54 protein-coding genes (1 of these 54 running past the window's edge) are annotated in these 57,671 nt (G+C 49.1%); 9 read left to right on the top strand and 45 right to left on the bottom strand.

Annotated elements, in window-relative coordinates; translation table 11 throughout:
• The 11 genes from uvrA to B4H10_RS03385 form a co-directional block, all read right to left on the bottom strand.
• Positions 1–574, bottom strand: the beginning of a protein-coding gene (uvrA, locus tag B4H10_RS03435; RefSeq protein WP_113855630.1) for an excinuclease ABC subunit UvrA. Its footprint begins 2,282 nt before the window's first position; only the first 574 of its 2,856 coding nucleotides appear in the window; its start codon is at positions 572–574; the stop codon falls past the left edge of the window.
• 87 nt (positions 575–661) lie between these two features.
• Positions 662–2,779: an excinuclease ABC subunit UvrB gene (gene uvrB, locus B4H10_RS03430; RefSeq protein ID WP_292018176.1), complete on the bottom strand. Its 2,118-nt coding sequence runs from the start codon at positions 2,777–2,779 to the stop codon at positions 662–664.
• Positions 2,780–2,923: 144 nt separating this feature from the next.
• Positions 2,924–4,273: an MATE family efflux transporter gene (locus tag B4H10_RS03425; RefSeq protein ID WP_113855629.1), complete on the bottom strand. Its 1,350-nt coding sequence runs from the start codon at positions 4,271–4,273 to the stop codon at positions 2,924–2,926.
• A 171-nt stretch (positions 4,274–4,444) separates the two neighbouring features.
• On the bottom strand, positions 4,445–5,245 hold the full coding sequence (locus B4H10_RS03420; protein WP_059075390.1) for a tRNA threonylcarbamoyladenosine dehydratase: 801 nt from the start codon (positions 5,243–5,245) through the stop codon (positions 4,445–4,447).
• 622 nt (positions 5,246–5,867) lie between these two features.
• On the bottom strand, positions 5,868–6,455 hold the full coding sequence (gene rpsD / locus B4H10_RS03415; protein ID WP_059075392.1) for a 30S ribosomal protein S4: 588 nt from the start codon (positions 6,453–6,455) through the stop codon (positions 5,868–5,870).
• Between the two features lie 92 nt (positions 6,456–6,547).
• The gene (locus tag B4H10_RS03410) at positions 6,548–7,120 is read right to left on the bottom strand and encodes a histidine phosphatase family protein (RefSeq protein ID WP_075581316.1); all 573 of its coding nucleotides are present in this window, start codon (positions 7,118–7,120) and stop codon (positions 6,548–6,550) included.
• Positions 7,121–7,218: 98 nt separating this feature from the next.
• Positions 7,219–7,593 carry a desulfoferrodoxin family protein gene (locus B4H10_RS03405; RefSeq protein WP_200817493.1) on the bottom strand — a complete coding sequence of 125 codons (375 nt, stop codon included), beginning with the start codon at positions 7,591–7,593 and terminating at the stop codon, positions 7,219–7,221.
• 136 nt (positions 7,594–7,729) lie between these two features.
• Positions 7,730–8,896 (bottom strand): SAM-dependent methyltransferase, encoded by a 1,167-nt coding sequence (locus B4H10_RS03400; protein WP_059075395.1) that lies wholly within the window; start codon positions 8,894–8,896, stop codon positions 7,730–7,732.
• A 42-nt stretch (positions 8,897–8,938) separates the two neighbouring features.
• Positions 8,939–9,778: a bifunctional 5,10-methylenetetrahydrofolate dehydrogenase/5,10-methenyltetrahydrofolate cyclohydrolase gene (locus tag B4H10_RS03395; protein ID WP_059075396.1), complete on the bottom strand. Its 840-nt coding sequence runs from the start codon at positions 9,776–9,778 to the stop codon at positions 8,939–8,941.
• A 14-nt stretch (positions 9,779–9,792) separates the two neighbouring features.
• Positions 9,793–11,769: a penicillin-binding protein gene (locus B4H10_RS03390; RefSeq protein ID WP_113855628.1), complete on the bottom strand. Its 1,977-nt coding sequence runs from the start codon at positions 11,767–11,769 to the stop codon at positions 9,793–9,795.
• Positions 11,766–13,193 carry a CCA tRNA nucleotidyltransferase gene (locus B4H10_RS03385; RefSeq protein WP_292018175.1) on the bottom strand — a complete coding sequence of 476 codons (1,428 nt, stop codon included), beginning with the start codon at positions 13,191–13,193 and terminating at the stop codon, positions 11,766–11,768. Before B4H10_RS03385 ends, B4H10_RS03390 begins: the two co-directional genes overlap by 4 nt.
• Positions 13,194–13,419: 226 nt before the next feature.
• On the opposite strand from B4H10_RS03385, the gene B4H10_RS03380 reads away from it, so the two are divergent.
• The 3 genes from B4H10_RS03380 (at position 13,420) to B4H10_RS03370 (ending at position 17,497) form a co-directional block, all read left to right on the top strand.
• Positions 13,420–14,682 (top strand): M20 metallopeptidase family protein, encoded by a 1,263-nt coding sequence (locus tag B4H10_RS03380; RefSeq protein WP_292018174.1) that lies wholly within the window; start codon positions 13,420–13,422, stop codon positions 14,680–14,682.
• Positions 14,683–14,821: 139 nt separating this feature from the next.
• Entirely contained in the window at positions 14,822–16,162 is a 1,341-nt protein-coding gene (locus B4H10_RS03375; protein WP_083237041.1) for a DUF3100 domain-containing protein, read from the top strand.
• A 21-nt stretch (positions 16,163–16,183) separates the two neighbouring features.
• Positions 16,184–17,497 (top strand): amidohydrolase, encoded by a 1,314-nt coding sequence (locus tag B4H10_RS03370; protein ID WP_292018173.1) that lies wholly within the window; start codon positions 16,184–16,186, stop codon positions 17,495–17,497.
• Between the two features lie 96 nt (positions 17,498–17,593).
• On the opposite strand, the gene B4H10_RS03365 is transcribed toward B4H10_RS03370, so the two are convergent.
• From B4H10_RS03365 to B4H10_RS03325, 9 genes are all read right to left on the bottom strand, one after another.
• On the bottom strand, positions 17,594–18,022 hold the full coding sequence (locus tag B4H10_RS03365) for a YbjN domain-containing protein (RefSeq protein WP_059075401.1): 429 nt from the start codon (positions 18,020–18,022) through the stop codon (positions 17,594–17,596).
• A gap of 27 nt (positions 18,023–18,049) precedes the next feature.
• Entirely contained in the window at positions 18,050–19,270 is a 1,221-nt protein-coding gene (locus tag B4H10_RS03360) for a multidrug effflux MFS transporter (protein ID WP_059075402.1), read from the bottom strand.
• Positions 19,271–19,951 carry an HAD family hydrolase gene (locus B4H10_RS03355; RefSeq protein WP_150824311.1) on the bottom strand — a complete coding sequence of 227 codons (681 nt, stop codon included), beginning with the start codon at positions 19,949–19,951 and terminating at the stop codon, positions 19,271–19,273.
• Between the two features lie 89 nt (positions 19,952–20,040).
• Entirely contained in the window at positions 20,041–20,403 is a 363-nt protein-coding gene (locus B4H10_RS03350; protein ID WP_075581324.1) for a VOC family protein, read from the bottom strand.
• Between the two features lie 12 nt (positions 20,404–20,415).
• Complete coding sequence (locus B4H10_RS03345; protein WP_113855622.1) at positions 20,416–20,895, bottom strand: YbaK/EbsC family protein; 480 nt, start codon at positions 20,893–20,895, stop codon at positions 20,416–20,418.
• Positions 20,896–20,991: 96 nt separating this feature from the next.
• Positions 20,992–24,039 carry an AAA family ATPase gene (locus tag B4H10_RS03340; RefSeq protein ID WP_292018171.1) on the bottom strand — a complete coding sequence of 1,016 codons (3,048 nt, stop codon included), beginning with the start codon at positions 24,037–24,039 and terminating at the stop codon, positions 20,992–20,994.
• Positions 24,036–25,187 (bottom strand): exonuclease SbcCD subunit D, encoded by a 1,152-nt coding sequence (locus B4H10_RS03335; RefSeq protein WP_292018170.1) that lies wholly within the window; start codon positions 25,185–25,187, stop codon positions 24,036–24,038. The genes B4H10_RS03340 and B4H10_RS03335 overlap by 4 nt, the downstream gene beginning before the upstream one ends.
• Positions 25,188–25,198: 11 nt before the next feature.
• Positions 25,199–26,032 (bottom strand): deoxyribonuclease IV, encoded by an 834-nt coding sequence (locus B4H10_RS03330; RefSeq protein WP_075581328.1) that lies wholly within the window; start codon positions 26,030–26,032, stop codon positions 25,199–25,201.
• Between the two features lie 71 nt (positions 26,033–26,103).
• Positions 26,104–26,541: a Fur family transcriptional regulator gene (locus B4H10_RS03325; RefSeq protein ID WP_292018169.1), complete on the bottom strand. Its 438-nt coding sequence runs from the start codon at positions 26,539–26,541 to the stop codon at positions 26,104–26,106.
• A gap of 236 nt (positions 26,542–26,777) precedes the next feature.
• Between B4H10_RS03325 and B4H10_RS03320 the strand changes: the two genes are divergently transcribed.
• A complete protein-coding gene (locus B4H10_RS03320) occupies positions 26,778–28,943 on the top strand; it encodes a Tex family protein (protein ID WP_075581330.1) in 2,166 nt (721 codons plus the stop codon).
• Between the two features lie 58 nt (positions 28,944–29,001).
• On the opposite strand, the gene B4H10_RS03315 is transcribed toward B4H10_RS03320, so the two are convergent.
• From B4H10_RS03315 to B4H10_RS03285, 7 genes are all read right to left on the bottom strand, one after another.
• Positions 29,002–29,997 carry an NADH:flavin oxidoreductase gene (locus tag B4H10_RS03315; RefSeq protein WP_292018168.1) on the bottom strand — a complete coding sequence of 332 codons (996 nt, stop codon included), beginning with the start codon at positions 29,995–29,997 and terminating at the stop codon, positions 29,002–29,004.
• 207 nt (positions 29,998–30,204) lie between these two features.
• On the bottom strand, positions 30,205–30,771 hold the full coding sequence (folE, locus tag B4H10_RS03310; RefSeq protein WP_200817444.1) for a GTP cyclohydrolase I FolE: 567 nt from the start codon (positions 30,769–30,771) through the stop codon (positions 30,205–30,207).
• A 4-nt stretch (positions 30,772–30,775) separates the two neighbouring features.
• Complete coding sequence (queE, locus tag B4H10_RS03305) at positions 30,776–31,432, bottom strand: putative 7-carboxy-7-deazaguanine synthase QueE (protein WP_292018167.1); 657 nt, start codon at positions 31,430–31,432, stop codon at positions 30,776–30,778.
• Position 31,433: 1 nt separating this feature from the next.
• Complete coding sequence (gene queD / locus B4H10_RS03300) at positions 31,434–31,853, bottom strand: 6-carboxytetrahydropterin synthase QueD (protein ID WP_113855615.1); 420 nt, start codon at positions 31,851–31,853, stop codon at positions 31,434–31,436.
• Positions 31,854–32,011: 158 nt separating this feature from the next.
• Positions 32,012–32,287, bottom strand: a complete 276-nt coding sequence (locus B4H10_RS03295; RefSeq protein ID WP_059075415.1) for a GNAT family N-acetyltransferase — start codon at positions 32,285–32,287, stop codon at positions 32,012–32,014.
• 97 nt (positions 32,288–32,384) lie between these two features.
• The gene (locus B4H10_RS03290) at positions 32,385–33,206 is read right to left on the bottom strand and encodes a MerR family transcriptional regulator (protein ID WP_292017284.1); all 822 of its coding nucleotides are present in this window, start codon (positions 33,204–33,206) and stop codon (positions 32,385–32,387) included.
• Between the two features lie 188 nt (positions 33,207–33,394).
• A complete protein-coding gene (locus B4H10_RS03285) occupies positions 33,395–34,912 on the bottom strand; it encodes an alanine/glycine:cation symporter family protein (protein ID WP_059075417.1) in 1,518 nt (505 codons plus the stop codon).
• 182 nt (positions 34,913–35,094) lie between these two features.
• Between B4H10_RS03285 and B4H10_RS03280 the strand changes: the two genes are divergently transcribed.
• The gene (locus B4H10_RS03280; protein ID WP_292018166.1) at positions 35,095–36,288 is read left to right on the top strand and encodes a trans-sulfuration enzyme family protein; all 1,194 of its coding nucleotides are present in this window, start codon (positions 35,095–35,097) and stop codon (positions 36,286–36,288) included.
• Between the two features lie 237 nt (positions 36,289–36,525).
• On the top strand, positions 36,526–37,986 hold the full coding sequence (locus B4H10_RS03275) for an alanine/glycine:cation symporter family protein (RefSeq protein WP_292018165.1): 1,461 nt from the start codon (positions 36,526–36,528) through the stop codon (positions 37,984–37,986).
• A gap of 91 nt (positions 37,987–38,077) precedes the next feature.
• On the opposite strand, the gene B4H10_RS03270 is transcribed toward B4H10_RS03275, so the two are convergent.
• A complete protein-coding gene (locus B4H10_RS03270; protein WP_292018164.1) occupies positions 38,078–39,328 on the bottom strand; it encodes a dicarboxylate/amino acid:cation symporter in 1,251 nt (416 codons plus the stop codon).
• Between the two features lie 283 nt (positions 39,329–39,611).
• Here B4H10_RS03270 and B4H10_RS03265 point away from each other — a divergent pair, with 283 nt between their 5' ends.
• Positions 39,612–40,034: a hypothetical protein gene (locus B4H10_RS03265; protein WP_059075421.1), complete on the top strand. Its 423-nt coding sequence runs from the start codon at positions 39,612–39,614 to the stop codon at positions 40,032–40,034.
• 123 nt (positions 40,035–40,157) lie between these two features.
• Entirely contained in the window at positions 40,158–40,706 is a 549-nt protein-coding gene (locus B4H10_RS03260; RefSeq protein WP_059075422.1) for an NADH peroxidase, read from the top strand.
• A 126-nt stretch (positions 40,707–40,832) separates the two neighbouring features.
• On the opposite strand, the gene nadD is transcribed toward B4H10_RS03260, so the two are convergent.
• The 9 genes from nadD to B4H10_RS03215 all read right to left on the bottom strand — a co-directional run bounded on the left by nadD (position 40,833) and on the right by B4H10_RS03215 (position 47,761).
• A complete protein-coding gene (nadD, locus tag B4H10_RS03255; protein ID WP_292018163.1) occupies positions 40,833–41,447 on the bottom strand; it encodes a nicotinate (nicotinamide) nucleotide adenylyltransferase in 615 nt (204 codons plus the stop codon).
• A gap of 18 nt (positions 41,448–41,465) precedes the next feature.
• Complete coding sequence (locus tag B4H10_RS03250) at positions 41,466–42,278, bottom strand: alpha/beta hydrolase (protein ID WP_075581335.1); 813 nt, start codon at positions 42,276–42,278, stop codon at positions 41,466–41,468.
• A 52-nt stretch (positions 42,279–42,330) separates the two neighbouring features.
• The gene (locus tag B4H10_RS03245; RefSeq protein ID WP_059075425.1) at positions 42,331–43,515 is read right to left on the bottom strand and encodes an amino acid permease; all 1,185 of its coding nucleotides are present in this window, start codon (positions 43,513–43,515) and stop codon (positions 42,331–42,333) included.
• Between the two features lie 47 nt (positions 43,516–43,562).
• Complete coding sequence (locus B4H10_RS03240) at positions 43,563–44,801, bottom strand: lactate racemase domain-containing protein (protein WP_292018162.1); 1,239 nt, start codon at positions 44,799–44,801, stop codon at positions 43,563–43,565.
• An 88-nt stretch (positions 44,802–44,889) separates the two neighbouring features.
• The gene (locus B4H10_RS03235; protein ID WP_292018161.1) at positions 44,890–45,480 is read right to left on the bottom strand and encodes a hypothetical protein; all 591 of its coding nucleotides are present in this window, start codon (positions 45,478–45,480) and stop codon (positions 44,890–44,892) included.
• The gene (locus tag B4H10_RS03230; RefSeq protein ID WP_059075428.1) at positions 45,480–45,983 is read right to left on the bottom strand and encodes a molybdopterin-binding protein; all 504 of its coding nucleotides are present in this window, start codon (positions 45,981–45,983) and stop codon (positions 45,480–45,482) included. Before B4H10_RS03230 ends, B4H10_RS03235 begins: the two co-directional genes overlap by 1 nt.
• Positions 45,976–46,338, bottom strand: coding sequence for a hypothetical protein (locus B4H10_RS03225; protein WP_059075429.1), 363 nt, complete (start codon positions 46,336–46,338; stop codon positions 45,976–45,978). Before B4H10_RS03225 ends, B4H10_RS03230 begins: the two co-directional genes overlap by 8 nt.
• Positions 46,339–46,357: 19 nt before the next feature.
• Positions 46,358–47,362: a hypothetical protein gene (locus B4H10_RS03220; protein WP_059075430.1), complete on the bottom strand. Its 1,005-nt coding sequence runs from the start codon at positions 47,360–47,362 to the stop codon at positions 46,358–46,360.
• 15 nt (positions 47,363–47,377) lie between these two features.
• Positions 47,378–47,761: a hypothetical protein gene (locus tag B4H10_RS03215; protein WP_059075431.1), complete on the bottom strand. Its 384-nt coding sequence runs from the start codon at positions 47,759–47,761 to the stop codon at positions 47,378–47,380.
• 260 nt (positions 47,762–48,021) lie between these two features.
• Here B4H10_RS03215 and B4H10_RS03210 point away from each other — a divergent pair, with 260 nt between their 5' ends.
• Complete coding sequence (locus tag B4H10_RS03210; protein ID WP_292018160.1) at positions 48,022–48,687, top strand: GntR family transcriptional regulator; 666 nt, start codon at positions 48,022–48,024, stop codon at positions 48,685–48,687.
• A 60-nt stretch (positions 48,688–48,747) separates the two neighbouring features.
• Here B4H10_RS03210 and B4H10_RS03205 read toward each other — a convergent pair whose 3' ends face one another.
• The 8 genes from B4H10_RS03205 to B4H10_RS03170 form a co-directional block, all read right to left on the bottom strand.
• Entirely contained in the window at positions 48,748–49,953 is a 1,206-nt protein-coding gene (locus tag B4H10_RS03205) for a carboxynorspermidine decarboxylase (protein WP_083501423.1), read from the bottom strand.
• Positions 49,953–51,212 (bottom strand): saccharopine dehydrogenase family protein, encoded by a 1,260-nt coding sequence (locus B4H10_RS03200; protein WP_292018159.1) that lies wholly within the window; start codon positions 51,210–51,212, stop codon positions 49,953–49,955. The genes B4H10_RS03205 and B4H10_RS03200 overlap by 1 nt, the downstream gene beginning before the upstream one ends.
• A 71-nt stretch (positions 51,213–51,283) precedes the next feature.
• The gene (gene speB / locus B4H10_RS03195; RefSeq protein WP_292018158.1) at positions 51,284–52,147 is read right to left on the bottom strand and encodes an agmatinase; all 864 of its coding nucleotides are present in this window, start codon (positions 52,145–52,147) and stop codon (positions 51,284–51,286) included.
• Positions 52,147–53,001 (bottom strand): polyamine aminopropyltransferase, encoded by an 855-nt coding sequence (gene speE, locus B4H10_RS03190; protein ID WP_059075435.1) that lies wholly within the window; start codon positions 52,999–53,001, stop codon positions 52,147–52,149. Before speE ends, speB begins: the two co-directional genes overlap by 1 nt.
• A 14-nt stretch (positions 53,002–53,015) precedes the next feature.
• Positions 53,016–54,473 carry an aminotransferase class I/II-fold pyridoxal phosphate-dependent enzyme gene (locus tag B4H10_RS03185; RefSeq protein WP_141700281.1) on the bottom strand — a complete coding sequence of 486 codons (1,458 nt, stop codon included), beginning with the start codon at positions 54,471–54,473 and terminating at the stop codon, positions 53,016–53,018.
• A gap of 409 nt (positions 54,474–54,882) precedes the next feature.
• Positions 54,883–55,647: an AAA family ATPase gene (locus B4H10_RS03180; protein ID WP_059075437.1), complete on the bottom strand. Its 765-nt coding sequence runs from the start codon at positions 55,645–55,647 to the stop codon at positions 54,883–54,885.
• A 13-nt stretch (positions 55,648–55,660) separates the two neighbouring features.
• A complete protein-coding gene (locus B4H10_RS03175) occupies positions 55,661–56,887 on the bottom strand; it encodes a nitrogenase component 1 (RefSeq protein ID WP_292018157.1) in 1,227 nt (408 codons plus the stop codon).
• The coding region (locus tag B4H10_RS03170; protein ID WP_349678333.1) for a nitrogenase component 1 at positions 56,884–57,671 on the bottom strand (788 nt) is incomplete at its 5' end. The genes B4H10_RS03170 and B4H10_RS03175, both read right to left, overlap by 4 nt.

Below are 57,671 nucleotides of genomic sequence, written 5' to 3'. Positions count from 1 at the left end.
TATCGTCCGACAAAAGATAGACTTCTCCATCGACGCGCACCCGGACATATCCATCTTTGACCAGACGGGACAATACTTTCTGATGAGTCCCCTTTCGCCCATCGACGACGGGTGCCATAATCATGACTTTTTCTCCGTCACCCAGAGCCATGATGGAATCGGCCATCTGCTGGATTGTCTGCTGGCGGATGGGCTTGCCGCACTTCGGGCAGAACGCTTCCCCGGCACGGGCATACAGCAGTCGCAGGTAATCGTAGATTTCTGTGACCGTCCCTACAGTAGACCGGGGATTCCGGCTCGTCGTCTTCTGATCGATAGAAATAGCCGGCGACAGCCCTTCAATGTAATCGACATCGGGCTTATCCATCTGTCCCAGGAACTGGCGGGCATACGCTGACAGCGATTCGACATATCTCCGCTGTCCTTCGGCATAAATCGTATCGAAAGCCAGGGATGACTTCCCCGACCCGGACAGGCCGGTAAATACGACTAGTTTATCCCTGGGTATTTTTACATCTATATTCTTCAGATTGTGCTGTCTGGCACCTTTGATGACAATATACTTATCTTGCACTTCGTGCCTCCCGTTTGAAGTTTGACGTCTGATGTTTGAGGTTTGATGAAAAACGGGCCGTTACGGCCTGCGAACTGCTGCCTGTGCCTATCGCTTCTTCGCATCGGGCCGCTTGATTTTGCGCCGGTACCGCCGCTTCGGCATGTCACTGCCCTGCATTTCTTTGGGCAGCGTGTCGTCCTGGCTCATGTCCGCCAGTTTCTGCCGTAATTGCCCCAGCCGATCCCGCAATTCCGCCGCCTTTTCGAATTCCAGATTTTTGGCGGCCTGCTTCATCTGCAATGTTACCGTCTGAATGACCTTATGCAGTGCTTCCCGGGTCAGCGGTTTATCCGCACTATGACCATACTCTTTCTGGTCCTCTGCTACTTTCGTCAGTTCTATCAGATCGACTACCTCTTTTTTGACCGACTTGGGCGTAATATGGTGTGCTTTATTATAGGCATCCTGCACTTTGCGGCGCCGTTTCGTTTCATCTATGGCACGGGCCATGGAATCGGTAATCTTATCGGCATACATGATGACTTTGCCATGGACATTACGGGCTGCCCGGCCCATAGTCTGGATGAGAGCCGTATCGGACCGCAGGAACCCTTCTTTATCGGCATCGAGAATAGCCACCAGCGACACTTCCGGCATGTCGAGACCTTCACGCAGCAGGTTGATACCGACCAGGACATCAAACACGCCGGCCCGCAGGTCCCGGATGATATCGGCCCGTTCGATGGTAGCAATATCGGAATGGAGATAGCGCACGAGCACTCCCATTTCTTTCAAGTAATCCGTCAGGTCTTCTGCCATCTTTTTCGTCAGCGTCGTGACCAGCACCCGTTCGTGACGCTCACGGCGCTTGCGGATTTCACCCAGGAGGTCGTCCATCTGGCCGGCAATGGGGCGGACTTCCACTTCCGGATCGAGCAGTCCCGTCGGCCGGATAATCTGCTGGGCCAGATTAGTCTGCACTTCCATTTCATAGTCTCCCGGTGTAGCGCTGACAAAAATAATCTGGTTGATCCGTTCTGTAAATTCATCAAAGGTCAGGGGCCGGTTATCCAGAGCCGACGGCAGACGGAAGCCATATTCGATGAGCGACTGCTTGCGCGAACGATCACCGGCATACATGGCCCGCAGCTGTGGCAGCGTCACGTGGGATTCATCGACCATGATGAGGAAATCGTCAGGGAAATAGTCAAGCAGCGTATACGGGGCCTGTCCGGCTTTTCGTCCTGCCAGGTGACGGGAATAGTTTTCAATCCCTGAACAATACCCCATTTCTTCCATCATTTCCATGTCGTAACGTGTCCGCTGTTCCAGTCGCTGGGCTTCCAGGAGATGACCGCCATCTTTCAGCTCTTTGAGCCGTTCATCCAGTTCGTTCCGGATAGTTCCCAGAGCCCGTTCCATCTTATCTTTCGTCGTAACATAATGACTGGCCGGATAAATCGCCACGTGTTTCCGTTCGGCAATCACTTCCCCGGTCAGTACGTCCACTTCGGTCAGCCTGTCAATTTCATCACCGAACATTTCAATGCGGATGACAGAATTATCAAAGGCCGCCGGAAATACTTCGATGGTGTCACCGTGGACGCGGAACGTCCCCCGTTCCAGGCTCACATCATTGCGTGTATACTGGATATCGACCAGCTTGTGCAGGATTTCTTCCTGTGACTTTTCCTGCCCCAGCCGCAGAGAAACGACGAGTTCACTGTAATCTTCCGGATCGCCCAGGCCATAGATACAGGACACGGACGCGACGATAATGACATCACGCCGTTCAAAGAGGCTCATCGTCGCCGAATGGCGCAGTTTATCGATTTCATCATTGATAGACGCATCTTTTTCAATATACGTATCGGTCGAAGCAATATACGCTTCCGGCTGATAGTAATCGTAGTAACTGACAAAGTATGCTACTTCATTATCGGGGAAAAACGCCTTGAATTCACTGCAAAGCTGGGCAGCCAGCGTCTTGTTGTGGGCAATGACCAGCGTCGGTTTCTGCACGGCTTCAATGACCTTGGCCATGGTAAACGTCTTGCCTGTCCCCGTAGCCCCCAGCAGGACCTGCGCCCACTGACCAGACTTTACCCCTTCAGCCAGTGATGCAATGGCTTCCGGCTGGTCTCCCATCGGTTCATATGGCGCAACGACCCGGAACGGATGAGACGTATCATAATCTTTATTTAAATGCGATTGTATATCCATAGCAGACCTCGAATCAGAACAAAGGAATAGCAATTTTCCGTTATCCCAGTATAGCATATTGGCGAACATATGTACAGAAAAAGGAGACTGCATGACAGGACAGTCTCCTTGATGATAACAGGACAATACATACCACCCATCGGTTTAGGCCGGTATCCGTTTTTTCATTTGTCGTACATTATAGACTAATGCCGCTGTCGTAACGATGAACGCCGCCCCGTCACTGACGGCTCCGGCCAGCCAGATGCCATCCAGACCCAGGAACGAGGAAAACAGATAGACACAGGGAATGAGGAAAAAGACCTGGCGGTTGATCGTAAAGAACAGGGAAAAGAGGGGTTTATTGACGGCCTGGAAATAATTTCCCGCTATGATGGAAGAGCCGACGACGGGCGTCATCACCAGATATATACGCATCGCTCTCACCCCGACGCGGAGCAGGTCCGGTGAATCGTTAAAAATACGGATGATTTCCTGGGGAAACACTTCGGCGATGATAAATCCCAGAATGCTGACCCCCGTTGCCGCCAACAGAGCCAGTCGGAGTGTATGCAGGACGCGGTCATACTTTCTGGCCCCAAAATTGAATCCTAAAATAGGCTGGGCCCCCATGCTGATGCCGACGACAGGCATAAAAATGAGCATCATAAGCCGGTTTATGATGCCGTAGGCAGCTACTGCCGTCACGCCGCCATAAAACTGGATTTGTACATTGAAGACGACCATGACAGCTGTGGCAGCCAGCTGCATCATAAAGGGAGAACAGCCTATTTTGACGATATCCAGTATACTATGCAGCCGGGGACGGAGATATTTCCACCGCAGCTTCAGCACAGCCGGGCCCCAGATAAAATACCAGGTGACCCAGACAGCCGCTACGGCTTGTGCCAGTACCGTTGCCAGTGCCGACCCGCTGATTCCCCACTGGAACGTGAACACAAACAAGTAATTCAGTATGACGTTAATGATACCTGCTATGATTTGTGTCGCCAGGGCCGTCCGTGGATCTCCCTGGGCGCGGATGACATTGTTGATGCCAAAACCGATGTGCTGGAATACACTGCCTACGAGAATAATGCTGATGAAATCGTGGGCATAGGGCAGGACAGCCGGATCCACTCCCATGAAATCCTGCAGCAGGGAATCGAGATACCACAGGAACAATCCGGTCGTTACAACCATGATGGCAAACATCAGGGTAAAGGCATTTCCCAGTATACCTTCTGCCCGGTCTGTCCGCCCCTGTCCCAGGCGGATAGAAATGATATTGGCTGAACCGACACCGATGAGCATGCCAAACGCCATGAGCAGGGTCTGAACCGGGAAGGCAACGGTGACAGCTGTCAGTGCCAGTTCACCAATGCCCTGGCCAACAAAGATACTGTCAACTACATTGTACAAAGCCGTAATGACCGTACCGGTAATGGCCGGGACTGAAAATTTCCAGAGCAGCCTGCTGACCGGCTGGGTTCCTAAAAACGAAGCATCTCTCATCTATCCGGGTCTCCTAATCTATTATTAAATATATACTATAGTATACCACAGCCTCTGATGGCGCTGCGATACTGCATCTGGCAAAAAAACAGGAACTGCCATCACAGCTTTGATGACAATTCCCGTTCAGTCCATCCTCATGATTCCAAAATTATTATTATATTCGATAACTCAGCGATTCAGTACGCCCGTTCCCGGTCCTTCTGCTTTCGTATCGTCTTCAATACAGTCTTTTACCAGGTCATTGACAATAGTCCCGGCAATAATCAGCCCTGCTACCGACGGTACAAAGGAAATACTCCCTGGTACAGAACGACGGAAGTCACAGCTGTGAGAGCTCCCGGGCGGGCAGATGCAGTTGGCACCACAGCCACTCTGACGGCGTTTCAACGGCTGTTCTTTGGAGTACACGACTTTTAATTTTTTTATATGCCGCTTCTTCAGTTCACGGCGCATGACCCGTGCCAGAGGATCTACGCTGGTCTTATAAATATCGGCTACTTCAAATTTCGTAGGATCCAGCTTGTTGCCGGCCCCCATGCAGCTGATAATAGGGATATGTCTCTTATCTGCTTCCACGACGAGGGCGATTTTTCCGGTCATCGTATCGATAGCATCGACGATATAATCGTAGTGCTGCTGGAAAAACTTGTCCGCTACATCAGGCATAAAAAATTCTTCTATCGTATCGACAACAGCCTGGGGATTGATATCCAGAATCCGCTGCTTCATCATTTGCGTCTTCTTTTTGCCAACCGTCTTCGATGTCGCATGAATCTGCCGGTTGATATTGGTCAGACAGACCAGATCATTATCGACGAGAACAAAATGACCGATACCGGAACGGGCCAGACCTTCCGCCACATAAGAACCGACACCACCAATCCCAAAAATAGCTACCGTCGTCTGTGCCAGCTTTTCCATGGCAACATGACCCAGCAATAATTCCGTTCTGGAAAAACGTCCCAACATAATAACAAGTTCCTTTCTATCTCTATAGTGACAGATTATTATATCATAAATTCTCCCTAGTATCCAGTTCTATTTCTTCTCATTAGAACGAAAATACGTCTTCGAATGCTATCATCCAGCATATGCTGCAAAGGAACACAAGAAACCAGGAGAAAAACCTACTGACTCTTTTGCACGGCGGTACTGTTGCCGCCATAATCCGTGAAGGTTTAATATACAAGGATATTTCCCAAAATAAAGACGGACTTTACACGCTCTTATTGATGACCGGTTATCTGACAGCTGTAAAAAATACGCCGGCTCCCAATGGGCGCCTTTGCCAGCTCATGATTCCCAATGCTGAACTGACCCATGTTTTCCAAAGCGAAATTCTCAACCGATTCTGTGCGGATTCAGGCGATGTGTCTGATTTATAATCGAAAAACAGCATTATATAGCTGAATTCAAGCAGAAGCAGATACCATCTGTCTTGAAATACGGTATTGCATTCTGTGGGAAAAAGATTCATGTTGCTATGTAATAAGTGGCTCATCGATAAAACCTGATCTGGAATAAAAAAACAGGAAATCCATAGGATTTCCTGTTTTCTGCATAGGTTGTTGTAATCCAGATATATTGTCTATTATTTGGAGTACAATTCGACGATCAGTGTTTCGTTGATTTCGATTGGGAGTTCGTCACGTTCCGGCATGCGGGTAAGGGTACCAGCAAAGTTGTCGAAATCTTTGTCGATGTAAGCTACATCGAAGGATTTGAGTTCCTGGAAGGATTTCTTGAACATTTCGTTCGAACGGGAAGCTTCTTTCAGGGATACGACGGAACCAACGTTTACGCGGGCGGACGGAATGTCGCAGCGTTTGCCATCGACGAGGATATGGCCATGGTTGACCATCTGACGTGCCTGGCGGATGGAATTAGCAAAACCGATGCGATAAACGATGTTATCAAGACGGCATTCCAGCAGTTTCAGCATGTTTTCGCCCGTAACACCTTCCATCTTCTTTGCTCTATCATAATACCGGACAAACTGACGTTCCAGCAGGTTGTAATATGCACGGAGCTTCTGTTTTTCCAGTAACTGTGTACCGTATTCAGACATTTTTTTCTGACGCTGTTCTTTTTTGACGCGTTTTAATGCCTTAGGATGTCCGTACACATTCAGTCCGAACCGGCGACATTCTTTAAAACGCGGGTCTCTCCTCGTTGCCATTTTCTACATCACCTCATAGTTTAAAATAAAATAGGCTGCACACAATGCAGTGATAGTATTTTACCATGAAAGGCCAGTTCTGTCAAATTCCGTTACAGCCGGATTTCTACGATCTGACCGTTGCGGATAGTCGCGCTTTTCCGGAACCGTTTCATATAGTCACGGGGAGAAAGATCCGGTTCCTGCATGACCAGAAGGAGGTTGCGCATAAACTGGGCATGGCTGAAAACGACGATGAACGACTCAGGACGGCCGCGAAGCCGGTCTATGGTCTGGTGGATACGCTGCAGGAGATGCTTGTATGATTCGGCATCGTCGCCGTCCACATAGTCTGGATCCAGATGACGCCAGTAGGCAATGACCCGGGGCCGGCGCTGGGCCGATGTCGTACCGGTACAGGTGCGGGGTGACAGATAGACAAATTCATGGACACAATCCCACGTTTCTACAGGTACATCGGGATAGAGCCGCATAAGCGGAGCTGCCGTCTGCCGGGCCCTCAGGTAAGGGGATGTAATGATAAGCTTCGGTTTGGGGATAATAATGCTGACAGCCCGGGCCTGCTCTTCCCCCAGAGAGGAAAGCGGTATCGTACGATGATCCCGGGTTGCTTCACCCGCATTAGCAGCACTTTCTCCATGACGGACAAACCATATTTTTTTCAAGCCCTTTCCCTCCTAAAAAAACAGGGGCTGCCCCGTAAGACAGCCCCACCTGTTACATAACGCCAGAGACTTCCGCCTCAGGCTCGTGCCTATACTTTCTAAATATCAGCCTTCCATAAGCCATGAAGGTTGCAGTATGCATATACAGTACCCTTATCCACGGCATGGAAATCAGCTTTGGGAGCTTCACCCGGTTTCAGGTACTTAAAGGTCAATTTGCCATCGCATTCCAGGGCAATCCATTCGATGTAATGGTTGTCCAGCATGGGATGTTCTATCGAACCTACGGTCACCTGCAGCATAGCCCCTTCTTTAGCAATTGCCGGTGTATGCTTTTCAGCCGATGCATCTACGGTATTTGCCACAAGATGGGTCATCGGCTGGCCGCAACAGACGAGATTCTTGCCACCGCCGTTTTTGATGACGGCAATGATATTGCCGCATAATTCACATTTATAAAATTCTACTGCCATGTTCATACCTCCTTCTAGAAAAAAGCTTTGTTGACATGAAAAAGTAAATCATACTATTAGTATAGCATACTCAGTTCCCCTTTGTCTCCTGCCATATAGAGGATTGAACAAAATACATTAAAATTTATATTCCAGATTAATACCAGCGTGTCATAGGCAGATCGTTGTTCGTCCCTTTGGTAAAGAGCAGCTGATGGACGTCGATATAGCCGATATAAAATGCTACGGCACAACCACAGAGGTATAAGTCCCACATGCGGACGAATTCCATTCCCTTATCGGCAGCTACCTGGTCACGTACCTTCTGGAAATTGTGATACCAACAGCTTAGAGTGCGATAATAATGACGGCGCAGACTTTCCACATCGAGGATCTGGAAATCGCCATCATAAGCCAGCTTCAGGATTTCATAGACTGTCGGCAGTGTGCCGCCGGGGAAGATATACTTGCGCATCCAGGGATTGCTGTTTTTTTCGTCCCGGCCATCAATATAATGGAGAAGGAACAGTCCGCCCGGCTTCAAAATCTGATTGGCAATGGACATATAGCGTTCGTACTGGGAACGGCCTACGTGTTCCAGCATACCGACGCTGACCAGCCGGTCATATTTCAGTCCCTTTTTGGGCAGATCCCGGTAATCCATAAGGTCAATATGGATCTGTCCTTCCAGTCCCAGTTTTTTGATGCGTTCCTGCCCCATGGCCCATTGTTCGTGACTCAGGGTGCAGCCATAACCGGTTACGCCGTATTTTTTGGCTGCTTCTATGAGCAGGAAGCCCCAGCCACAGCCGATATCGAGGAGACTCATGCCCTTTTCCAGATGGAGTTTGGATAAAATATAATCTACTTTATTGCGCTGTGCCTGTTCCAGCGTGTCGTCATCATGTTTGAAATAGGCACAGGAATAGCTCAGGGTCGGATCCAGCCAGAGTTTGTAGAAATCATTCCCCAGGTCGTAATGAGAGCATACTTCTTCGCGCTGTGTCGATTTATCTTCTGACGGATAAAGAAGATTGTTGACAGCTGACCGGTCCAGGGAAAACTGGTCGATTTGTTCGAGAATGCATTTTAAGACGACGAACAAATCTCCTTCCACTTCGATATCGCCTTTCATATAGGCTTCGCCCAATGCCAGCGAGGTAGACGTAAGGAGTTCTTTTTTAGGAATATCCTTATGCACCAATACGCGGAACAGGGGTTTGCCCGTCCCTATGGTATAGGTATGGCCGTGCAGTACTACTTCAAAGCAGTACTTGTCAAACCGTTGCAAGTAATAAATGAGGAAATTATCCATAATATGCATGACTAAACACCTTCCATTCTCATCATATTATTTATAATAAACCTAGTCCGTCCATGCACCCCGGCAGACTACGTTTTCCAAAACCATCATAGTCGTAACGGCACCTACGCCACCCGGCACGGGTGTCAGTGCCCCTGCAACCTGGGAAACGCCTTCGAAATCTACATCGCCGACAGTCTTGCCATCGACGCGGTTGATTCCTACGTCAATGACGACAGCTCCCGGTTTGACCATATCGGCCGTTATGAGTCCCGGCGCCCCGGCGGCACTGATCAGAATATCCGCCCGCCGTGCCGCGGCTTTCAGATCATGGGTGCGCGTATGGCAATGAGTAACGGTCGCATTGCGGTTCAGGCAGAGCTGGGCCAGTGGCTTGCCGACGACATTGCTCCGGCCAATGATAACGACATCCTTCCCCGTCAGTGAAATGTGATAATAATCCAGAATGGCCATAACGGCACGGGGCGTACACGGTACAAATCCGGACCTCCCGGAAAACAGGCGGGCAATATTCGTATCGGTCAGTCCATCTACGTCTTTATCGGGACTGATGCAGTTGATGATCCGTGAAGCGTTGAGATGATGCGGCAGGGGCATCATCATGAGAATGCCAAAAATATGTTTCTGCTCATTGAAATGTTCGAGCATGGAAATGATGTCCCGTTCGCTTACCGATTCGGACAAACGGTAAATTTCAGCGGATAATCCGACGTTGCGGGCTACGCGCTGCATCGAAGAGGCATACATCGCCGAGGGCTTATCCTGACCGGCCAGGACGATAGCCAGTTCCGGCCGGATATGTTGTTCCTGGAAATCGTAAATTTTGCTCTCTACCCTCTCACGATGAAAGGCTGCTACAGCCTTCCCATCTAACAATAACACAAAAACTCCCCCTTTTAACGCAGGAATGTCACGTGGACATCATCGCCATCCCTGACATATGTACCTGCTTTCGGACTCTGATATACGGCGCGTCCGGCTCCGTTCGGCACAAAGCCAAGCCCGGCTTTGTCCAGCCAGTCATTGACTTCCCGGTTATCCCAGCCAATGAAAGATGGCATGAGGATGCCGTCGTCACTGCGGTGAATTTCCGGCATATGGCGCCGCTGCCCCTTCTCTTCCTGTTTTCGACGTGGCAGCAGATTTTCCTGCCCATGAGATGGACGAATTCCCTTAAATCGTACAATTTCTTCCATAATCTCTTTGAATACAGGTGCCGCTACCTGGGCGCCATAATAGACGCCTGATGGATTATCGACGACGATGAGGACGACAAACTGCGGATCTTCCAACGGCCCAAAGCCGACAAAGGAACCAATATACTGTCCTTCCGCATAGCCGGTTCCCTCGGCGTTGAGCCTCTGAGCCGTCCCTGTCTTACCGCAGAAATCATACCCGGCAATGTGGGCATTCTGTCCGCCGCCGGAAGAAATTTCTTCTGCCATGATTTTACTGATGGTCTTGCTTACGTCGGCCGAGACAGGCTGACCGACTTCTGTCGGTTCGGCCTTTTTATAAATGGAACCATCGGGATTATCGATTTCTTTAATTACATAGGGCTTCATCATATGGCCGCCATTGGCAATAGCCCCGAAAGCCTGGACCATCTGGAGTGGCGTCACGGCATTGCCCTGGCCGATGCCCATAATCGCTTCATCGACACGGCTCATAGAAGAAGCATCAAACAGGATGCCGGCCCCTTCGCCGGGCAGTTCGATTCCCGTCGGCTGGCCGAAGCCAAAACGCCGGGCATATTCCGTTTCTATGCGGCCGCCCATCTGCATGCCAATATATGCCATGCCGGTATTAATGGAAAATTTCAATATTTCCTTAATGGTGACATTGCCCATGCCGGCATCATCCCAGTTGTGGATGGTCCGGTCATCGACGTCGATATATCCTACGTCATGGTATACGCGGTTGACATCCCATTTCCCCGAATCGAGGGCAGAAGCTGCCATAATCGGCTTAAAGGTCGAGCCCGGTTCATACAAATTGACCACGGCCCGGTTCTTATACGCTTCCGCATTACCCTTACCGTATTCGTTGGGATCGAAATTCGGACGGCTTCCCATCGCCAGGATTTCCCCTGTCTTGGGATTCATGACGATGATGGCGGCCCCTGACGGATGATTGCGCTGCATGATGCCGTCCAGCCCTTTTTCCACGACATATTGAATCGTGCTGTCTATGGTCAGCTGGACCGACCGTTCCTGGTCTGGCAGTATCTTTTCCAGCGCCGATTCGAGAATAGGAACGTTATTACGGTCTGTCGTAATATGGAACTTCTGCACATCCCCTTTTATTTCTTTGTCCAGCACCATTTCAATGCCATCCAGCCCCTGGTCGTTTTCTCCTACAAATCCGATGAGTTGGGCCGCCATTTTGCCATTGGGATAGTACCGGTGGTTTTCATCATTAAACCGCAGCCCCTGCAGCTTTTCATCTTTTATCACCTGCTGCAGTGCTTCATAGTGGTCATGATCCATCGTCCGTTCCAGCCAGACAAAGGCCGTATCCCGCTGGAGCCGCTCCTGTATCTCGCTTTCCTTTATTTTCAGATATGGGGCGAGAATATGGGCCATTTCACTGGGACTTCGGTTGATCATAGTAGGATCGGCATACAGCGACTTTGCCATTTCGCTGATAGCCAATACCCGGCCATCCCGGTCCAGAATCGTACCGCGCGGAGATTGAATTTTCCGGCTTTCTTCCGTCTGGGCGTCGGCCCGGCGGGACAGGCTGGGTCCCTTCACGACCTGCAGCCAGAACAACCGGCCAAAAACGACGGCACATACAGTAAACATGACGACGATGCATGCAGCAATACGCCGTTTCATGAATTGTTGTCTTTTTTTATCCTCTGTATTCATTGAGTTTCAGCCTCTTCATGGCGTTTCAGCCATTTTTCTGCCGCATCGAGCAGCGCAGCCGGGTCATTTTCCAGCTGTTTATTCTGGACGCGTTTCAGGAGATTGCGCAGGCAGTCCCCCGTACGGCGGCCACATGCACCAGGCAGGCGGCGGTCGTAATGCAGGTCTTTCGTACTGACGGGCATTTCCCGCGCCAGTTCTTCCATAAAGGCACCAAATGATTCGGTACCGCTCGTATCGGTATGTTCATGGCCGCATCCCCAGATATCGCCGACAGCCAGAGCCGTCGCCTGGCGGATGGCTTTTGCCATTTCTTCACTGCGCCGGAACGGGCCATATAATGCCTCCCGGCGCAGCCATTTATTGATATCCCCTTCGCCCGTATTGGCAAAATAATGGAATTTCATATGCGTCCGGACCAGCCAGGCTATGCGCCGGACAAAGGCCGGGTTCTTATGCCACCGGGTCAGGATATCCGCAGCCATTTCGGCGCCTTTGTCATCGTGCCCATAATCGGTCAGACGGCCTTTGTGTACGCCACGGATTCCCGGCAGTCCCTTCGCCACATCATGAAACAGCGCAGCATAGCGGATAACCGGATCAGCCGGCGTATGGGCGACGACGGCCAGGGTATGGAACCAGGCATCAAACGCATGAAACGGCAGCGACTGTGGTGTATCCGGCAGATGGGCCAGTTCCGGCAGAATGGGGATTTCGTGGTAGATGCCATTTTCTTTCTGCCGGCAGCTGCACTGACCGAGGCCGCTGCGGACGAGGACATCAAGACCTTTATAAGCAGCCGGCGTTACCATGAGCCGGTCAATTTCAGACACGACCCGTTCCAGCGACAATCCCCGTACACGGTCGTATGCCGCAGGCATAGCACGCAGCAGCTCTTTTACCGGCAGGAAATCAAGCTGTCCCGTAAACCGGCAGGCCCGGAACAGGCGCAGGGCATCTTCACTGAACCGGCGCCGCGGGTCGCCTACGGTAACCAGACGTTTCTTACGGATATCTTTCTGACCACCTGTATAATCATAAATATGGTCTTCGTCATCCATAGCCAGGGCATTGACGGTAAAATCGCGGCGCATCACATCTTCACGAAGCGTGGAAGCGTACCAGACTGTTTCTGGCCGGTGACTGTCCGTTCCATACCGTTCTCCCCGGAATGTAGCCGTCTCGATAGTCAGTCCATCGACGACCAGGACGACGATGCCAAAGGCTTCTCCGTTGATTTCTACGGTGTGCCAGTGTTCTTTTTCTGCTATGGCACGGATTTCCTCCGGCCTCGCCGACGTCGTCACATCATAGTCATGAGGCTGCCGCTTCATCAACAGGTCCCGCACAGCCCCGCCTACGATATACGCTTCAAAACCGTCATCACGAAAAGCACGCAGAACGCGCCGTACAATTGGATTCAACAGCTACACCCCATTTCCTACAACAGCAGGATCCCAGTTCATTTCCCAGCTTATAATTCTGTAATATATTATCAGAATACTTAATTATACTATGATATGCCTGAAAATTACAAGGTTATCCCAGAACACATTGCAGGTCCATTATAAGGAAATCTCATGCTCCGTCTTGTATTACTGTTTAAATATGCTATAATGTAGAAAAATTATACTGTAAGGAGGTTATTCCATGTCTCTGGATATAAAAAAATTAGTAGAAACGCAATTCCCCCTGCTCGTCGAAATCCGTCGCCACTGTCATGAATACCCGGAACTTTCCTGGCAGGAAACGAAGACTCTGGCATATATAAAAGAAAAACTGAGCGGCTGGCATATTCCCTCCCAGTCCATTGAAAAAGGGGGAATCGCCGCCATCCTGGAAAGCGGACAGCCGGGACCCACCTTGCTGCTCCGCGCCGATATTGATGCCCTGCCTGTACAGGAAGGAGCAATGAATCTTTCTCAAAAAAGGACATGTATCTCCCAGATTCCCGGTGTCATGCATGCCTGCGGTCATGATGGTCACATCGCCATGCTGCTGGTAGCGGCAAAGATATTGCATGAATGTAAAGATACCTGGTCCGGCACCATCATTTGCCTGTTCGAACAAGGAGAAGAAGACTCACACGCTATGGAATACATCGTTCCCTGGCTGGAAACAAAGAGCGGTTATCACATCGATGGATGCTACGCCACTCATCTGCGCTGGGATATCCCGACGGGTAAAATCGCCATCTGTCCCGATGCCCCCATGGCGGGAGGGTTCCGTTTCGATATTACCATTCACGGACAGGGAGGTCACGGATCCCGTCCGGACCTGTGCCACAGTCCCATCGACTGCTTTTCCGCCTTTAATCAGGAATTACAGGGACTGCGCCTGCGAGCTGTCCCGCCACGCCAGTGCCTGGCCGTCTCTATCGGCAGCCTCCACAGCGGTGAATTGCAGAATGTCGTCCCCCAGGAGCTGACCTTTGGCGGTACCTGCCGTTATTTTGATTACGATAAAGCTGGCAAACCCTTTTATGATGAATTTTATCATCTCCTGGACCACACCTGTGCCAGCTACCATTGCAACTGGACCAGCGGTCCCGTACCCAAACCGTTATATGAGGTCCACAACGACAAAACCTGCGCGGCCCTGGCAGAAAAAGCCATAACGGCCTCCCTGGGAAATGATATACTGACAAAGTGCGAACCGTGGATGGCATCGGAAACATTCGCTATCCTCACCCGGCTCTATCCGGGAGTCCTCACCTTTACAGGCATTGCTAATCCGTCAAAAGGTACTGGTGGCAATCATCATACACCGGAATTCGACCTCGATGAAGACGCTCTCGTCTACGGCACAACGGCCTGTATATCCTATGCACTGGCATTTTTGAAAGAAAACCCACAAACATCATTCATCCGCACGAATGAACCGTTAGATACACTGGCCGCGCGGAATGTATGACATGCATGCTGTCTATCGTAAAAATACAATTGCATTCTGGTACATTATATTGTAGAATAATGGCGGTTGCGACAAGGCAGCCGTTATTATTTATATATATGTTTTCATGTTTTTATCTTATGTTTTAGGAGGCACTAAATTGGACCTTATTAAAAACTGGAAAATCCATGTGTTTGCCTTGCTGCTCGTCATCGTGGCAGAATTTATCGGCATCCAGAAACATGGACTCGTCATCTTCCTGCCAATGCTCTATGCACTGGTACTGGGCGGTATCATTTCCTATCCATCCTTCCACATCCTGAATGAAAAACAGATGACCCGTGCAGGCAATCTCATGGGCATCACCATGCTCTTCCTGATTGCCAAAATCGGTCTGGGCATCGGCCCGAACCTTCATCTGCTCCTGAATTCCGGTCTGGCCCTGATCATGCAGGAATTCGGCCATTTCTTCGGCACATTGATTTTCGGCCTTCCTACGGCTATTTTATTGAAAATGGGCCGGGAAGCCATCGGTGCCTGCTACTCCATCGACCGGGAAGCCAATGTGGCTATCATCGCCGAAAAATTCGGCATCTTCTCCCCTGAAGGCCGTGGCGTCATGGGTATGTACATCTGCGGAACTCTCTTTGGGGCACTCTGGATTTCCATTCTCGCCGGCATCGTATCCCGCACGGGAATCTTCCATCCCTATGCGCTTGCCATGGGCGGCGGCATCGGTTCAGCCAGCATGATGGCCGCCTCTGTTGGTTCCATCGTCGCCGTATTTCCCGATGAAGTACAGAAAATCACTGCCTTTGCCGGGGCTGCCAACCTCATGACATCGGTCATCGGGATTTATTTCTCTCTGTTCATTTCCCTGCCAGTCACCATCAAGGTATATGAACTCGTTACAGGCCGGAAACGGAAAGATGAAGTAACCGAAGAAGAACAGGCCGATGCCAAGACAAAAGAAACGATGGCACAGAATGAAGAAGCCGTCGCAGCAGACATCAAAAAAGAAGAAACGGAAGAACAGGAAGCAAAAAAAGGATCTACCCTGGGCGATGACCTGCTCATCCTCTTCATCACCGGCGTCCTCACCCTCGTAGCTAACTTCGTCGGTTTCAAAGTCAATCCTCTCGACGACTGGCTCGGTATCCTGATCATCATTGCCATCTGCTTTGTCGGCATCCTCATCGCCCACGTCCCGGTACTGAACAAGCTGCCCAATGTATTCTGGGTCTCCATTGTCGCCGTCGTCATTTCTATTCCGGGCATCCCCGGTGCCGAATGGATTACGACCATCACCAAGAATGTCAACTTCCTGGCAGCCTGCACGCCTATCCTGGCATATGGCGGTCTGTCCCTCGGTAAAGATATCCCCGCATTCAAGAGACTGTCCTGGCGCATCGTCCCCGTTGCCCTGATGGTATCGTCGGGCACATTTATCTGCGCGACGATTATGGCAGAAATCATGCTCCATCTTGAAGGTGTCATTTAGGTTTAAAAAGGAGGCTTTACTATGACCAAAAAAGAATTAAAACAGAAAGTCTGCGATGCCATTGATAAACGCGCCGAAGATATCATGTCTTTCGGAACGTCTGTATTCGATGAACCTGAACTGGGTTATAAAGAAACAAAGACATCAGCCAAAGTCCAGGAAGCCATGGATAAGCTGGGTATTCCTTATACGACAGGCTGGGCCATCACCGGTGTCAAAGGCCGGCTGAAGGGCAAAAACTCCAAGCGTACTGTCGCCGTCATGGGGGAACTCGATTCTATCGTCTGCCGCCGCCATCCGTCAGCCGATCCAGTAACCGGCGCGGCTCACTGCTGCGGTCATTTCATCCAGATTTCCGATATGCTCGGCGTCGCCATGGCGCTGAAAGATGCCGGAGCCATGGATTATCTCGGTGGCGATGTCGTCTTCTTTGCCGTGCCGAGTGAAGAATGTATTGAAATCGAATACCGCAAGAAGCTCATGGATGAAGGGAAAATCCATTTCTTCGGCGGCAAGCAGGAAATCATTCTTCAGGGCGGATTCGATGATATAGATGCCGCCATGGAAATGCATGCCTACTCGACGGATGACCCGGAAGGCAATATCATCCTCAACGGCGGCATGAGCGGTTTCATCACCAAACTCATTGAATACCATGGCAAGGCAGCGCACGCAGCCGGACAGCCTCATCTGGGTATCAATGCACTCAATGCCTGCATGCTGGGCATCATGGGCGTCAATGCCCTGAGAGAAACATTCCAGGAAAAAGACCACGTCCGCTTCCATCCGATTATCACCTCCGGCGGCGATCTGGTCAACGTCGTGCCCGATCTGGTACGCATGGAAAGCTACGTCCGCGCCGCATCGGCCGACGCCATGAAATTCTACAACGACCGCATCAACCGCGCCCTTCGTGCCGGTGCCGACGCCATCGGTGCTACCTGTGAAATCAAGGATATGCCGGGTTACCTTCCCATGGAACAGGATAAAGCTCTGGGCAAAATCTGCGAAGCCAACGCCGACGCTATTTTCGGCAAGGACCACGTCGATACGAACCCGCCGTTCAATGCCGGCAGTACCGATGTCGGCGATATCTGCAACCTCATGCCCTGTATCCACCCTCATGTAGGCTGTGTCCACGGAGCCCTTCACAGTGCCGAATTTGAACTGTTCCAGAAACAGGCCGCGTATATCAAGACGACCAAAGTAATGGCAATGACCGTCATCGACCTTCTCTATGACAACGCTGCTGGCCTGGAAGACATCCTGAAAGACTATAAGCCACGCATGACAAAAGAACAATATCTGGCATATATGGATTCACTCCGCAGCTGAGATAAAAGATGTTTGATGTTTGACGTTTGATGTTAAAAAGGGAATGCCCCATGAAAACGTAGGTTATCATGGGGCATTCCTTTTTCTATTTCACTGTTATACTTTTTCCAGAATACTGGTCAGGTTATCATTCAGATAGGGATAGGCGACCTGACGAATCATGGCATCGACGAGCTGCGGATCAAAGGCATCATCGGTAGCAGGCAGACAGATATCGAGCACGATATCGCCGTTATCCGATATGTAGAATTTGAATACTTTGTATTCTTTGTTACCCTGATTGATGAAATCATAAATGGCAGCCTTATTCCCATCATTGACGACTCCGGTTGCGACGAAAATGCGCAGCATGACATAGATACTGTCGTCAATGAGTACCAGGAACGGCAGCCGCTGGCCTTTGACTTCAATACCCGATTGGAAAGCAACGGAATGGCGTTCGTCGTCTTTCATTTCGTTCACGGTAAAGGCTTTGGGATCCACCTTGTCGATATAGGTTTTAAATTTTTCTGCTTTTGTATTCATGTTATCACCTCAAACAACTTGATACATTTATTGTATCACATCTTTTGTATCTCTTCTATTCTTATGGCTTGGATAAATAAAGAGATAAAACGATACGAGAGCTCCTGCTTCTCCGATGACCATGACGATACCCATGGGAATCGCCGTATAGCTTCCGGCAATTCCTACGACAGGAGCCATGACCGCCCCGGAAATCATGGAGAAAAAGCCGATGAGTGCCGCAGCGCTGCCGGCATTTTTTCCCTGTGCCTGCATAGCCATAGAAAAGCTGCTAGTCGATAAGGAAGCCAGTGTCGCCACCGTGAAGAAAAGAATGACCAGAATAGCATAGACAGACCAGTGCAGGAAGAATCCTGTCAGCAGTGCCATACTGCCTACCGCCGCCACCAATAGGACAAAGCGCAGCATCTTCCAGTCGGGAATGCGACCGGCCAGCCGTCCTGTCAGGCCGCCGCTGATCATGAGACCGATGCCGTTGATGCCGAAAATCAGACTGAATGTCTGAGGCGTCACATCATAGATATTCTGGAAAACGAAAGAAGAAGCCGATATATATCCGAAAAACGCCGCGAAGGCAAAACACTGCATGACACAGTGTCCCATAAAATACGTATCGCGGAATAACTTGCCGAAGCTCCGGACGCCTGCCAGCGGTCCGCCATGGATCCGCTTACGGATGGGAAGCGTTTCCGGCATGAAGAGAGCACAGACTGCCAGCGCCAGGCCAATGATGACGAGCAGCCAGAATATGCCGCGCCAGCTGGAAAACCGTAAAATCTGTCCGCCTATGACCGGAGCCAGGATAGGGGCGATGCCATTGACCAGCATGAGCATGGAAAAGAGCCGGGTCAGAGCCGTTCCACGGCAGACATCACGGGCAATGGCCCGGGCAATGACGATGCCGGCACCGCCGGCAAACCCCTGGATAAACCGGGACACTAAGAGCAGCCAGATTGTCGGAGAGAAAATACAGGCGACGGACGAAAGGGAAAAAACGGCCATGCCCAGAAACAGAGGCTTCCGCCGCCCTGCATCGTCGCTGACAGGACCGGCTATGATCTGACCGGCAGCCATGCCGGCCATGGACGCCGTCAGCGTCAGCTGTATCATAGATGGTACGACACCGAAATCGGCCATCATGGCCGGAAGTCCCGGCAAGTACATATCTGTTGAAAGTGGGGCAATGGCTGCCAGCATCCCCAGAAATACGGTCAGCCCTATCATCAGATGTTGACGTTGTTCACTCATTTAGTTCGCACTCTCTTTCCACACAGGCAGATTCTGAATCAGCGGCGGCACGCCTGCCAGTGTCTGGCAGGTATGCCAGGCCGTTGCAGCCACAGCTGGTTCCACACGGACCAGATCGGGTACCCAGATAGACGGGATATGAGCTGCCGCCGCGGCTTTCAGGCCATTTCCCGAGTCTTCAAGGACAAGAGCCCGCTCCGGTCGTACGCCCAGAGTCCGGCAGACTGCCAGGAAAATATCCGGGGCGGGTTTACTGTGAGCCATGGCATCACCGCTCTGGATATGGCAGAAATAGGACTCCAATCCGGCTTTATGAAGCAGCAGCCGTACCGTTTCTTCTGCAGAGGAAGAAGCGACTGCGCAGCGGATACCTTCCTGTCGCGCGTAATCCAGGCATTCCTGCAGGCCCGGTTCTGCCGGGGCACCCTTTTCATGATAGATTGCCAGCTGCATGGCCTTCTTCTCATCGTGGAATGCATCATAGGGAAAGTCCGCCCCATAGGTCTGCAAAAATATTTCTTTTATTTTCGCATTATTCATGCCAAATATGGTATCAAAAAATGAATCCTCCATATCTATACCATATTTACGGCCAATGGCCCGCCAGCACGGTACGGAAATCCGCTCCGTATCGAACATAAGACCATCCATATCAAAAATAAAAAGCTCCGGTCTATACATCTTATTCCCCTTTCATAAACGCTAACAACCTCTGGCTGCTGCCAGAGGTTGTCTTTCTCGCTGTCGCATTCGATTATCCTGTTACGTTTTTAGCGTACAGGGATGACTTCCAGCCAGTATCCGTCCGGATCGGCAATGAAGTAAATCCCCATGGCCTTATTTTCAAAGACGATACAGCCCATGTCTTCATGTTTCTTATGAGCCGCATCAAAATCCTGTACCCGGAACGCCGTATGGAATTCATTTTCACCCAGATTATACGGTTCTTTCCGGTCTTTGAGCCAGGTCAGTTCCAACTGGAAATCACTGGCATCGTTGCCGACATAGACAATGGTGAAGTTAGGATTTTCGATGCGCCGTTGTTCTACCAGTCCCAGGGCTTCTTTATAAAATTTCAGGCTTCTGTCCAAATCGAGAACATTGAAATTAGTATGAGCAAATTTAAATGTCATAATATTCCCTCCTTACGCTTCTTCCCAGCCTTTACCTACATTGACCCAGCCTTTGGCATGAGAGTAGGTTTCTAATTCCGGCAGTGTCAGTTCGATGGCACTATTTCCGGTACCACAGGCGGGAAATACCGTCTGGAACCGTTTCAATGATTCATCCAGATATACATCTACACCGGGATTGACAGCAAAGGGACACACACCGCCGACGGGATGGCCGATGAGACGTTCTACGTCATCGTGTTTGACCATAGACGCCTTGCGGTGAAATGTGTCTTTGAATTTGCGGTTGTCTACCCGGGCATCGCCGGCAAAAATAACGAGAAACGCCGAATCATCGTCGCCATAAAACGACATGGATTTGGCAATACGTTTCCCTTCCGTGTGCAGGGCTGCTGCGGCCAGATCGACAGTAGCACTTGATTCATGCAATACCTGCACCCGGTCTTCCATACCATATTGTGCAAAATAAGCCTTTACTTTTTCTAATGACATTGTATAAAATCCCCCATCCCCCAATAACGGCTAAATACTACCTCTTTTGCGGATATAAAGAATTATATACTAAAAGAGTCTGCCATTCAAGATAGTCTAGAGGAGTTCAAAGGAGGCAACACTGCCGCAATCGGTCTTTTTGACAGCCAGGCGGGTATCAATGCGTTCCCGCAGTTCACCTACGTGGGAGATAATCCCTACCAGGCGTCCGCCCTGACGTAATTCCAATAGCGCTTTCAGGGCAAAATCAAGCGTTTCCGGGTCCAGCGTCCCGAATCCTTCGTCGATGAAGATGGTATCCAGGTGAATGCCCCCGGAATAAGCCTGCACTACGTCGGCCAGCCCCAGTGCCAGAGACAGGGAGGCCAGAAAGGTTTCTCCGCCGGACAGCGTATTGGCCGGACGGGTATATCCCGTATAGGCATCGAAGACTTCAATATCGAGGCCGATCTGACGCACCCGGCGGTCATCCCAAGAGTGGGACCGCTGCAGTTCATAGCGGTTGCGGCTCATTTTCTGCAGCCGCTGATTCGCCGCCTGGAGCACTTCATCGAGGAGCGCTCCTAAGACGTACCGTTCAAAATTAATTCCCGTCGTCCTGCCGCTGATAAGATCATAGAGAGCTCCCACTGTCTTATAGTGTTCACTCAGCTCAGTCTGTTCCTTGTGCCAGGCATCAATCTGACTGGCACAGTTCGTAAGCTGGCGGAGTTCTGCAGCCAGTGCGGCCTGCTGCCGGGACAAGTCCTGGCAGGCCTGATTCAAAGCATCCAGCTTCTTGCGGTATGTTTCCATATCCGGTTTTGTCTTGCCCTGAATCATCTTTTCTTCCTGCAGGACCTGTCCCCGTGTCTGCTGGAGAGATGCTCCATAGGAAGTCAGTTTTTCTTTTAACGGTTCAATCTGCTGCAACTCTTTCTGCAGAGCCCGGCATTCATTCATATCACGGAATCCGCACTGACCAGCCTGTGCCTTTAATTCTTCCAGCGCTTTCTTATATTTCTGGCGCAGCTCATCCCGTTGGGCTTCTTTCATCCGGGCCTGTCCGCTCCAGTGGGCCTTTTCCTGTTCCTGCTTTTGTCTGGCCGCATTCCAGTCTTTTTCTTTCTTTTCAAAGGCAGCGAGCTGCTGACGGAGAGTCTGTATTTTCCCTTTCAACACAGTAGGATTGCGATATTCTTCAGGAAGTGTCCGTTCTGCTCTGGCCAGGGCTTCTTCCGCCTTCGTCCGGTACAGCCGTGCTTCCTCATAATCCTTGCGGGCCTGTTCTGTCACTGCCGTCTGCTGCGTCACCGTTTTTTCTTTCTCTTCCAGCTGTTGTGCAAGCTGCCGTGCCTGTTCGATTTCTTTCAGAAGAACAGCTTCTTCTGCAGCCGACTGTTCTGCCCGGCGGGACCAGTCGGCACTCGTCCCGTCTTCGGGATACTGCTGCCGCAGCAATTCATACTGGCGTTGCTGTTCCTGCGCCTGCGCAGACAGGACCTGTTCGTCCTGTTCCGCCTGCTGGCGCTGCTGTTCGCTTGCTTCCGCCCGTTTCCGGCAGCGTTCGACATCGGCCTTTTCCGGGAAATCAGCTGGTTTGACTGCCAGTTTGGGGTGGGATACGGCCCCGCATACGGGGCAGACATCTCCATCGTGCAGATTTTCCGCCAGGACAAAGGCCTGCCCCTGAAGGAACATGGCACTCACGGCGTCAAAATCCGTTTTGTCCTGAACGGCCTTCTGCAATACGTTTTTCAGGTGGCTGGCAGCTGCTTCTTGTTTCTTTGCCGTATCCTGCCAGTTGTTCTTCAGATTCTCTATCTGTTTTTCCTGATTGGCACGGAGCTTCCACTGTTTAGTCCTTGCCCTTACCTTTTCATACTCGCCTTCCCGGCCCGACAGGGCATCCCGTGTCTTGCGGACCATATCCAATTTTTTCTGAGCCATTTCCCGTGTCTGGTCGGCTGTATGCCATGCCTTTTCACAAGCCGCTGCCTGCAGGGACGCTTTATGCTGTTCTTCTTTCAATGCGGCATATGAATCGGCTTCTGTCACGAGATTTTCCAGGCGGATGGCTTCCGCTTTATCTGTTTCACATTGATCATGACCGGCCTTCATATCCTCTTCCTGCCCATTGAGCCGTTTCAGTTCTGTATCAGCAGCCGTCGCCTTTGTCTGAAGCGTTTCCCATTCTTTCGAAGCCTCTACGCCCTGCTTCTGGATATCATCGAGAGTACGGCAGGGTTCACTGAGCAGGCGGGCTTTTTCCAATAAATCCAGCTTCTTTTCTTCCGCGGCCATAGTCTCTTTTTGCGTTTCAAGCTGCTGCAGCCGTACCTTGGCATCTTCCCATGCTTTCCAGTGGCTGGCAACAGCCTCGGCCTGCTGGACTTCCTTCTGGAAATCATCGCGCTGGCGGACAGCCCGGCCAGATTTTTCCTTTGCTTCCCCTGCCTGCGCTGTTTTATCTGCAATGGTCTGCATCAGTATTGCTTCATCAGCGGCTCCCGTCAGTGACAAATATTGCTCAATCTTTTTCTTCAGGTCTTCATAGGCATGGCTGACATCATCATGCATGGTTTTGGCCAGTGCCTGCAGCCGGTCATAGCGCTGGGTATGGAACAGCACCTGCATGATGCGCTGCCGGTCTGATGAATTGGCCAGGAGCAATTTCCGGAAATCCCCCTGGGGCAGGAGGACGACCTGACGGAACTGGTCCGATTTAAATCCCAGGAGTTTTTCAATTTTCTGGGAGACATTCTTACTGGTCACCAATATGTCCCCATCCGGTGTATTCAGCTCGTAAAGGGCAGCTTTCATAGATACATGCCGCGTACCCGTTCCTCTTTTTTTCGCGATTTCCTGGTCCGGGCTCCGTTCGACGCGATATAATTTTTGTCCAATCGTAAAGGTAAACGCTACCTGCGTCACTTCTTCTGGTGTCGCATATTCACTGCGCATATGCGCTCCGTTGCGTCCTTCTGTACCGCCACTCAGTTCTCCGTACAGGGCATAACACATGGCATCAAGAATCGTCGTTTTCCCTGAGCCAGTCGGTCCGTAAATGAGAAACAACTGCCGGTCTCCCAGAAGGCGGAAGTCGATGACCTGCCGGCCTGCATACGGGCCAAAGGCAGTCATATCCAGATAAACGGGCTTCATAAAATCCCTCCTCCTTCTTCTTTGCGCAATGCGTCCCAAAGCTGATGCAGACAGTCTGTTTCCTTTTCCGACAAAGGCTGTTCCGGCCTCATGGCACCGGCAAAACTGGAAAAGAGTTCTTCTTCTGTCGTCCCGCGGATATTGAAATCCCGGTCACCGGCATGGTCTGAAATACGGCGCCGCGGGGCCTCCAGTGCCATGGCATTAGGATATTTCTTGCGCAGTCTGGCCATGCCATCGAGGACCGGTTCGGTGTCATCGATACGTGCCAATACATAATCACCGGTCCGGTCATCTTCTCGTTCCATAATATCGTGGAATGAACCTTTCAGAATACGCACATCATGGCGTGGCGTAAAGGAAATAAACCGGCTGCTGACCTGTCCATTATCAGCCAGGTCGACGAGGACAGCCCCTTTTTTTTGTGTTGCTTCGCTAAAGGAATACTTAAGCAGGCTCCCGGCATACCGCACCTCCTGCCGTCCCACCTGCTGCGGCCCGTGAAGATGCCCCAGTGCGGTATACTGGAAGCGGTCAAAAACTGCACTGTCGATCATATCGGTACCACCGATAGAAAGAGGCCGTTCGGAATCGCTGCTTACCCCGCCAGAGGCAAAGACATGACTGACGCAGACAGCCCGCATGTCATCACATCCTCTGGACTGAAATGCACAGAGTGCTTCCAATGCCTTTTGATGATCGTGGATGGTTTCATCACTCAGAAAATGGCGGACATCAGCCGGTTCGGCATAGGGAAGCAGCACAAAGGCAACCGGTCCCGCATCATCGCGGAGGATGACCGGCCCCGTCAGCTTGTCCAGATCACCAGCAATATACAGTCCCTGCCGGGCCAGAAGGGCACTGCCAAAGGAAAGGCGGGACGCACTATCATGATTGCCGCTGATGACCAGAAAAGGAATATGAAGTTCCGCCGTCACCTTTGTCGCAATTTCATCAAACAATTCCACAGCAGCAGCCGGCGGCAGGCTGCGGTCATAGACATCCCCGGAAAGGACGACGGCCTCTATGCCTTCGTCTTTCAGCAGTGGCAGAAATTGTTCTTTTAGCACGTATTCCTGTTCATCCGTCAGATAATCGCCATAAAACATCTTTCCCAGGTGCCAGTCCGCCGTATGTAAAATGCGCATGTCGTCACCTCTTATTCCTTGTACAAACTTCGCAGAAGTGAAATTTCATGAGCATATCCCGGCAGTTCATTCGGTGTTTCCAGATAAAAGGGGAGCTGCCGTAATGCCGGATGATTGATAATTTGCGTAAACGCTTCGATGCCGATATGGCCTTCACCAATCTTTTCATGGCGGTCTTTATGGCTTCCCAGTTCATTTTTACTGTCATTGATATGGATGGCTTTCAGTCTGGACAGGCCAATACGCGTATCAAACTGAGTCAGCACGTCATCGAGATGATGAACGATATCATATCCGCCGTCAAAGACATGGCAGGTATCGAGGCAGACCCCGATGTTGTCCTGCAGTTCCACCTTTTCAATGATAGCGGCAATTTCCTCAAAATTGCGGCCTACTTCTGTCCCCTTGCCGGCCATCGTTTCCAGCAGGACCGTCGTTTTCTGGCCTTTGAACATGCACGTATTGAGCATATCAGCAATAAAATCTATTCCTGTTTCCGCCCCCTGTCCGACGTGGCTGCCCGGATGGAAGTTGTAGCGGCAATGATCGAGGTATTCCAGACGGCGCAGGTCATCAGCCATAGCTTCTCTGGCAAAAATCCGCGTCTTTTCCGTCTTCGAACAGCCATTCAGCGTATACGGTGCATGAGCCAGTATAGGAGCAAAATGATGCTCCGCCATCAGCCGGTTCAACGCTGCCATATCGTCCGTATCGAGAGGCCGGACGCTGCCGCCGCGGGGATTGCGTGTAAAAAACTGAAATGTATCGGCACCGATCGACAGGGCTTCTTCACCCATATGCAGGAATCCCTGGGAAACAGATAAATGACATCCTATATGAAGCATAGCCTTTTCTCCTTTTATGCAAAAACAGGCTGCAACGAAACCAATTCGTCCCAGCCTGCCTGCTTATCCTATTAATTTTCTTTTTCGTTCTGGAATCCCGTTTCTTCATTCTGGCATTCTGCACAAATTCCCGTAAAGGATACATTGACAGAATCTACCCGATAGCCCGTTTGTGTCTGAGCCAGATCAGCGAGCTTATCCCGTTCCACATCTACATCCATGACGCGGTTGCAGCGGGTGCAGCGGATATGGGCATGGGGCTTGGTGTTAAAATCATAGCGGTGCGCATCTTCTTCGCACTGCAGCACCTGTACGACACCGATTTTTGCAAAAATTTCCATCGTTTTATATACCGTCGCCAGACTCATGAACGGATATTTGGGCTGTAATTCTTTATAAATGGCTTCTGCATTGGGATGTGTCGTATTATTGTTGACTACTTCATACACGGCCAGACGCTGTGGCGTGACTTTATAGCCGTTTTCCCGTAATACTGCAGCAATATCCATAGACATAATCCTCCTTTCTCCATTAACAAGGATTTTTCACCTGTGAATGCTATTAAATGAGTATGATTTTTAAATTGCGCTTCTACTATATTGTAACCGTTATTTGTTGAAATGGCAATACAAAGATTCTAAATAATACGAAAAATATACATTATATTCGCCCCTTTGTCAAATCAGCCGTTGACGGAACAGCTATTTCCACTCATAATATAGTACTAGGAAGAAAGGAGACCGGCATGAATGAAGAAATGATTATCCATCAGATAGCTTCTGACCTGCATATCCGACCGGGACAGGTCCGGACCGCATTAGACCTGTTTGCCAGTGGCAATACCATCCCGTTTATCGCCCGGTACCGCAAAGAGGCAACGGGGACCCTGGATGAACAACAGCTGCGCCAGATCAAGGAACAGTATGAATACGAAGAAACACTCAGCAACCGCAAGGACACGGTACGCCAATCCATCATGGATCAGGGATTATGGAGCAATGAAATCAAAAGCCAGCTGGAAAAAGCCCGGCTGTTACAGGATGTAGAAGATATATATCTGCCCTTTAAGCCTAAAAAGCGTACGAAAGCATCGATGGCCCGCGACGCAGGCCTGACACCTCTGGCTGATTTATTCTGGAATCAGGATATACACGGGCCAGCTCCGGAAAAAGCAGCAGAAGCTTATCTGAGCAAAGATGTGCCTACCGTAGAGGATGCCATCCAGGGCGCTGCTAATATTATTGCCGAACGCTGCTCCGAACTCGCCCCATACCGCCGTTTTTTACGTAACGCCTTCTGGCATGACGGCAAACTCACCTGCTCGCTGCAGGAAGAAGAGGAAAAATCACGGATTTATCTCGCCTATAGAGATTTTCACGAAGCCATCCGGCGCCTGCCCAGTCATCGTATCCTGGCTATTAACCGCGGGGAAAACCAGAAAGCGCTGAAAGTCAATCTGGAAGTCCGTACCGACGCATATATCAGCCGGTTGTGCCAGATGATCATCAAAGGCCCCTCTCCATATAAAGATATACTGGAAAGCGCCGCCACCGACAGCTATAAACGTCTCATCTGTCCCCAGATAGAACGGGAAATCCGCAATGAACTCACAGAAAAGGCAGAAAAACAGGCTATTCAGGTCTTTGCCTCTAATCTGCGCAGTCTGCTCCTGCAGCCTCCTTTTACCGGTCAGACCATTCTCGGTCTCGATCCGGGGTACCGCACAGGCTGCAAAGCTGCTGTCATCGACTCTACCGGTGCCGTGCTGGCCTACGGGACCTATCACCTTACGGGCTCGGAAAAACAGCGTCATGAAAGCGCCGATGCTCTGACCCACATGATCAGGGAGCACGAAGTTACCCTCATTTCCATCGGTAACGGAACGGCCTCATATGAGACGGAACAGTTCGTTTCCCGCTTAATCCATGAACAGCATTTGAAATGCCGCTATCTCATTACCAACGAAGCCGGCGCCTCGGTTTATTCGGCATCGGAACTGGCCCGGGAGGAATTACCGGATCTGGATGTCACGATACGCGGAGCCGTTTCCATCGCCCGCCGCATCCAGGACCCGCTGGCAGAATCGGTCAAAATCGACCCCCAGTCCATCGGTGTCGGCCAGTATCAGCATGATGTCAATCAAAAATCCCTGACGGCAGCACTGGATGCAGTCGTCGAATCGGTTGTCAATTATGTCGGCGTCGATCTCAATACGGCTTCAGCTGCTCTGTTGCAGCACGTATCGGGCCTGACCTCAGCTACGGCTGCAAACATCGTCACCTATCGCAATGAAAACGGCCCATTCCACAACCGCCAGGAACTGATGAATGTCAACCGGCTGGGTCCGGCGACATTTACCCAGTGTGCCGGATTTTTACGCATCAAAGACAGTACCCAGCCACTGGATAATACGTCTGTCCATCCGGAATCGTATGATCTGGCCGCTAAAATCGTGCGTCAGTACGGATTTACTCTGAAAGATCTGAAGAACCCGGCCCGCCTGCAGGATTTGCAGAGCCGTCTGCAAATGAACGCCGCCCCTAAACTGGCATCGGCCCTCAATGCCGGCGAACCAACAGTCCGTGACATATTGGAAGAATTGCGGAAACCCGGCCGGGATGTGCGCAGCGACTTCCCCAAACCGCTGACACGACGCCACGTCCTGTCCCTGGATGAACTGGAAATCGGTTCTATCGTGCGCGGTACGGTCCACAACGTCGTCGATTTCGGTGCCTTTGTCGATATCGGCCTTAAAACGCCCGGCCTCGTCCACCGGTCAGAATTATGCAATCATCCCTTCCATCACCCGACAGATATCGTACACGTCGGCGATATCGTAGACTGTATGATTCTTTCTGTAGATACAGAACGGAAACGCATTGCCTTATCCATTAAAAAAGCAACAATATAATATAGATAATATAACAGGCTGCCCTCATCGGACAGCCTGTCATGTTATCTATATTATACTATTTTCCTAATTCACGTTTCGGCCATTCCGCATCTTGTAATATGGCCCGGCCAACCCCGATCATATCAGCCGCTCCCGTGACAAGAAGGTCTTCTGCCTGTTCCACTGTCTGTACCCCGCCAGTCAGGATGACCGGTACGGAAACATGATGACAGATAGCGGAAGACATATCGCGGAAATAACCCGGTTCTGTATGATCCTGGCGGACAAAGAAATTCATGCCGCCTGATACATCAATCAGATCAACCCCAGCCGTTGCAAACAATTTAGCTGCTTCCACGGCATCATTGATTGTACTGCCGCCCGGCTGATAGTCACATCCGCCAAACCGGATAGCCAGCGGATACGCCGTACCGACGACCATACGGATAGCATGGATGACCTGCAAATGGAAATGAACACGTTTTTCCAGCGTGTCACAGCCATAGGCGTCGTTACGGTGGTTGGTAAGTGGTGAATAAAATTGGTTCAGCAGATATCCATGAGCCGCATGGATTTCCACGCCGTCATATCCGGACGCTTTGGCTCTGCCGGCAGCGGCGGCATATTCTGCTACGAGTACCTGTATTTCTTCGACAGATAACTCCCGTGGCAGGACCTGGCTCTGTTTCTGACGGGGATGTAGTACAGGAGACGGGCCCACAGCCTGCTGCCGCGTCACAATGGGATCGGCAATAGAACCGGCATGATTAATCTGAGCAAACACACGCGTACTCCCTTCGCGGTGGATACACCGGGTCAGCTGCCGCAGGCCGCCAATATCGCCATTGCGGGAAATGGAAATCTGATTCGGATCGGCTTTTCCTTGCTTATCAATATACATATGCTCCGTAATGATCAGACCCAGATAGCCCTTTTCTGCCCGTTTCTGATAATACTTACATATTTCTTCATCAATGTAGCCATGAGAAGCAGCCCGGGTAGCCATAGGCGGCATGACGATACGGTTCGTCAGCGTAAGATGATGAATCGACAGCGGTTCTTTCCATTTCATTATCAATCACTCCTTACAAGCTAAAATTACATGTTATTTCGTAACCATTCTTTTCTTTTAGTATACCATTAAACACGACTATCCTATAGGAAATTTTTAGTCTTATTCCGGGAAAATTTCCTGTAGGAATCGTCTCTGGTTCACGTATACAAAAGAGAGGCAGCGGCAAACATAGCTTTTAATGCTCATTTGCCACTGCCTCATTTGTTATCGCAGGTAGAGTTGCAATGCCGGTTCTTCCTTAAAACGGCCCCGCAGTTCGACCGTACGCGTTTTCGCATCCGTTTTCTTGATTCCCCGGGCACTGACACAACTGTGCCGGCCTTCCAGGAGGACAGCAATATCCGTACTGCCTGTGATTTCTCCCAGAATATCGGCAATATCACGGCCCAGCCGTTCCTGAAGCTGCAGCCGCCGCCCGGCCATGTCACAGATGCGGGCAATCTTAGAAAGACCAATGACCTTGCCTTTGGGAATATAGGCAACGGTCGCTTTCATATCGTACATGAGGGCCATATGATGTTCACAGTACGAAAAAAGGTCAATATCTTTCATGACGACGACCTGATCGCTGCCTGCACTGGTCGTATCTTCTGCAAAGGTCTTATCCAGCATCTGTGCTAGTTCATGATTCGTGTAATTCATGCCGTCAAAGACTTCCTGGTACATTTTGGCTACCCGTTTCGGCGTTTCCACCAGGCCCTCCCGGTCAGGATTTTCTCCGAGAGCAATGAGAATCCCCCGTACATGTTCTTCTATCGCTTTGGTATCAATCATATCAGACACCCCGTTTCTCTGGATTCCAGATAACCTTATGTATCTGGATTTGTAAACGCACATCGTTCATTTTATGTGTTTCCATGAAAGCAACCATATCGACCGGTTCAATCGAACCGAATACTGGACTGAGATACACATGGCATCGTTCTGTCAGCCTGTACTCTTGTATGACTTCCCACGCCCGCTGCAGGTCTTCCTGGCTGCCGCAGACAAACTTCACCGTATCCTGCTTTTCCAGGACAGAAAAATTCTCCACTTTCATAGCCCGTTCCCAGCCGCTGGAAGGCAATTTGTAATCCATCGTAAAGACAGGCCGCGCAGGCATACAGAATGGACGCAGGTCTACAGCGCCGTTCGTTTCAATTTCTACGCGGATTTTTGGCTGTGCCAGGAGTTTTTCTATTAATTCAGCGATTCCCTGAGACAGCAGCGGTTCCCCACCAGTGAGCGTAACATTATGCACGCCCGTAGACAGGACGTACTCCACGATTTCATCGGGTGTCAGTTCTTCATAGGGACAATCCGCTTCATAGGCCCATGACGTATCACAGTAACTGCAGCGGAGATTACATCCCTGAAAACGCACAAATACAGACAACTCACCTGCCCGGTTCCCTTCCCCGTTGATACTGATAAATTTCTCTGCTACCTTCATGTCAGCCTCCATAAGACGCACAATTATTAGGCGTTTCGTATACATCTACGCGGGAAACATCATATCCCTGCTGTTGCATCGTTTCATAAATATGGCGGGAAAACTCCTCTGCCGTCGGCCGGAAAGGCACTTCATGGAGACAGAAATCTTCTTCCTTCAAGGCGGCTACAGTCGTTTCCTTCAGAGACCCCGTTTCATATATCAGGCTATGGTCATAGAAATCACAAATATCTTTCAGACTCTTTTTCAAGTCAGAAAAATCCACTACCATACTGCGGCATTGTGCATCAGTCCGCAACTTGTCCGACCGGATTTCTACGATGACCCGCCAGCGGTGACCGTGCAGATTATGGCATTTTCCTGCATACCCTTTAAGAAAATGAGCCGCATCAAATGATTGTTCTGTCTTTAAATAATACATGGCTGTACTCCTATAAAAAAACAGCCCTGCCAAAGCAGAGCTGTCTCACACAAATAAACAGTCCTGGTTTTGTTTTACGACAGGATGGTACAAGCGAACTGTCGATATGGCTTAACGAACATTATTTTACACGTACTCCGCAGAGCTGTCAATAAAAATCAGGGAAGATATACGTCGCTGTAGTCTTTATGACGCATGAACCAGCGGGACGCATAGGAGCACGAAGCCTTGGTCTGATGCCCCGTACTGCGAATATAATCAGCCGCTGCCTGAACCAAACGGCCAGCCGCTCCCTGACCGCGCATACTATCATCGACTTCCGTATGGACGATGTCATAATCGCCCTGTTCGTCCTGGAAAAAATCAACTTCCCCGACGGTCTTTCCTTCTTCATTCTCTATCCAAATCTTATTGGGACTATACTGCAAATTCATGATACATCACCTCTAGTTCACAGTATATCAGATACACAGATTCTTGTCTGTTGGTTTTGCAACGTGTCCCTGTAAATGGTCTTCACATATTAAAGTATCATATTGTCATCGGATGCTCTATGCCCGGCGGAATTAAAATTTGTATTTCATAGGGACAACGGGTATATTCACATAAACTATTTTCATATTCATTAGCCAGAACCAATTTAGGTTTGCAATGTAAATGCCGGAAATATACTTTTGCTTCATAGGGATTACACTGTTCACATAAAATGTGAGAGGTCATGCAAAAATAGTCGCCTTCCGGGATTTCAATAACATGCTTGGAGGCTGTTTCAGGCTTATTATTTAAAAACATACCAATATGAGTCGGATTATTTTTACCTTCCAGGAAATCTGCATATGACAGAATCAGAGAAAACTGTCGTTTGTATACTTCATTTTTTAATTCACTTGAGTTTTTTATTTTATGCAGACGTATGTGATAGCTTTCTTTTGTCTCCCCTTCTTTTATTTTAGCTACGACCAGATAGCGTTTCGGTAAATGACTGATATGGCTTTTATTTTCCTTCTGGCTGCGGATAAAATAATCGTGATACCAGGTAATCATATCTATCGTATCATGCAACTGTTCAATCTGTTTTTGAAAGTCTTCCTTTTTTTGATCCAGCATAGTTACGAGCTTATCAATATCATTTCGCAGTAATATCGTACGTATTTCATCCAGTGAAAAGCCGAATTTCTGCAAATATTTAATGCGGTCGATAAAATGAAATTGTTCATATGTATAATACCGGTATCCTGTACGGGGGCTAATATATTCCGGTTCAAGCAGATTAATTTTAGCATAGTATCGTAAAGCTTGTACGGATACACCCATTATTTTGGACACTTCACCAATGGCGTAAAATTTTTTCATACGGAATCTCCTCGCATCTGACTAATATCATAACCATATCATGGACTTTAAAAATGGTCAAATGCAAAAAACAAATTGGAATATTCGATGACGGACAGCGAATTGAATATAGTATATAAGCCACTCATAAAATTTTTTGAAAATTTTATGAGTGGCTTATATACATTTTATAAAAGTACTATTCAACTTTACTTGTTAGCATGAGCTTTGGCATCAATTTCACGGGCTCTCTGCCGGATTGCTTCTTCCTGAGCAAAGACTTCCGGATCATCTTCATAAAAAATGCAGAAATCTGGATCTACTTTGCCAATACCCATATACCGGGCTTTATAGTCTTTCAGTAATGCCCAGAATTTCTTACGCAATACCAACAATCCCAGTAAGTTTGTAGCAACCGGAGCAATCAATGTAATATTAACGATTGTCCAGAAAAGATCCGGGCCGTTGCCAGTATAAACAATAGAACCAACAATGATTAAATTTGGAATTGGATATACAAATTTGAAAATTTTTACTAAACGGTCGCGAAGAATCGGGCGGCTTCTAAAACCATGATTGATGACAGCTACATAGAATGTAAACCAACCACTCGTTACGGTAATCCCGAAGAGAATCGCTACGATACCAAGGAAGATATCCCCACCGAAACCGAAAGCCGTTTCAAAAGCGGCAATACTCAGAGATGCCCCTTTAATACCAGAGTCCCAAACGCCTGTAGCAATAACACACAAAGCAGTGAGAGAGCAAACAATCATCGTGTTTACAAACACGTCGAATGATGCCCATAAAGCCTGACGTACTGGATGCGGAGTATCAGCAGATCCATAAATAAAAGGAGAAGAACCCTGCCCAGCTTCATTGGCATTAATGGAACGAGCAACGCCATCACCAATAACTTTGGCAATAGTGGCACCGGCAAAACCGCCAACAGCTGCAGTGCCTGTAAAAGCATCATGGAAAATCAGATAAAACATATGTGGAATATTCTGATAATTAAAAACGATCAAGAACAAACATCCTACGAGGTATAACAAACATTTAAAAGGAGTTGCGTATTTTTCAAATTTTGCTACACCGGGAATTCCGTGGTAAATGACATAATACAATAAAGCCGTATATAACACTGTAACCAGCATCTGGTCAATACCAAAACTTGTTTTTAAAATTTCTGAAATGGTGTATACCTGGGAACCACCTAAAAACTGAGCAACAAAACCTATCCCAAAGAGAACAGCCAGAACCGTGCCAAATTTACGATGATGCAATTCATGAGCAATCCCTTTTTCCAGCATATAAGTGCCACCACCGTAATATTCACCTTTTTCATTACGGCTGCGGTAATAACACCCTAAGGTCGTTTCAACCATTTTGACCATCATGCCAAAGAAAGCCCATAACCACATCCAGAATACGGCACCCGGTCCACCAGTAGCAACAGCTGTTGCTACACCACCGATGGTTCCCATGCCGACGTTACCGCCAACAGAAACACAAATCGCTTCAAACGGAGAAACATGACCTTCCGACTTTTGATGGGCATCCTTGCTGAACATACTCATAAACGTGTTCTTTATAATATGTCCAAAATGAAAAATCGTAAAAAATTTAGACCCTATCGTAAAATAAGCCCCTACAAAAATAACGAATGCAATGAATGGAATGCTCCAGAAAAAATCGTTTATAGCATTCAGCGTATGTGCTAACATATGCACTACCTCCAGTTCAGATAAAGTTGTCCCAACTTACAAATGCATTTGTCTTGTGGCTCTAATCTTAAACTATATAGCTACAATAGAGTCAACGTGAAAAAACAGACATTTTGACATTGACTCTATTGTGGCTATAGACAATATACTGGAGACACGTCAAATACAGGAGGTCTTACAACATGTTTAAACAAACAGACAAAAAATTCAGTTTCGGTACAGATGTTCTTTCAAAAGGCATCTACATTAATGAACCGGCTACCAACCCGGAAGCCACTCCTATTTATATGACTACAGCCTTTAATGTAGAAGACCTGGATGATTTACAAAAACGTTATGATGAACATGGTTTTTGCTACAATCGTAATCGCAATCCAAACCGCAGCGCATTAATCGAATTAATGACTTACGCAGAAAATGGTGAAGATTCTATTGCTTGCAGTTCCGGCATGGGCGCCATTGCCACCACAATTATTTCCAACGTTAAAGCGGGCGATCATATCGTGTCTGACATGACGCTCTACGGAGAAACGATTGATATTTTCACAAAAGTTTTGAGTCATTATGGTGTAGAAACGACATTCGCCGACTTTACGGACATTGACAGTGTAAAGAAAGCTATCCGTCCGAACACCGCTCTTTTATACACGGAAACCGTATCCAATCCGATGATTACCGTACCAGATCTTAAAGCAATCGCAGATATAGCGCATGATAATAATGCGATTTTTGTAGTAGATAATACATTCATGACTTGTGTCCAGTGCCGTCCACTCGATCTGGGCGCTGATATTGTCGTCAATAGCCTTACTAAATTTGCTAATGGTCACAGTGATGCCGTATGCGGTTCTGCAACCGGTAAAGCTTCTCTCATAAAGAAGGCCTATGATTTACAAGTGTTAATTGGCACGCAGGCAGATCCATTTTCAAGCTGGCTCGTATCGCGGGGATTCCGTACAATCCAGCTTCGTGTCCGCCAGCAGGCTAAAAATGCTACTGCCCTGGCAAAAGCATTGGATGCCAGCCCTTATGTATTAAAAGTAAATCATCCCAGCCTTCCTAATCATCCACAGCATGAATTAGCTGAAAAACAATTTAATGGTTTTGGTGGCATGCTGAGCATCGAACTCCCGGAAGATCGTGACAAAATGAACAAATTTATGCGTGCTCTGAGTTTTGCTCATTATGCTATGACCTTAGGCGGTTACCGGACAACTTTATCGTATCCAGTCATGTCTTCCCATTATGATGTACCGCGGGAAGAACGACTTAAGATGGGTATTACCGATGGACTTCTCCGAATTTCCTGCGGCATAGAAGAAACAGATGATTTAGTCAATGATTTCCTGAATGCGTTAGAAATTGCATATAAATAAAAGGTACTCTCTGTAACAGCAGCGGGGTTATAACAATTATTTGAAATAAAATGTTATAACCCTGCTTCTTTGCAGCTATATGTATGCAAAAATATCATACTTATTTTTCGTTTTTATTGTTTGTGATTTTTTATTATCGTTTATCTGATTATATTTATCTAATTATATTATTTATTATTTATGCAGGCATAAACGCGTATTATTGCCAAAAGCATGAATAACCCAGGAGGTTACGATATGCTATACAATATTATCACCGGAATAAATGCCTTTCTCTGGGGATGGCCCTTTATTATTTTTATTATTTTTATTGGCATTTATTTCATGTTTGCAAGCCGATGTTTTCCTATTTTCCACTTCTGTCATATTATCAAACACACAATCTGTTCCCTCTGGAGTCCCGAATCAAAAGAAACGTTTTCCAAGAGAAAAGGGACTGTTTCCCCCATCGAGGCCGGCTGTATTGCTATTGGCGGTGCCGTAGGCTGTACCGCTATCGGAGGCGTTGCCACTGCCGTTGCTACTGGTGGTCCCGGGGCAATTTTCTGGATGTGGGTATGGGCAGTACTTGGTATGATCATCAAGTGTGCTGAAACCTCCCTGGGCTGTTACTATCGTTATAAAAATGAAAAAGGGGAATACTTTGGGGGCAGCGTATACTTTATCGCAGACGGCATTGGAAAGGACATGCATTTTCCAACCATAGCAAAATATCTGGCACTACTCTTTTCATTCGGCTTCGTCGCCCAATTTCTCGGTGGATCCCAGGTATTTACTATTGCCGAAATATTGAACCGTTCATTCGGCTTCGATATGATTATCATAACTCTTATCTATTCTGCCGCTTTGTTTTATATCATTTTTAATGGAGTACCGCGGATAGCATCTTTTGCCGTCCGGGTTGTCCCATTTATGTGCGTTCTTTTCATACTCTTCGGCCTTGGCGTCATCGTTGCTAATATAGAACAAGTTCCCCACGCATTCCATCAGATTTTCACTTGTGCTTTTTCAGATACGGCACCTGTTGGTGGTTTTGCCGGAGCTACGATTATCCAGACAATTAATGATGGATTAGCCAGATCCATTAATTCCAACGAAGCCGGGCAAGGATCCAGTCCTCTCATATATGGGTCTGCTGATACGGTTCATCCAGTCCGGCAAGGGCTTTGGGGCAGTTTCGACGTATTCATCAATACCATTGTCATCAGTACGATAACAGCACTCTCTGTATTAGTAACCGGTGTCTGGGATTCCGGCCAGTTCGGTGCTACCCTGACAATCATGGCTTATAACAGCGTATACGGCTATCCTGGCGTCGTGCTGATTGGTCTGGTCGCCGTATTATTTGGTTTGACAACGACCACAGGCTGGTTTACTTATTATATTTCTATTATTCAATTTGTCTTCAAAGATTACCCTCATTTTCGCGATCGCATGACGACACTTTTAAAGTATTTATATCCTCTGCCTAACATTATTATTGTATCTTCTATCGTTTTAACGGGAAATGGCCCTGATTTATTCTGGACTCTGGTAAACATCACACTCGTATTCCCTGTAGGATTTAACTTGTTAGCTTTATTTTTCCTAAGGAACAAATTCAAAGATTTGCTAAAAGACTATAAAGCCCGTTATATGGGGATAGGAACGGTAAATCCATCATTTAAGATATTCCGCAATACGCCGCCAGATAAATAGGACAAACATTTATTATTCCCATTAAAAAGGACTCCCATTCCAGCTATAGTTTACTGAAATAGAGTCCTTTATTTATGAGCATTTTCAAATGTTACAATTTTTCTTCTCTAAATTCTTTATATAATCTATTAAACTTATCTTTATTCAGTTCTTTTTCCCAGCAGGATACGACAACCGTTGCCATGCAGTTGCCGCATACATTACAGATGGTCCGGATCATATCGAGAATGCGGTCAATTCCCAGGAGAATGGCTACCCCTTCTGTGGGCAGATTGAAGGCGGCAGCTGTTGCGGCGACGACGATAATACCGGCACCGGGGACGCCGGCAATGCCTTTAGTGGAAAGCATGAGTGTCACCATGACCAGCAATTGTTGCTCGATAGGCATGGCAATGCCATAAAGCTGGGCGATAAACAAGATTCCGGCCGAGCTGTACAGTGTCGAGCCATCGAGATTGAAAGAGTATCCCGTCGGCATGACGAAAGTCACCGTCGCTTCGGGTACGCCAAGACGGTGAAGACGTTTCATCGCGCCGGGCAAAGCCGCTTCACTGCTGGCAGTAGAAAAAGCAAGGAAAAGAATATCTTTCAGGGCCAGAATCAGGTGGAAAAAATTAATTTTTGTAAATACACTGGCAATCGTGGCTACAACGGCAATAAACAACGCCGTGGCCCCGGCGACGGAAAGAATCAGTTTTCCCAGTGGGATCAGCATAGTTATACCATAACTGCCTACCGTATACGCAATCATGGCAAAGACCCCCAGAGGGGCAAAATGCATGACATAGTTAGTCACTTTGAACATAGCCTCTGCTACACTCTGACAGAAATTGACAATGAGCGTCCCTTTTTCTCCAATATGAGCGACGGCAACGCCGAAGAAACAGGCAAAGAAAATAATCTGGAGCATATCCTGCCGTGCCGCTGCATCGACAATATTCGTGGGGATAATGTGAAGTACATACTGCACCATATCGATGCTGTGCTGGCCTGCCGCCGCAACTGCATCCGAACCAGCCGTGGCTGCCGACAAAGGCACGCCCACGCCGGGTTCCGTTACATTCATGACAAATAAACCAATAGCCAGGGCAATGGTCGTCGCAAATTCAAACCAAATAATAGCCTTTCCGCCCAGACGTCCCAATTTCTTAAAATCGCCAGTCCCGGCAATCCCCATAACGAGGGTGCTGAAGATAAGCGGTACGACAATCATCTTGATCATCCGCAGGAACGCATCGCCAAACGGCTTTAAATGACCTGCCAGATCAGGAACCACATACCCCATGAGCGCACCCAGTGCCAATCCCAAAAAAATCTGTGTACTCAGCCCTATTTTCTTCACGCTATATCTCCTTATAAAATACGGTTACAATTACAAGCTCTTTCATTTTATAGTATTTCTTCCCAGTCTACAATATAAATTTTGATATCAAAAGAAGAAATATGTTATGAAAGTGAAGAATGCCATTATTATTGTTATATAAAACACTAAAATAATGTATTCCTGACTTTTTACCCTAAATTTTACGGAGAAACACAGAACGCTTATTGCAAATCCTAGTGATTCGTGTTATAATATTTGTAAATAACAAATAAAAAATATTAATTAAAAAGAGGTGTCAATTATGGATACGTTTGACAACATTGCCCAGTACCCAATTTATTTTGCTCCCGGCTGTCAGCTCCTGCAGTTACAGCCTACAATGGTTTCTGATGTGTATGATTACCTGCGCCGTCTCTTTGGCAACAAGATTCGTCTCTATACCCGCTGCTGCGGTCTTGACGATGCAAATCAGCACGATGAAGAAGCCGTTTTTATCACCTTGTGCGATACGTGTTTCAAAATCTATGGCAGTACGTATGCCAATCTCCACATGCGCGACTTCTGGGATGTATATGATGAATATAAATCCATTTATCCCTTAGGTGATAAAGAAGACGAATTGAGAAAAGCTCTTAAATCAACACTTTGTGATTATACCCTTCCCCAGAAAGCTTTGAAAAACTGGATGGAAGAATGGAAAACTTGGAGCACAAAAGAAGATTAACCCTTGCATTTATCTCAGTAACCTGTTATAATGTGTTCGTAATAAATAATAGTTATTTGTTACGAGATATTTAAGATATTCCCATTATATAATTATGTTTGATATGATTAGGAGGTAACAATTATGAAAAAGTTTGTATGTGGCGTTTGCGGTTATGTTTTTGAAGGTAACGATGCTCCGGAAAAATGTCCTCAGTGCGGTGCTCCGAAAGAAAAATTCACTCTCGTTCCGGAAGGACCGAAAACCTATGCTGACGAACATCAGGTAGGCGTTGCCAAAGGCCTCGATGAAAAAGTTGTTGAAGGTCTCCGCCTCAACTTCACCGGTGAATGTTCTGAAGTCGGCATGTACCTCGCTATGAGCCGTGTTGCTGACCGCCAGGGTTACCCGGAAGTTGCCGAAGCTTACAAACGCATCGCTTTTGAAGAAGCCGAACACGCTGCTAAATTTGCTGAACTCCTCGGCGAAGTCGTAACAGCTGATACAAAAGAAAACCTCGAAATGCGTGCCCTCGCTGAACAGGGTGCCTGCGCTGGCAAAAAAGAAATCGCAACGCTGGCTAAACAGCTCGGCTATGATGCTATCCATGATACCGTTCATGAAATGGCAAAAGACGAAGCTCGTCATGGCCGTGTATTCGATGGTCTCCTCGCCCGTTATTTCGCAAAATAAGCTGCATAGAAATATATCAAAAGCCTGCTGCGATGCAGCAGGTTTTTTCATTCCCGTCTATCCTCTACTATCAAAAAACGAGAGCCCTCACCTATCGTGACAGCTCTCGTTTCTTTGTATTTAACGTTACCCATCATTTCCATAGAGATGATGTTCCCGGATGTACGCATAGACAGCCGGTGCCAGTTCATCCTTCTGTTTTTCCTGATGTTGGCGGATGTCGTGAGAGGAAATAGCATCGGCCTGATGATCCATCAGCTTTACCGTGAGGCCTTCTTCTTCCACCCGGCATTTTACCATTTCTATCTGTTCCCGGTCATCCCCTTTGCGCATCCCGACGAGAATGCTCGCCATCCGTCCACATTCCTGCCAACGATACCAGTAACTGAAGGAAAGGAATGTATCAGATCCCATGAGCAGGTAAAGCGGATCGTCAGGAAACTTCTCTTTCATTGCACAAAGCGTATCATAGGTGCGGCATGTACTCCCCTGCTGAATCTCATAGCCATCGACAGCTACGGGAAAAGGCAGGTCTTCCACCGCTTTCTGACACATTTCAATGCGCTGCGCCGCATCCGTATCCAGTTCTTTATAAAAAGGCTGGGTCGGCATAAGAATCACCAGACGGGGATGCACCGCATTCCAGGCACTGCAGCAGAGCCGGATATGACCCTGATGAATGGGATTGAATGTCCCACCAAACAGGACAATTCCTTTTTTGTTGTCATCATTCCGGCCCATGCTGCTCACCCCTTCCTCTTATTTTACGACAAACTGCGGTTTATAGTCATCCAGACGCTGTTTAATGGGCAGCCACTGAAGAACGCGCTTGATGTTGCGGTCCCAGAAATCCCACGTATGGTCGCCGTCTTCCGTCCACAGTTCAATATCCGTCAGGTCTTTGACTTTATTGTAGAAGGCAATATTATAATCATGGAGGAAATCCTGATTGCCTACGGCGCAAACCATTTTCGGCAGTTTTTTACCAGCTTTGACGGCATTCTGGAATTCTACGACCAGATCATTTTCACCGCCCCGGGGATCTTTATTATCAAAAGTCATGAGTCGTTCTGCATCAGAATAGAGTTCCTTTGATTCATACATGACTCCGATATCTACGACACCGGACAGGCTGGCTGCAGCCGCATACTGATCCGGGCAGAGGGCAGCGGCATGGAGAGCGCCATAGCCACCCATGGAGAGGCCGGCAATGAACGTATCTTCCCGTTTCTGCGATACCTGGAACATATTGCCGATGACTTTTGGCAGTTCCTGCGTAATATAATCAAAATACCGGTAACCATGCGGCTGGTTGATATAATGGCCGCGGCCTGTCGTAGGCATGACGACGACCAGACCCATATCCATGACATACTGTTCCACGTTGGTAAAGCGGATCCATCCCGTCTGGTCACGCATGATGCCATGGAGGAGATACAGTACGGGGAACGGCGGTTTGATGACATCTCGCAGCGGTTCCGGCGTCCGGGTACAATTTTGTGGATAAATAACTTCGATTCCCGTATCAATACGTAGAACATCTGAGTAAAATTCAATGTGAAGTGACGGCATAATGACTTCCTCCCTTAACTGATATGATAGTATAAATTATAGCCATACGAAGTTATTTCTGTTCCGGATAGGTGCCATCCTGTTTGTCTTTGTAGATTCTCCAGGGAACGGCCAGGAAAAGAATGTAAATCAGGAACGGTGCCGAAATAAGCGTAAAGGCGACATAGCCTTTAGCAACGATGGTCAGGATACCCAGGCGGCTGAATGCAACACTTATGAGAGTAACAATGACGCCGATGACAGCACGGCGATAAAAAGCTGTCTTATTGGCCATGATATTGTGACGGGCTGCCAGGAGCTGATACCGTTCACTGATACCAAACAACAGGCCAACACCGGTACTAAGCATGGCCGATACGGCAATGGCTACATAGAGATACCGTGTCCAGTCAGCAGAATGGACGATATCGTGAAGGAGATACAGCATGGGGATGCTTTCTTTTGTAATATGAGGCATGCCAGCGGCAAACAAGATGGTGCAGAGCATCGTACCGCCACCGCAGAGAACAGCCGTACCGAGAGCGGCCAGGAAGGTATCTTTCTTGCTCCGGATGGTTACCAGGCAGGACGGAACAGCCGCATTGGCACCACAGGTAAAGAGAATGATCGACGAGAAAACGATGACCCAGGCATAGCCCGTCGTAAGGCCATAATCAGCAGCGGTCGAACCCGATTCAATGAATTGATCTGCAGCCGGCCAACAGATGCCGATACTGATGAAGAAAATGAAAATAATGATGGCAATAATCAAAATAGTCAGGGTGTTGCCCAGTTTCATGACCAGATTCGCGCCTTTCAACGTAAAACCAATCATGAAAACGCCAAAGAGAAGGGTTCCGATCATATTAGGAATACCAAAGGTCTGTTCCAGAATAATAGCGGCACCAGAAATCATACCGGCGGCTACGAGGAAAATCTGAACCATGGAGAAAATATCTTTAAATATTCCCAGTACCTGCCGTACAGCCGGATTTTTATAAATCATATCGGATTGTTCGCGATAATCTTTTGGTTTGTATATCCGGTTGAATTCAAAGGTCAGCCAGCACCAGACAAAAGTAAGGATTCCGACGAGGAGTGGTCCCCAGATGACGCCTGCCGAACCGGCTTTCAGATAATAGGCAACGGTCTGCGTCCCTGCGGCAAACCCCGGCCCTACATAACTACTGAACATGAGTGCCGCAATGGATAACGCCCCTACGACATTAACTTTCGAAATCTGTTTCCCATCATTCATGATATGACACCTCCAGTGAATAGATGAATCAGGTCACTCTACATTCGTTACACATCGAGTATGCCGTCCGGTGTGTATGCAACAGGCACATCTTGTTCCAAAACTTCCAGTTCCGGATTTTCTTTCACTACCTGAGCCGAGACCAACAACTCCTGTACGTGAAGCGTGTTTTCTATGATTGCAATGCGTCCATCCGGTCCGGGATTGGCCAGCGCATAAGCCTGGCTGATTGCTTCTTCTTCCGTGTCGAAATATACAGGAATCTTCCCCCGTTCAAGATACGTCGTAGGAATGAGGTTGGAATACATAGACTCCCGGTCAATCTGGCTGACCAGACCTTTCGTCGTAATATCGGCCAGGCCGATGCCTAACGCATTTCCATAGGAATGTTCATTCATGCGCAGAGCAACGAGCATATGAATATCCGGACTCGTCGGTTCTTCTACGCCACGAACGCGGATGCGGCCGATGACTTTAGTATCCATCCCGGTCCCGCTGTAAATCTTGCCTATTTCCTTTACGACAACCAGATCATACTGACTTCCCGGCAGATGTGGCACGAGGCTGCGGGCCAGAAGCTGGAGTTTTGCATCGGTTTCGATATACGTTTCTACAGGCACACCCTGGAGGAGGTATGTCTGATCATTGGAATTTTCGATGATAGCCAGACCGCAGAGAATGGGGGCTTTCTCCAGCGATACCTTGCAGGACTGGGCAATAGACTGGGCCAGTCCATGGGCATGCATGGCCGAGCAGCCGTCTTTTTTGCCCAGGCCGATGGCAATCATTTTTACGATGCCGCTTTCATTGGGTGCCGAAAAATCAGTATGCGGTTTAACCCGGTTGCAGACAATGATGCCATCCGATTCATAGGCATTCTTGTCAAAATATACGGGCGCACCATTTTCCGTTTCTCCCAGATATACCGTTTCCATGGATGAACGGATAGGGCAATCCATCGTTTCTTCCGTAATGCCATATCCTTTCAATACATCGATCTGCCCCTGGGCCGTTGCACCACCATGACTCCCCATGGCTGGAACAATGAAGGGATGACCTCCCTTCGTCTTGACATAGTCAGCGATGCTGCGGATGATAGTCGCAATATTGGCAATACCCCGGCTGCCTGCCGTAATGGCAATCTGTTTATCGCGCAGTTTATCATCCGGCGTCAGTTTATCCAGTTCCTGCCGCACTGCGGCTGGAATATCACTGATACAATCTGTCGGAAAATGCTGCCGCACCCGTATGAGATGAGGCAGTTCCTGCTTTTTCAAATCTAACATGTCACGTTTCATCTCTCTTTCTTCACGATCATCACGAACAATTGATCTTATATACGTTCTTTTTAAATCATACCGTTGTTATTTAAATCTATATGTTGTTATTTGATAAACAAATCTGTTCTTCTTTTTGTCCATCGCCACCAGCAAGGATTCCCTCTCCTCCACTGCCATCGGTAACATATAAATAAGTAACAACTTTTTGCTGTTTTAAATACGCCCGTATTTCATCGCAGGTATACTGTTTACCCGGATATTCCAGAAATTCCCGTACTTTCCAGGCTGCCTGCCGACTTCCCTGCAACAGAAGTCCCGGACCTCCGGGATACGACAGACACCAGACCTGAGGAAGGATTTCCGCCATATGTTCGTCAATGACATGGACTTCTCTTCCCAGCGATCCGATAATGCCGCCTGTCCGCGGCCCATTCTGCCAGGCCGCTATATTAGCAGCCGCCGCCACGACGGAAACGGGGCAGAGCCAGGTTACATAGTCTGCCAGGTACTGATCGAGTGCTACCGGGTCCGTAATACACCGCACGTCTTTCCCTCTATACGCTGTCAGCTTCCGCCTGAAATGCTCATCAAGGCCCTCCAGGTCCCCTGCCCTGCACCAGATGCCAACAGCTGCCGGCATCTGATACAGACAGGTCCGATACAGACGTACCCTGTAATCATTCATCAGGGGTACTGCTTTCTCACAGCCTCCGCCATGGCTGCGTTGATCCTTTCCAAATCGTCTGACGCGGCGTTTTTCACAAATGCTTCAATCGCTGCGCTGGCTTCGACAAACGGACCTGGCAGGTTTAAAACCAGCGCATCCCCCAATCGGCCACAGACGAGGCAGCTCCACAAATGTCCGTTCTTGCCAAAGAGCTGCCGGCTGGCACTGGGCGATAACATCGCTTCCAACGCCGTATGAGTAAAATCTTTTCCCAGTGTAGAACTGTAGCGGTGTCCGCCACCGCTTCCCCCGATGAGAACGACCAGATCCGATGCGGCAGCTGCCTTGCGGATAGCCTGTTCTATTTTATCTTCTTCATCCGTTACCGGTGCGATGCGGGTAATCTGCATTTCCGGATTGTAGCGCACCAGCTGTTGTACGACGGCCGCGCTGTCCGTATCAAAGACGATACCCGCTTTGATTTCGTCACCCGTAGGAATAATCGTCGCCGTATCAATCATGATGGAGCCACCTTTCCCGGGCACAGTAGTCATGATCCCGCTGAGGAATGTGATTGATATCGACAGGCACAATTTTTTCTGCCCCTGCCAGCTTGGCCAGTTCTGTCGCTGTGACCCCTTCTGTCGTTGAGATGGCCTGGATCAGGCCATGTTCATCTTTCTCTATTTGTTCCGGATCGATGCCGTATATATCCATATCGATAGATGAACCGGTAACGCCGATGACCCGGACGACAGAATGGAATTTATCCATCAGGATTTTTTCCAGCGCCCGCGTATCCAGTCCCTTGACATCGAGGCCCTGCACTTTGACGACTGTTTTATCCGTATAGACAATAATATTTTCATCAGCCATGGCAAATCCCCTGTTTCTATCAGATTTCTTTTTCTACCAGCAGATCATCTGCATGATACTTCTTGGCCTGTTCCACACCCGGCAGGATTTCATCGGCGTGAGCGATGACTTCCTCTGCCGTCATATGGGAGGTCTGTTTCATCCATTCGCGCGTACAGCCGATGCTGTCCAGTTCAGCCTGAGCAGCCGGTGTGATGCGGTCGAAATCAATAGGAGTCCCCATAGCACGGGCAATGGACAGAACAACAGGCGAACAGCCGATATCCCGGGCCGGTACACAGCCGCACTGGAGAGCACGGATGGTCAGGCGGGCAATGACTTTCTTATCGCAGACGATGCAGGGAATGTACTGTTTCAGCGTCTTGGCATAGGCACCGGAGCCATGAGCCGTATCGCCGGCTTCAAACTGAGGATGAGGGAATACACGGCCATACATTTCTGCAACGGTCATGCCGATACCGACCGAAATGACCTGGCCGGTCATGCCTACGAGGACATCGCCGTGATGCATGCATTCGAGCTGGCCCAGAATCGGGAACAGGACTTCATCCATAGTGATGATATTCATCATTTCTGTTGCCGAATTATTATTGGACGCCCGGCCGGTAATGACGACGTTATGGACAGGAATCTTCTTATCTTTCGGATTCGGCCCGCGGAACATCTTCTTTTCAGGGAACAATTTCTTCCACTGTTTCAGATGGGGTTCCTTTTCTACCAGTTCATCGGAGAGAATGATTTCCTGCATGGGCAGGATGCCGAATTCATTATTAACTTTACCATTATCGGAGGCCCCCATGCGGACGATGGCCCCTTCGACGACAATGCCGTCACTAGTAGTCGTCACAGCATCCATATCAAATACATTGATAGCTGCCGGCCCCTGAATGGTAGCTGCTACTTTGCGGATAGCATCATCCTGGGAAAGACCACTTTTTTCAATTTCCTTGACATCGAGAAATACGACCGATACAGGTATAATCTTATCATCTATATCCCCGCCGGGAAGAACTCTATATTTCATGATGTATGCGCCTCCTTAGTGCAGACCCAGTTTTGGTCTTCTGTCTTCAATATCCGTACAACCGTCAAATTCCGTTTCTTCCGTCGGATGGATAATATTGATGACTTCCATAATAATCTTGGTCGTCTTGCCGTTTTCATCTTTGCCCTTAATGAGAACCGTATGCATCGTTTCGGGGACACGGGGCAGGACCAGAACTTCGACATGCTTGACATCATCCCGTCCGGCGATTTCATGAACAGCTTCTTCAATGCGGCCCGTACGCAGTGACTGCATCTTGGCGCTGTGCAGACTTTCCAGACCATGGACTTCCATCGTCTTTGTGTCGTCCACATCGTGGACAGCAACATACATTTTTTTAATAAATTCCGGGAGTTTTGTGTGCATGAACCTGAACATAATACTCTCTCCTCTCTAAAATAATATTCTAGAATTTATAATTTACGCACATCCGGTATACCGATATACCGGTATACCGATATACCGGTATACTATTATTATAATCGCTCATATATGTTTGTCAATAATAGTTATATTGCTAAAATATCATTGCTGGTTATTTTATTATACAAAATAGTTTTAACCGTCCTATTGGAATTACTTTGCCAGTAAGTATATAATAAATATAGTATCTGTAAAAAACAAAAGGATGTGATGTCATGCAATCACGCAAATCATTACAAGATAAAGCTTATGAATATTTAAAAGCCCAGATTATGGACGGAGCCTTTGAAAAGGGAAAAATCTATTCTCTGGCAGCCATCACAGCCTCATTGAATATGTCGCGCACGCCGGTCCGCGATGCGCTTCTCAGCCTCAGTCAGGAAAACCTCGTCGATGTCCTTCCCAGCCGGGGATTCCAGCTCCACGAAGTGACCCGCCGGGAAATCATCGAACTCTACCAGCTGCGCTGTGCCATCGAGGGGTATTGTGCCGCTTTCCTGTCCTCCTGCTATGCTGCAGATCCATCCCGTAGTGAAATAGCCATGCTCGATAAAAATTTGAAACTCCAGGAAAAGGCCGTATACGACCATCAGTCAGCCGACGAATATTATATCCTTGATATGGAATTCCATAATATCATTATTTCCTCGACAAAAAATAAGCATTTTTACCATATCATCAAAAACAACCGCGTCCGCAGCAGTGATTTCTCTCTCGTTTCCCTGCGTAAAGAAGGCGTCATAGAGCGGACCCTGAAAGAACACAAGGCCATCTACGAAGCCTTGTGCACCGGCGATCCCGTCCTGAGTCAGGAAAAGATGATACTCCATCTGGATACGCCATTGCAAAACAACCTGTCCAGCAAATTGCTAACAGACTGAACGCGCAAAAAAACTTGCCGCACAACGGTAAAAATCGTTGTGCGGCAAGTTTTTTTGTTTCTATTTTCCCAGACGATAGCGGAAATCATCATAACCGAAATGGCATAACTCTTCTATCGTGCCCGTTTCATGGCGAACGTAGAGGTCCGGAAGAGGCATACCATTGAATGTATTAGTTTTACAAGTTGTATAAATAGCCATGTCACCGAAAAGGAGCAAATCACCTGCTTCAAGAGGCTTATCGAAGCTGTAATCTCCTATGACATCACCAGACAGGCAGGTCGGCCCGCCCAGACGATACGTATAAGGACGCGCGCCGGCTTCTCCGCTTCCAAACAGTGGCGGCCGGTATGGCATTTCCAGTACGTCCGGCATATGGCAGGCCGCGCTGGTATCGACAATGGCAATCTTCGTATTGCCATTGGTCAGCACATCCAGCACACGCGTTGCCAGATAGCCTGCATGAAGGGCACAGGCTTCTCCCGGTTCGAGATAGACCTGGACATTCCACTTTTTTTGCGCCGTGCGGATACAGTCTTCGAGAAGATTTATCTGGTATCCGGGACGGGTAATGTGATGACCGCCACCCATGTTGAGCCACTTCATCTGGGGCAGGATATCACCGAATGTCGTCTCTACTGCTTTCAGGGTCGTAGCCAGATCATCCGCATCCTGTTCACACAATGTATGGAAATGGAGTCCGTCGAGGAGCGCTTTCCCCTCGTCGGTCATCAAGGCGTTCCACTGCTCCCGTGTCGTTCCCAGCCGGCTGCCGGGAGCGCAGGGGTCATAAATATCATGCCCGTCCTGAGTAGACCATTCAGGATTAATCCTGAGGCCTATGCTCCGGCCTGCTACTTTTGCCTGACGCCCGAAGCGCATGAGCTGGCTTGGCGAATTGAATACGATGTGGTCTGCATAGTGCAGTAGTTCCACAAACTGGTCATCCCGGTAGGCCGCCGAAAACACATGCACTTCTTTGCCGGGCATCTTCTCTGCTCCAAGGCGTGCCTCATACAATCCGCTCGCCTCCGTACCGGCCAGATAGGGTTCCAAAGCCGGATACAGATCGTAATTGGAAAAGGCTTTCTGCGCCAGGAGGACCCGGCAGCCCGTCCGTTCTGCCAGTCCGGCCAGGATTTCTCCATTATGCCGCAGAGCCCGCTCCTCCAGGATATAGCACGGCGTCGGCAGCCGGCCAAACCAGTCCTCCGGAGTACCTCCCTCCAGATAGCGGAACGGCGGCGTATACATCGTATCGCCCATCACGGTACCAGTACCGGGTTTTCATCAATGCTGCGTGGGAGGCCATATTTGTCCAGTGCATCGAGGAACGGATCCGGATCCAGTTCATCTACCGTATAGACACCCGGTTTCTGCCATTTTCCCGTAAGCATCATGAGCGCACCGCACATGGCCGGTACCCCCGTCGTATAGCTGACGCCCTGACTGCCCACTTCACGGTAGCATTCCTGATGATCGCAGACATTGTAAATATACCAGGTCTTATCTTTGCCATCTTTCGTTCCCGTAAAGATACAGCCGATATTGGTCTTGCCTTTCGTCCGCGGTCCCAGGCTGGCAGGATCGGGAAGCAGGGCTTTCAGGAATTTAATCGGCACGATCTGATGGCCTTCAAATTCAACCGGCGTCGTAGATAACATTCCCACATCTTCCAGACATCTCATATGATCGAGATAACTCTGTCCAAAGGTCATAAAGAAACGGATCCGCTTCGCTTCAGGGATGGTCTGGGCCAGACTTTCGATTTCTTCATGGTGCAGGAGGTACATATCCTTTTCCCCGACCTGATCGAAATGGTATTCCCGTTTAATACTCATGGCCGGTATTTCAATCCAGTGTCCGTCTTCCCAGTAACTGCCGGGAGCCGATACTTCGCGGAGGTTTACTTCCGGGTTGAAATTAGTCGCGAAGGCATAGCCGTGGTCACCGCCGTTGCAGTCGAGAATATCAATCGTATCGATATGATCGAATTCATGTTTTTTGGCATAGGCACAATATGCCTGGGTTACGCCCGGGTCAAAGCCGCAGCCTAAGAGGGCCATGAGACCGGCATCTTCGAATTTTTTGCGATATGCCCATTGCCAGCTGTAATCAAAATATGCCGAGAAACCCGCTTCTTTGCAGCGTTTTTCATAGATGGCACGCCACTGGGGATCATCGGTATTTTCCGGTTCGTAGTTAGCCGTATCCATGTAATTGACGCCGCAGGCCAGGCAGGCATCCATGATAGTCAGGTCCTGATACGGCAGCGCCACATTCATGACCAGATCCGGCTTTTCCTTCTGGATGAGGGCAATAAGCTGGTTTACGTCATCAGCATCTACCTGGGCTGTCGTAATTTTCGTATCCGTGTGGCCTTTCAATTTGGCAGCCAGGTCATCACATTTGGATTTTGTACGGCTGGCAAGACACAATTCCGTAAATACATCACTCACCTGACAGCATTTCTGAATCGCTACGGAGGCAACGCCGCCACAACCAATGACAAGAACTTTACTCATAGTAGTCTCCTTTCAGTTTGAACAAAAAAACAGATATATGGAAATCTATAGTGAACCACATATATTTTCAACTATGACAGCGGATACAGTGCCAGCATCAGCTCCCGCACGACTTTGCAGGCCAGTGCCGTAGACGCGCCACTGGCATCCAGCATCGGCGCCAGTTCGGTCACATCGGCACCGATGACACGGGTCTGGGAAACGAGCTGTATGGCTCTGAGCAGGGCGGGAAACCAGACGCCGCCCGCTTCTGGCGTCCCCGTTCCGGGAAACGCCGCCGGATCCAGGCAATCGAGGTCAATCGTAACATAGACGGGAAGATTCTGTTTCCTCAGTTCGTCAACGACCTGTTCCAGTCCTCCGAATCCGAAGGGATGCATGTCCGTATGCTCCCAGGCAAAGCGGAACTCTTCCCGTTCCCCGCTGCGGATACAGAATTGATGGATCCGCCCATCTCCCAGGATGTCATGGCATCGCCGAAGCACGCAGGCATGACTGAGCCTTGCTCCCAGATAGTCGTCCCGCAGATCGGCATGGGCATCAAAATGGATGATGTGCAGATCCGGCCACTGCCGGGCAGCTGCCCGTACGGCACCGAGTGTCACCAGATGTTCCCCGCCGAGGAGCAGAGGCAGCTTACCATCAGCAAGAATCACCGACGCCCGTTCTTCTATATCGGCCAGGGCCTGTTCCGAACTGCCGAAACACAATTCCATATCGCCACTGTCAAAAATCCGGCAGTCTTCCAGATCTTTATCCTGATACGGACTGTACGTTTCCAGGCCAAAACTTTCATGACGTATGGCCGGCGGGCCAAAGCGGGCGCCGGGGCGGAAACTCGTCGTCGAATCGAAGGGAGCACCGTAAAGGACGATGCGTGATTCTTCATAGGAAGCATCACAGGCCAGGAATGTTTCTACATTAGGTTTCAGCATCAGGGTTCTACCTCCTGGAGCATGTCTTCCAGAAATGCCGGCAGCCAGAATGAACCGACATGGAGCCGCGTCGTATAGTACCGCGTGTGGAGATGGAGCTTTTCCCACGCCGCCGCGTCGAGGTCATTGACGGGATGATATTTTTTGCTGGCAAATCCGAACAGCCAGTATCCGGCCGCATAGGTCGGGATATGAGCCTGATAGACCTTACTGATAGGGAAGGTACTGACGATGCGCTGGTGGCTGCGCTGCATGGCCAGAGCGTCTTCTTTATAAAATGGGCTCCCCTGCTGATTGACCATGATGCCGTCATCGCGCAGGGCATGATAACAGCTGCCATAAAATTCCTTCGTAAACAACCCCTCAGATGGTCCGAACGGATCGGTCGAATCGACGATGATCAGGTCATATTCCGCTTCGCAGCTGCGGATAAACTTCAGGGCATTTTCAAAATGGATATGAACGCGGCTGTCATCGAGGCGGCAGGCATTGCCCGGCAGATAATTGCGGCAGGCTTCGACAACGGCCGGATCCATTTCTACCAGATCGACAGACCGTACCCGGTCATAGCGCGTCAATTCCCGCACGACTCCGCCGTCCCCGGCACCGATGACCAGGATATCCTGGCACTGCTGATGTACTGCCATGGGCACATGAGTAATCATTTCATCATAGATAAATTCATCCCGTTCGGTAAGCATGACGTTGCCATCAAGGGTCAGGACGCGGCCAAATTCCGGTGTTTCAAAAATATCGATGCGCTGATATTCGCTCTGCCGGGAATACAGATGGCGGTTGACGCGGATACTGTGCTTGACATCGGGCGTATGAAATTCACTGAACCAAAATTCCATGATATCCCTTCCTTTCACGCCAGGACATTGATGTGCTGCAAATCGGGATCTTCTGATCCGGTCATGCTGCAGCCTTTTTCTTTGGCATAACATATGTGTTCCAGGATTTCTGCCGTAATCCGTTCGCCCGGCGCCAGAATGGGAATGCCCGGAGGATAACACATGACGAATTCACTGCATACGCGCCCTTCACTCTGTGCCAGAGGCAGACTGACCTTATCAGCATAAAACGCGTCCTGGGGGCTCATGACGACTTCCGGTTCCACATATTCCTGAGTCAGCATTCCTGCCGGATCTTTCTGATGATGGCGGCGGATTTCTGCCAGGGCACTGACCAGCCGTTCCAGTTCCTGTATGCGGTCTCCCATCGACAGATAGGCCAGAATATTGCCAATATCACCGAACTCAATCTGAATATCGTATTCATCGCGCAGGAGGTCATAGACTTCAATACCTGCCAGCCCGATGTCACGGGTATGGACGCTAAGTTTCGTACTGTCAAAATCAAAGACAGAATCGCCATTCATCAATTCCCGCCCAAAGGCATAATATCCGCCGATGGCATTGATTTCCTGACGGGCATAATCGGCCATATCGACGACTTTATGAAAAATTTCACGGCCGTGAAGTGCCAGGTGGCGACGGCTGATATCCAGACTGGACATGAGAAGATAGCTTCCCGATGTCGTCTGAGTCAGGTTGATGATCTGCCGTACGTAGCCTGCATGCACATCCGGCCCGGTCAGAAGGAAGCTGGACTGGGTCAGGCTGCCACCGCTCTTGTGCATCGATACGGCCGCCATATCGGCACCAGCCGCCATAGCCGATACGGGAAGGCCATGGCCAAAATAGAAATGCGTACCATGGGCTTCATCGGCCAGACATCGCATCCCCGCATCATGAGCCATGCGGACAATGGCCCGCAGGTCACTGCATATTCCGTAATAGGTCGGGTTATTGACCAATACGGCTACGGCGTCAGGATTTTCCTCGATGGCCCGCGCTACCTGCTGGCGCTGCATACCCAGAGAAATGCCCAGCCGTGCATCGACTTCCGGATTGACATATACAGGTATGGCTCCACAGAGCACCAGAGCATTGATGACACTTTTATGGACATTGCGCGGCAGAATGATTTTATCTCCCCGCTTACAGACGGTCAGTACCATGCTCTGCACGGCACTGGTCGTCCCGCCGACCATCAGAAAGGCATGGGCGGCCCCAAAGGCCTCTGCTGCCAGTTCTTCCGCCTCGCGGATGACAGAAACAGGATGACACAGATTATCCAGCGGTTTCATACTGTTGACATCGACGCCGACGCACTGTTTCCCGAGGAAAGCCGTCAGTTCCGGATTTCCCCGGCCTCTCTTATGTCCCGGTACATCAAAAGGGACAACACGCATATCACGGAATCGCTGCAGAGCTTCATATATTGGTGCCCGTTGCTGTGATATGGCCGCTTGTTTTGACATTACCATATTCTCCCCCCATTGCCTGCATAAAAAAGCGCAAGCTGCGCTGCTGCACAACTTGCGTCCTGACAATTCCAATATACTAAGACGATGGAAACATCCTGTCCGTCATCCGTCTTAGTGGAAAATATGATCAGAGTCTATATAGCAATTCTACTTTTACTACTCCTATTGATCGGTTCACAAGTGTGCCTGCGCACATTTCGGTTATGAAGTAACCAACTCTTGAAAACTGAGCATACAGCTCAATCAATAAGGCAGCAATCATGCCGCCAATCGGCAGTGGACCCGGCTGTCCGTATGGCCTGAACTTTAAAAAAAGTGGTCCTGTACAATTGCTTTGAAAAGACCTGTTCTGTCATCTTTCCAAAATCATACCAATCGTATCATAAAGAAAAACACCTGTCAACTATCTGGCGTCACTTGCCGGCGTATCCATCAGTTTCCGGGCCAGTTCCTGGTACAGGAGGCTCACGGGCAGATCCGGATTACCTTCGACGACGGTCATGCCCTGGTTTTCATAATACTGGATTTCTTTACTGCGCGGTATATCGGCTATAATGGGCAGATTATGGCTGTTGGCAAAAGCCTGTACGATATCATACTCGTTCTCTACGTTGCGCCTGTTGAGGATGATTCCCCGGACCTGGGCATATCCCCGGTCTTTGAAATTTTCTACTGCTTTGATGATATTGCCGGCAGCATACAGAGCCATTTTTTCTCCCGACGTGACAATGAAGATTTCGTCGGCGTACCCATCCCGTATAGGAGCCGAAAAGCCACCGCACACGACATCGCCCAGCACGTCATACAACACGACATCCGGCTGGATCCGGTCGAAGACTTCCAGTTCATCTATGAGATCAAAGGTAGCAATGATACCTCTTCCTGCACAGCCCAGCCCCGGCGTAGGTCCGCCCGTTTCGATGCAGAAGACACCGCCATACCCGGTTTTACCGATATGCTCGAAATCCGGTTCTTCCGTATAGGTCCGGTAATAATCCATGACCGGCATGACAGGCTCGCCATGAAGGAGATTCCACGTCGAATCGGCCTTGGGATCGCAGCCGATTTGGATGACCTTCTTCCCCAGTCTGGCCAGAGAAGCCGAAATATTGGCAGCTGTCGTCGATTTGCCGATGCCGCCTTTTCCATAAATCGCAAATTTTCTCATCGTATTTCCTTTCCTATTTCAAACGATCCCGCAACCAGTCCGCTATGTCCGGCCCAGCAATCACAGGCATTTCATCGTGATAGTGGCGCCCAGAATACGCTTCGTGGGGCAGAGAAATAAATGCATCCTGTTTTTCCGGAAGCAGCCGGGCATAAATGGGGTCTGCCAGGACATGCTGCGCCTTGCGGCATTCTTCGCGGATGACCGGTTCGACACTGACCGTTTCTATATGGCGCAGGAGCAGCTGAGGCGCATCGGCCAGCGGGCATAAGAGCCGCACCGTAGAAAGACCCAGCTCATGGCGCAGCAGATTTCCCATAGAAAGGAGATATACCGGCTCGCCAATGACCAGGGCATCACAGGGCTGGTCATCATACACCGTTTCCGTCTTCCAGGCATTGAGATCGGCCAGAGCGTACTGCGGCTTTTCCCGGGGTTCTCTTCCCGTAAGGCCTGTCAGATACGATGTATCCCCTTCACGCAATGCCTGCAGCCAGTCTGCTGTTCCCTGTTTTCCCATAGGGATGCCGGCTACATAAGGAATCCCGTACTGTTCCTGCATATATTGGGCCAGATACAACCCCGTAGAAGAGACGACGGCATTGACATCGGCATTGGCCGCACCAGCCATATTATCCAGCGTATCTCCCATAGACCACGAACTCTGTATGATGAATCCCGCTTCTGTCAAAATGGTTTTGATAGCAGTTGCATTGCCGACGACAGAAAAATCCAGAGGTGTCAGCCCCAGGATATTGACTCTCCGTGCCGGCCGCTGTGGCTGTCTGACCGGACATTTCAGGAAATGCTGCGCCAGGCGGACGTAAGCATTCCCCGCACCGGGAAGATAACTGTGGATACCGTCCGTCCGGAATCCCATCGTAAAAATACCCGTCCGTTCTTGTACCATTTTTTCAATGGCCCGGAAATCCGTCCCGATTGCATTAGGCATGGGACTGCCTCCGATAGCGATAAAAGCCGGATGGACGGCATCGGTTACTTCGGCAATATCATGGATGAGCCGCTGGTCGTTCCCCTGAATGGTGTCGATTTCATTGAGTCCTGATATGTACACCATGGATTGTGTATCGTACCATCGCGGCTCATCATGGGTATCATACGTCGAATTACAGCCCGATGCATCGTGCATGACAACCAGCCCACCCAGTTCAAACAGGGCCGAAGCGATGCCAAACATATCTACGGCATAGGTAGATAAGACTCGTTGTGCTTGTTTCATCCATGACACCCCCAGGCTTTGACTTGAATAATCTCTCTCATGTCCGGATTTTCTTTGCTAGCGGCATCACCGATCCAGTCCAGCAGCTTCATAAGACCCACATACCCATACAGGCCGCTGTTTTCAATGACATTGACAAAATACTTCGTATCCGTAAAGTAGGCTGCCATCTGGCCGATAGCCAGGACTTTTCCATATTTCCGGCTGTCATCCCGCGGCAGGAGACGCCGCTTGAAATGCATGGTCGAACGCAGGGACAGGTTTGGATAATGTTCTTTCAAGAAAAAGAAACTGTCTTTTTCATCTGGTGAAATGGCATCGAGATACACGGCATACACGTTATATCCATGAGTCAGCAGGAACCGTGCCAGTCCCAGAGGCCGCGGTGTCGCTGTAAAATCGATGGCAATCGGCGTCTGCCCGAGTATATTATGCAATTTCATCGCCTTCTCTTCTATCTGCTGTTCAAAGGCATCGCAATCAGGCATGGTAAGGTGCAGTACATCCGCTGCCGTCTGCAGGTTCTTCCGCAATGTCCCATAGTCGTAGGCATACGGCAGATACAGGGCATCCTGTCCCAGACGGCGCTTCATGTCGCGGGCTGCCGGTGCAGCATTTTCCAGGAAATAAATATTGGCTGCCGATTCCCCCATCTGTTTATATTCATCATACGTACGACAGTCCGCAAAATCGTGAATGGCATACCCGCCAGCACAGAGCATGGCTGTCAATTCATTATCTCCATCGACAGGGTAATAATTGACGATGTAATTCACGGCCCGGC

Source organism: Megasphaera sp. UBA4382 (genome assembly GCF_002391155.1).
GTDB classification, from domain to species: domain Bacteria; phylum Bacillota; class Negativicutes; order Veillonellales; family Megasphaeraceae; genus Megasphaera; species Megasphaera hexanoica.
Note: the sequence above shows the minus strand (reverse complement) of the source record. Positions and strands in the feature narration are given on the sequence as shown.

Bases quoted from the DNA above. Each gene is read 5' to 3' on its own strand.
- uvrB (WP_292018176.1), bottom strand. From the start codon at position 2,779: ATGGATATACAATCGCATTTAAATAAAGATTATGATACGTCTCATCCG.
- B4H10_RS03425 (WP_113855629.1), bottom strand. From the start codon at position 4,273: ATGAGAGATGCTTCGTTTTTAGGAACCCAGCCGGTCAGCAGGCTGCTC.
- B4H10_RS03420 (WP_059075390.1), bottom strand. From the start codon at position 5,245: ATGTTGGGACGTTTTTCCAGAACGGAATTATTGCTGGGTCATGTTGCC.
- rpsD (WP_059075392.1), bottom strand. From the start codon at position 6,455: ATGGCAACGAGGAGAGACCCGCGTTTTAAAGAATGTCGCCGGTTCGGA.
- B4H10_RS03405 (WP_200817493.1), bottom strand. From the start codon at position 7,593: ATGGCAGTAGAATTTTATAAATGTGAATTATGCGGCAATATCATTGCC.
- B4H10_RS03400 (WP_059075395.1), bottom strand. From the start codon at position 8,896: ATGCATATTATGGATAATTTCCTCATTTATTACTTGCAACGGTTTGAC.
- B4H10_RS03390 (WP_113855628.1), bottom strand. From the start codon at position 11,769: ATGAATACAGAGGATAAAAAAAGACAACAATTCATGAAACGGCGTATT.
- B4H10_RS03380 (WP_292018174.1), top strand. From the start codon at position 13,420: ATGTCTCTGGATATAAAAAAATTAGTAGAAACGCAATTCCCCCTGCTC.
- B4H10_RS03370 (WP_292018173.1), top strand. From the start codon at position 16,184: ATGACCAAAAAAGAATTAAAACAGAAAGTCTGCGATGCCATTGATAAA.
- B4H10_RS03365 (WP_059075401.1), bottom strand. From the start codon at position 18,022: ATGAATACAAAAGCAGAAAAATTTAAAACCTATATCGACAAGGTGGAT.
- B4H10_RS03360 (WP_059075402.1), bottom strand. From the start codon at position 19,270: ATGAGTGAACAACGTCAACATCTGATGATAGGGCTGACCGTATTTCTG.
- B4H10_RS03355 (WP_150824311.1), bottom strand. From the start codon at position 19,951: ATGTATAGACCGGAGCTTTTTATTTTTGATATGGATGGTCTTATGTTC.
- B4H10_RS03350 (WP_075581324.1), bottom strand. From the start codon at position 20,403: ATGACATTTAAATTTGCTCATACTAATTTCAATGTTCTCGATTTGGAC.
- B4H10_RS03345 (WP_113855622.1), bottom strand. From the start codon at position 20,895: ATGTCATTAGAAAAAGTAAAGGCTTATTTTGCACAATATGGTATGGAA.
- B4H10_RS03340 (WP_292018171.1), bottom strand. From the start codon at position 24,039: ATGAAGCCCGTTTATCTGGATATGACTGCCTTTGGCCCGTATGCAGGC.
- B4H10_RS03335 (WP_292018170.1), bottom strand. From the start codon at position 25,187: ATGCGCATTTTACATACGGCGGACTGGCACCTGGGAAAGATGTTTTAT.
- B4H10_RS03330 (WP_075581328.1), bottom strand. From the start codon at position 26,032: ATGCTTCATATAGGATGTCATTTATCTGTTTCCCAGGGATTCCTGCAT.
- B4H10_RS03325 (WP_292018169.1), bottom strand. From the start codon at position 26,541: ATGGATATTGCTGCAGTATTACGGGAAAACGGCTATAAAGTCACGCCA.
- B4H10_RS03320 (WP_075581330.1), top strand. From the start codon at position 26,778: ATGAATGAAGAAATGATTATCCATCAGATAGCTTCTGACCTGCATATC.
- B4H10_RS03315 (WP_292018168.1), bottom strand. From the start codon at position 29,997: ATGAAATGGAAAGAACCGCTGTCGATTCATCATCTTACGCTGACGAAC.
- queE (WP_292018167.1), bottom strand. From the start codon at position 31,432: ATGAAGGTAGCAGAGAAATTTATCAGTATCAACGGGGAAGGGAACCGG.
- queD (WP_113855615.1), bottom strand. From the start codon at position 31,853: ATGTATTATTTAAAGACAGAACAATCATTTGATGCGGCTCATTTTCTT.
- B4H10_RS03295 (WP_059075415.1), bottom strand. From the start codon at position 32,287: ATGAATTTGCAGTATAGTCCCAATAAGATTTGGATAGAGAATGAAGAA.
- B4H10_RS03290 (WP_292017284.1), bottom strand. From the start codon at position 33,206: ATGAAAAAATTTTACGCCATTGGTGAAGTGTCCAAAATAATGGGTGTA.
- B4H10_RS03285 (WP_059075417.1), bottom strand. From the start codon at position 34,912: ATGTTAGCACATACGCTGAATGCTATAAACGATTTTTTCTGGAGCATT.
- B4H10_RS03280 (WP_292018166.1), top strand. From the start codon at position 35,095: ATGTTTAAACAAACAGACAAAAAATTCAGTTTCGGTACAGATGTTCTT.
- B4H10_RS03275 (WP_292018165.1), top strand. From the start codon at position 36,526: ATGCTATACAATATTATCACCGGAATAAATGCCTTTCTCTGGGGATGG.
- B4H10_RS03265 (WP_059075421.1), top strand. From the start codon at position 39,612: ATGGATACGTTTGACAACATTGCCCAGTACCCAATTTATTTTGCTCCC.
- B4H10_RS03260 (WP_059075422.1), top strand. From the start codon at position 40,158: ATGAAAAAGTTTGTATGTGGCGTTTGCGGTTATGTTTTTGAAGGTAAC.
- nadD (WP_292018163.1), bottom strand. From the start codon at position 41,447: ATGGGCCGGAATGATGACAACAAAAAAGGAATTGTCCTGTTTGGTGGG.
- B4H10_RS03250 (WP_075581335.1), bottom strand. From the start codon at position 42,278: ATGCCGTCACTTCACATTGAATTTTACTCAGATGTTCTACGTATTGAT.
- B4H10_RS03245 (WP_059075425.1), bottom strand. From the start codon at position 43,515: ATGAATGATGGGAAACAGATTTCGAAAGTTAATGTCGTAGGGGCGTTA.
- B4H10_RS03240 (WP_292018162.1), bottom strand. From the start codon at position 44,801: ATGTTAGATTTGAAAAAGCAGGAACTGCCTCATCTCATACGGGTGCGG.
- B4H10_RS03235 (WP_292018161.1), bottom strand. From the start codon at position 45,480: ATGAATGATTACAGGGTACGTCTGTATCGGACCTGTCTGTATCAGATG.
- B4H10_RS03230 (WP_059075428.1), bottom strand. From the start codon at position 45,983: ATGATTGATACGGCGACGATTATTCCTACGGGTGACGAAATCAAAGCG.
- B4H10_RS03225 (WP_059075429.1), bottom strand. From the start codon at position 46,338: ATGGCTGATGAAAATATTATTGTCTATACGGATAAAACAGTCGTCAAA.
- B4H10_RS03220 (WP_059075430.1), bottom strand. From the start codon at position 47,362: ATGAAATATAGAGTTCTTCCCGGCGGGGATATAGATGATAAGATTATA.
- B4H10_RS03215 (WP_059075431.1), bottom strand. From the start codon at position 47,761: ATGTTCAGGTTCATGCACACAAAACTCCCGGAATTTATTAAAAAAATG.
- B4H10_RS03210 (WP_292018160.1), top strand. From the start codon at position 48,022: ATGCAATCACGCAAATCATTACAAGATAAAGCTTATGAATATTTAAAA.
- B4H10_RS03205 (WP_083501423.1), bottom strand. From the start codon at position 49,953: ATGGGCGATACGATGTATACGCCGCCGTTCCGCTATCTGGAGGGAGGT.
- B4H10_RS03200 (WP_292018159.1), bottom strand. From the start codon at position 51,212: ATGAGTAAAGTTCTTGTCATTGGTTGTGGCGGCGTTGCCTCCGTAGCG.
- speB (WP_292018158.1), bottom strand. From the start codon at position 52,147: ATGCTGAAACCTAATGTAGAAACATTCCTGGCCTGTGATGCTTCCTAT.
- speE (WP_059075435.1), bottom strand. From the start codon at position 53,001: ATGGAATTTTGGTTCAGTGAATTTCATACGCCCGATGTCAAGCACAGT.
- B4H10_RS03185 (WP_141700281.1), bottom strand. From the start codon at position 54,473: ATGTCAAAACAAGCGGCCATATCACAGCAACGGGCACCAATATATGAA.
- B4H10_RS03180 (WP_059075437.1), bottom strand. From the start codon at position 55,647: ATGAGAAAATTTGCGATTTATGGAAAAGGCGGCATCGGCAAATCGACG.
- B4H10_RS03175 (WP_292018157.1), bottom strand. From the start codon at position 56,887: ATGAAACAAGCACAACGAGTCTTATCTACCTATGCCGTAGATATGTTT.